This window comes from Nocardia sp. NPDC050713 (assembly GCF_040654315.1).
GTDB lineage: Bacteria > Actinomycetota > Actinomycetes > Mycobacteriales > Mycobacteriaceae > Nocardia.
Genome location: NZ_JBFAHS010000016.1, coordinates 1 through 56,537, shown reverse-complemented (window position 1 = coordinate 56,537; position 56,537 = coordinate 1). Strand labels below are relative to the sequence as shown.

The 56,537-nt window shown below is 67.0% G+C and carries 52 protein-coding genes, 1 tRNA gene and 3 pseudogenes (1 of these 56 running past the window's edge); 31 read left to right on the top strand and 25 right to left on the bottom strand.

Annotated features, from left to right (window positions below; all coding sequences use genetic code 11):
• The 5 genes in view from AB0H49_RS26535 to AB0H49_RS26515 are tightly spaced (at most 34 nt apart) and all read left to right on the top strand, a layout consistent with a single transcriptional unit that may run on beyond the window.
• Positions 1-1,647, top strand: the 3' end of a protein-coding gene (locus AB0H49_RS26535) for an amino acid adenylation domain-containing protein (RefSeq protein WP_357255247.1). Its footprint begins 6,909 nt before the window's first position; only the last 1,647 of its 8,556 coding nucleotides appear in the window; the start codon falls outside the window, past its left edge; the stop codon is at positions 1,645-1,647.
• Positions 1,648-1,681: 34 nt separating this feature from the next.
• On the top strand, positions 1,682-2,680 hold the full coding sequence (locus tag AB0H49_RS26530) for an ABC transporter substrate-binding protein (RefSeq protein ID WP_357255244.1): 999 nt from the start codon (positions 1,682-1,684) through the stop codon (positions 2,678-2,680).
• Positions 2,677-3,906, top strand: a complete 1,230-nt coding sequence (gene entS / locus AB0H49_RS26525; protein WP_357255241.1) for an enterobactin transporter EntS — start codon at positions 2,677-2,679, stop codon at positions 3,904-3,906. The genes AB0H49_RS26530 and entS overlap by 4 nt, the downstream gene beginning before the upstream one ends.
• On the top strand, positions 3,906-4,742 hold the full coding sequence (locus AB0H49_RS26520; protein ID WP_357255238.1) for a siderophore-interacting protein: 837 nt from the start codon (positions 3,906-3,908) through the stop codon (positions 4,740-4,742). The genes entS and AB0H49_RS26520 overlap by 1 nt, the downstream gene beginning before the upstream one ends.
• A 6-nt stretch (positions 4,743-4,748) precedes the next feature.
• Entirely contained in the window at positions 4,749-4,988 is a 240-nt protein-coding gene (locus AB0H49_RS26515; RefSeq protein WP_355003232.1) for a phosphopantetheine-binding protein, read from the top strand.
• Positions 4,989-5,026: 38 nt separating this feature from the next.
• On the opposite strand, the gene AB0H49_RS26510 is transcribed toward AB0H49_RS26515, so the two are convergent.
• Positions 5,027-6,676, bottom strand: a complete 1,650-nt coding sequence (locus AB0H49_RS26510; RefSeq protein ID WP_357255235.1) for an AMP-binding protein — start codon at positions 6,674-6,676, stop codon at positions 5,027-5,029.
• Between the two features lie 98 nt (positions 6,677-6,774).
• Between AB0H49_RS26510 and AB0H49_RS26505 the strand changes: the two genes are divergently transcribed.
• The 3 genes from AB0H49_RS26505 (at position 6,775) to AB0H49_RS26495 (ending at position 9,452) form a co-directional block, all read left to right on the top strand.
• Positions 6,775-7,563, top strand: coding sequence for an SDR family oxidoreductase (locus AB0H49_RS26505; RefSeq protein WP_357255232.1), 789 nt, complete (start codon positions 6,775-6,777; stop codon positions 7,561-7,563).
• A 57-nt stretch (positions 7,564-7,620) separates the two neighbouring features.
• Positions 7,621-8,715 carry an isochorismate synthase gene (locus tag AB0H49_RS26500; RefSeq protein ID WP_357255229.1) on the top strand — a complete coding sequence of 365 codons (1,095 nt, stop codon included), beginning with the start codon at positions 7,621-7,623 and terminating at the stop codon, positions 8,713-8,715.
• A 71-nt stretch (positions 8,716-8,786) separates the two neighbouring features.
• Entirely contained in the window at positions 8,787-9,452 is a 666-nt protein-coding gene (locus AB0H49_RS26495) for an isochorismatase family protein (protein ID WP_355003236.1), read from the top strand.
• A 42-nt stretch (positions 9,453-9,494) separates the two neighbouring features.
• On the opposite strand, the gene AB0H49_RS26490 is transcribed toward AB0H49_RS26495, so the two are convergent.
• Positions 9,495-10,610: a LuxR C-terminal-related transcriptional regulator gene (locus AB0H49_RS26490; protein WP_357255227.1), complete on the bottom strand. Its 1,116-nt coding sequence runs from the start codon at positions 10,608-10,610 to the stop codon at positions 9,495-9,497.
• A 20-nt stretch (positions 10,611-10,630) separates the two neighbouring features.
• Here AB0H49_RS26490 and thrS point away from each other — a divergent pair.
• A pseudogene (gene thrS, locus AB0H49_RS26485) lies at positions 10,631-11,854 on the top strand (threonine--tRNA ligase); the annotation flags it as partial.
• A 12-nt stretch (positions 11,855-11,866) separates the two neighbouring features.
• Here thrS and AB0H49_RS26480 read toward each other — a convergent pair.
• A pseudogene (locus AB0H49_RS26480) lies at positions 11,867-12,054 on the bottom strand (cold shock domain-containing protein).
• Between AB0H49_RS26480 and AB0H49_RS26475 the strand changes: the two are divergent.
• The 4 genes from AB0H49_RS26475 (at position 11,980) to AB0H49_RS26460 (ending at position 17,814) form a co-directional block, all read left to right on the top strand.
• A complete protein-coding gene (locus AB0H49_RS26475; protein WP_357255224.1) occupies positions 11,980-13,308 on the top strand; it encodes a hypothetical protein in 1,329 nt (442 codons plus the stop codon). The pseudogene AB0H49_RS26480 and the gene AB0H49_RS26475 sit on opposite strands and share 75 nt — an antisense overlap.
• A 1,105-nt stretch (positions 13,309-14,413) precedes the next feature.
• On the top strand, positions 14,414-16,048 hold the full coding sequence (locus AB0H49_RS26470) for a CocE/NonD family hydrolase (RefSeq protein ID WP_357255221.1): 1,635 nt from the start codon (positions 14,414-14,416) through the stop codon (positions 16,046-16,048).
• Positions 16,049-16,291: 243 nt separating this feature from the next.
• Positions 16,292-17,179, top strand: coding sequence for a cyclopropane mycolic acid synthase family methyltransferase (locus AB0H49_RS26465; RefSeq protein WP_355003241.1), 888 nt, complete (start codon positions 16,292-16,294; stop codon positions 17,177-17,179).
• A gap of 242 nt (positions 17,180-17,421) precedes the next feature.
• A complete protein-coding gene (locus AB0H49_RS26460) occupies positions 17,422-17,814 on the top strand; it encodes a VOC family protein (RefSeq protein ID WP_357255218.1) in 393 nt (130 codons plus the stop codon).
• 148 nt (positions 17,815-17,962) lie between these two features.
• Here AB0H49_RS26460 and AB0H49_RS26455 read toward each other — a convergent pair whose 3' ends face one another.
• Together AB0H49_RS26455 and AB0H49_RS26450 are read right to left on the bottom strand one after the other, a co-directional pair.
• Positions 17,963-18,913 carry a sterol desaturase family protein gene (locus AB0H49_RS26455; RefSeq protein WP_357255215.1) on the bottom strand — a complete coding sequence of 317 codons (951 nt, stop codon included), beginning with the start codon at positions 18,911-18,913 and terminating at the stop codon, positions 17,963-17,965.
• Positions 18,914-18,956: 43 nt separating this feature from the next.
• Positions 18,957-19,685 carry an AraC family transcriptional regulator gene (locus AB0H49_RS26450; protein WP_357255213.1) on the bottom strand — a complete coding sequence of 243 codons (729 nt, stop codon included), beginning with the start codon at positions 19,683-19,685 and terminating at the stop codon, positions 18,957-18,959.
• Positions 19,686-19,830: 145 nt separating this feature from the next.
• On the opposite strand from AB0H49_RS26450, the gene AB0H49_RS26445 reads away from it, so the two are divergent.
• Positions 19,831-20,085, top strand: a complete 255-nt coding sequence (locus tag AB0H49_RS26445; RefSeq protein ID WP_357255210.1) for a hypothetical protein — start codon at positions 19,831-19,833, stop codon at positions 20,083-20,085.
• Between the two features lie 199 nt (positions 20,086-20,284).
• Here AB0H49_RS26445 and AB0H49_RS26440 read toward each other — a convergent pair whose 3' ends face one another.
• On the bottom strand, positions 20,285-21,178 hold the full coding sequence (locus AB0H49_RS26440; RefSeq protein WP_357255207.1) for an alpha/beta hydrolase: 894 nt from the start codon (positions 21,176-21,178) through the stop codon (positions 20,285-20,287).
• 124 nt (positions 21,179-21,302) lie between these two features.
• A complete protein-coding gene (locus AB0H49_RS26435) occupies positions 21,303-21,713 on the bottom strand; it encodes a MerR family transcriptional regulator (protein WP_357255205.1) in 411 nt (136 codons plus the stop codon).
• A 50-nt stretch (positions 21,714-21,763) separates the two neighbouring features.
• On the opposite strand from AB0H49_RS26435, the gene AB0H49_RS26430 reads away from it, so the two are divergent.
• Positions 21,764-22,717, top strand: a complete 954-nt coding sequence (locus AB0H49_RS26430; RefSeq protein WP_357255202.1) for an alpha/beta hydrolase — start codon at positions 21,764-21,766, stop codon at positions 22,715-22,717.
• A 203-nt stretch (positions 22,718-22,920) separates the two neighbouring features.
• Here AB0H49_RS26430 and AB0H49_RS26425 read toward each other — a convergent pair whose 3' ends face one another.
• From AB0H49_RS26425 to AB0H49_RS26415, 3 genes are all read right to left on the bottom strand, one after another.
• Positions 22,921-23,316 (bottom strand): hypothetical protein, encoded by a 396-nt coding sequence (locus AB0H49_RS26425; protein WP_357255199.1) that lies wholly within the window; start codon positions 23,314-23,316, stop codon positions 22,921-22,923.
• A gap of 162 nt (positions 23,317-23,478) precedes the next feature.
• Positions 23,479-24,588 (bottom strand): alanine dehydrogenase, encoded by a 1,110-nt coding sequence (gene ald / locus AB0H49_RS26420; RefSeq protein ID WP_355003251.1) that lies wholly within the window; start codon positions 24,586-24,588, stop codon positions 23,479-23,481.
• 243 nt (positions 24,589-24,831) lie between these two features.
• Positions 24,832-25,542, bottom strand: a complete 711-nt coding sequence (locus AB0H49_RS26415; RefSeq protein WP_355003252.1) for a GAP family protein — start codon at positions 25,540-25,542, stop codon at positions 24,832-24,834.
• A gap of 198 nt (positions 25,543-25,740) precedes the next feature.
• On the opposite strand from AB0H49_RS26415, the gene AB0H49_RS26410 reads away from it, so the two are divergent.
• Positions 25,741-26,265, top strand: coding sequence for a MepB family protein (locus AB0H49_RS26410; RefSeq protein ID WP_357255196.1), 525 nt, complete (start codon positions 25,741-25,743; stop codon positions 26,263-26,265).
• 6 nt (positions 26,266-26,271) lie between these two features.
• Here the strand turns inward: AB0H49_RS26410 and hutG are convergent, their stop codons facing one another.
• The 4 genes from hutG to hutU are packed head-to-tail and all read right to left on the bottom strand — an operon-like array spanning position 26,272 to position 31,562.
• A complete protein-coding gene (gene hutG, locus AB0H49_RS26405; RefSeq protein WP_357255193.1) occupies positions 26,272-27,207 on the bottom strand; it encodes a formimidoylglutamase in 936 nt (311 codons plus the stop codon).
• A gap of 13 nt (positions 27,208-27,220) precedes the next feature.
• Entirely contained in the window at positions 27,221-28,396 is a 1,176-nt protein-coding gene (gene hutI, locus AB0H49_RS26400; protein ID WP_357255191.1) for an imidazolonepropionase, read from the bottom strand.
• A gap of 9 nt (positions 28,397-28,405) precedes the next feature.
• Complete coding sequence (locus AB0H49_RS26395; RefSeq protein WP_357255189.1) at positions 28,406-29,842, bottom strand: cytosine permease; 1,437 nt, start codon at positions 29,840-29,842, stop codon at positions 28,406-28,408.
• A 46-nt stretch (positions 29,843-29,888) separates the two neighbouring features.
• Entirely contained in the window at positions 29,889-31,562 is a 1,674-nt protein-coding gene (hutU, locus tag AB0H49_RS26390) for a urocanate hydratase (protein WP_357255187.1), read from the bottom strand.
• 427 nt (positions 31,563-31,989) lie between these two features.
• Here hutU and hutC point away from each other — a divergent pair, with 427 nt between their 5' ends.
• A complete protein-coding gene (gene hutC / locus AB0H49_RS26385) occupies positions 31,990-32,760 on the top strand; it encodes a histidine utilization repressor (protein ID WP_357255185.1) in 771 nt (256 codons plus the stop codon).
• Positions 32,761-32,818: 58 nt separating this feature from the next.
• Here hutC and AB0H49_RS26380 read toward each other — a convergent pair whose 3' ends face one another.
• The gene (locus AB0H49_RS26380) at positions 32,819-33,214 is read right to left on the bottom strand and encodes a hypothetical protein (protein WP_357255182.1); all 396 of its coding nucleotides are present in this window, start codon (positions 33,212-33,214) and stop codon (positions 32,819-32,821) included.
• 164 nt (positions 33,215-33,378) lie between these two features.
• Positions 33,379-33,730: pseudogene (proY, locus tag AB0H49_RS26375) on the bottom strand (proline-specific permease ProY); the annotation flags it as partial.
• Positions 33,731-34,163: 433 nt separating this feature from the next.
• On the opposite strand from proY, the gene AB0H49_RS26370 reads away from it, so the two are divergent.
• A tRNA-Pro gene (locus tag AB0H49_RS26370) sits at positions 34,164-34,237 on the top strand.
• A gap of 86 nt (positions 34,238-34,323) precedes the next feature.
• Here AB0H49_RS26370 and AB0H49_RS26365 read toward each other — a convergent pair.
• Positions 34,324-34,692 (bottom strand): hypothetical protein, encoded by a 369-nt coding sequence (locus AB0H49_RS26365; protein ID WP_357255180.1) that lies wholly within the window; start codon positions 34,690-34,692, stop codon positions 34,324-34,326.
• Between the two features lie 67 nt (positions 34,693-34,759).
• On the opposite strand from AB0H49_RS26365, the gene AB0H49_RS26360 reads away from it, so the two are divergent.
• Complete coding sequence (locus tag AB0H49_RS26360; protein ID WP_357255178.1) at positions 34,760-35,584, top strand: tyrosine-type recombinase/integrase; 825 nt, start codon at positions 34,760-34,762, stop codon at positions 35,582-35,584.
• A 459-nt stretch (positions 35,585-36,043) separates the two neighbouring features.
• On the opposite strand, the gene AB0H49_RS26355 is transcribed toward AB0H49_RS26360, so the two are convergent.
• A complete protein-coding gene (locus tag AB0H49_RS26355) occupies positions 36,044-36,382 on the bottom strand; it encodes a hypothetical protein (RefSeq protein ID WP_357255177.1) in 339 nt (112 codons plus the stop codon).
• A 91-nt stretch (positions 36,383-36,473) separates the two neighbouring features.
• Positions 36,474-37,022 carry a hypothetical protein gene (locus AB0H49_RS26350; protein ID WP_357255174.1) on the bottom strand — a complete coding sequence of 183 codons (549 nt, stop codon included), beginning with the start codon at positions 37,020-37,022 and terminating at the stop codon, positions 36,474-36,476.
• Positions 37,023-37,570: 548 nt separating this feature from the next.
• On the opposite strand from AB0H49_RS26350, the gene AB0H49_RS26345 reads away from it, so the two are divergent.
• Positions 37,571-37,984, top strand: coding sequence for a hypothetical protein (locus AB0H49_RS26345; RefSeq protein ID WP_357255171.1), 414 nt, complete (start codon positions 37,571-37,573; stop codon positions 37,982-37,984).
• A gap of 52 nt (positions 37,985-38,036) precedes the next feature.
• Here AB0H49_RS26345 and AB0H49_RS26340 read toward each other — a convergent pair whose 3' ends face one another.
• The 3 genes from AB0H49_RS26340 to AB0H49_RS26330 are packed head-to-tail and all read right to left on the bottom strand — an operon-like array spanning position 38,037 to position 40,408.
• Positions 38,037-38,444, bottom strand: a complete 408-nt coding sequence (locus AB0H49_RS26340) for a VOC family protein (RefSeq protein ID WP_357255168.1) — start codon at positions 38,442-38,444, stop codon at positions 38,037-38,039.
• A gap of 30 nt (positions 38,445-38,474) precedes the next feature.
• Positions 38,475-39,422: a 3-carboxyethylcatechol 2,3-dioxygenase gene (locus AB0H49_RS26335; protein ID WP_357255165.1), complete on the bottom strand. Its 948-nt coding sequence runs from the start codon at positions 39,420-39,422 to the stop codon at positions 38,475-38,477.
• Positions 39,419-40,408, bottom strand: coding sequence for a zinc-binding dehydrogenase (locus tag AB0H49_RS26330; protein WP_357255163.1), 990 nt, complete (start codon positions 40,406-40,408; stop codon positions 39,419-39,421). Before AB0H49_RS26330 ends, AB0H49_RS26335 begins: the two co-directional genes overlap by 4 nt.
• 311 nt (positions 40,409-40,719) lie before the next feature.
• Between AB0H49_RS26330 and AB0H49_RS26325 the strand changes: the two genes are divergently transcribed.
• From AB0H49_RS26325 to AB0H49_RS26295, 7 genes are read left to right on the top strand one after another with little or no spacing between them, the layout of a single operon-like run.
• Complete coding sequence (locus AB0H49_RS26325) at positions 40,720-41,901, top strand: SRPBCC family protein (protein WP_357255531.1); 1,182 nt, start codon at positions 40,720-40,722, stop codon at positions 41,899-41,901.
• A complete protein-coding gene (locus AB0H49_RS26320) occupies positions 41,898-42,239 on the top strand; it encodes a Rieske 2Fe-2S domain-containing protein (RefSeq protein ID WP_357255160.1) in 342 nt (113 codons plus the stop codon). Before AB0H49_RS26325 ends, AB0H49_RS26320 begins: the two co-directional genes overlap by 4 nt.
• Complete coding sequence (locus tag AB0H49_RS26315; protein ID WP_357255157.1) at positions 42,236-43,447, top strand: FAD-dependent oxidoreductase; 1,212 nt, start codon at positions 42,236-42,238, stop codon at positions 43,445-43,447. The genes AB0H49_RS26320 and AB0H49_RS26315 overlap by 4 nt, the downstream gene beginning before the upstream one ends.
• Before the next feature lie 57 nt (positions 43,448-43,504).
• Entirely contained in the window at positions 43,505-44,074 is a 570-nt protein-coding gene (locus tag AB0H49_RS26310; RefSeq protein ID WP_357255529.1) for a 3-phenylpropionate/cinnamic acid dioxygenase subunit beta, read from the top strand.
• A gap of 28 nt (positions 44,075-44,102) precedes the next feature.
• On the top strand, positions 44,103-44,975 hold the full coding sequence (locus tag AB0H49_RS26305; RefSeq protein WP_357255154.1) for an alpha/beta fold hydrolase: 873 nt from the start codon (positions 44,103-44,105) through the stop codon (positions 44,973-44,975).
• Positions 44,972-45,805 (top strand): SDR family NAD(P)-dependent oxidoreductase, encoded by an 834-nt coding sequence (locus AB0H49_RS26300; protein ID WP_357255152.1) that lies wholly within the window; start codon positions 44,972-44,974, stop codon positions 45,803-45,805. The genes AB0H49_RS26305 and AB0H49_RS26300 overlap by 4 nt, the downstream gene beginning before the upstream one ends.
• 42 nt (positions 45,806-45,847) lie before the next feature.
• On the top strand, positions 45,848-46,219 hold the full coding sequence (locus tag AB0H49_RS26295) for a hypothetical protein (RefSeq protein ID WP_357255149.1): 372 nt from the start codon (positions 45,848-45,850) through the stop codon (positions 46,217-46,219).
• Between the two features lie 35 nt (positions 46,220-46,254).
• Here the strand turns inward: AB0H49_RS26295 and AB0H49_RS26290 are convergent, their stop codons facing one another.
• From AB0H49_RS26290 to AB0H49_RS26280, 3 genes are read right to left on the bottom strand one after another with little or no spacing between them, the layout of a single operon-like run.
• A complete protein-coding gene (locus AB0H49_RS26290; protein WP_357255146.1) occupies positions 46,255-47,046 on the bottom strand; it encodes an IclR family transcriptional regulator in 792 nt (263 codons plus the stop codon).
• Positions 47,043-48,908 (bottom strand): acyl-CoA synthetase, encoded by a 1,866-nt coding sequence (locus AB0H49_RS26285; protein ID WP_357255143.1) that lies wholly within the window; start codon positions 48,906-48,908, stop codon positions 47,043-47,045. The genes AB0H49_RS26290 and AB0H49_RS26285 overlap by 4 nt, the downstream gene beginning before the upstream one ends.
• Positions 48,905-49,771 carry a fumarylacetoacetate hydrolase family protein gene (locus AB0H49_RS26280; protein ID WP_357255140.1) on the bottom strand — a complete coding sequence of 289 codons (867 nt, stop codon included), beginning with the start codon at positions 49,769-49,771 and terminating at the stop codon, positions 48,905-48,907. The genes AB0H49_RS26285 and AB0H49_RS26280 overlap by 4 nt, the downstream gene beginning before the upstream one ends.
• A 171-nt stretch (positions 49,772-49,942) precedes the next feature.
• Here AB0H49_RS26280 and AB0H49_RS26275 point away from each other — a divergent pair, with 171 nt between their 5' ends.
• From AB0H49_RS26275 to AB0H49_RS26260, 4 genes are all read left to right on the top strand, one after another.
• Positions 49,943-50,455, top strand: coding sequence for a helix-turn-helix domain-containing protein (locus tag AB0H49_RS26275; protein ID WP_357255527.1), 513 nt, complete (start codon positions 49,943-49,945; stop codon positions 50,453-50,455).
• A gap of 253 nt (positions 50,456-50,708) precedes the next feature.
• Positions 50,709-51,224, top strand: a complete 516-nt coding sequence (locus AB0H49_RS26270) for a VOC family protein (RefSeq protein ID WP_357255138.1) — start codon at positions 50,709-50,711, stop codon at positions 51,222-51,224.
• Positions 51,221-52,882: an FAD-dependent monooxygenase gene (locus AB0H49_RS26265; RefSeq protein ID WP_357255135.1), complete on the top strand. Its 1,662-nt coding sequence runs from the start codon at positions 51,221-51,223 to the stop codon at positions 52,880-52,882. The genes AB0H49_RS26270 and AB0H49_RS26265 overlap by 4 nt, the downstream gene beginning before the upstream one ends.
• A gap of 29 nt (positions 52,883-52,911) precedes the next feature.
• Entirely contained in the window at positions 52,912-56,427 is a 3,516-nt protein-coding gene (locus tag AB0H49_RS26260) for an indolepyruvate ferredoxin oxidoreductase family protein (RefSeq protein ID WP_357255525.1), read from the top strand.
• The last annotated feature ends 110 nt before the right edge of the window (positions 56,428-56,537 follow it).

Here is a 56,537-nt window from a genome sequence, read left to right as displayed (position 1 = left end):
AACCTGTACGGCCCCACCGAGGCCGCGGTGTCGATCACCTACCACGAGACCGTCGATGCCGACGTCGTGATCGTTCCGATCGGCAGACCCGCCGACGGTTCCGGTGTGCGCGTCCTCGACGACAGCCTGCGGCCGGTCGCCGCCGGGGTCATCGGTGATCTGTACTTGACCGGGACGCAGCTGGCCCGCGGCTATCTGGCCCGTCCCGATCTGACCGCCGCCGCCTTCGTGGCCGATCCGCACGGGCACGGCGAACGGATGTATCGGACCGGCGATCTGGTGAAGTGGAATCCGGACGGCGAACTCGAATACGTCGGCCGCGGTGACAGCCAGGTGAAGTTGCGCGGACAGCGCATCGAACTCGGTGACATCGAATCCGCGCTGCTCACCTGCGCGGGTGTCGCCCAAGCGGTCGTCCTGCTGCGCGAGGACGAGCCGGGCGACCAGCGTCTGGCCGCCTACCTGATCGCACGGTCGGGCACCGAGCTGGACACCGCCGTGGTGCGCGCGCACCTGCGAAAGGCGCTGCCCGCGCACATGATTCCCGCGGCCTTCGTGGTGCTGGACCGAATTCCACGAACGGCCAGCGAGAAGATCGACCGCCGAGCGCTGCCGGTGCCGGAGTACGAGTCGGGACCGGCCGCGCCCCAGCGGACATCGACCGAGAGCCGCGGCAACGGACCGGTCGACACCATTCGGGAAGCCATGGCGGCGGTGCTCTCGGCACCCGAAATCGGTTCGGACGACGACTTCTTCGCGGCGGGCGGCCATTCGCTCACCGCGGTCCGGCTGATCGGCCGACTCGGGCGCGCGGGCATCATGGCCGTCCTCGACGACGTGTTCGCGGCCCCCACACCGCTGGGGCTCGCGGCGCGCCTCGGTACGGCGGAAGCGGCGCCGATCGCCGTCGACGGTCTCGCCCTGCTGGGTCGACGCCTCGATCACGTCTTGGAGCTGCGCACCGGCGGGTCCGCCGCGCCGCTGTTCTGCGTCCACCCGGTGGGCGGCACGGCATGGCAGTTCGGGCCACTGGCCCGCCTGCTGCGCGCGGACCGGCCGATCATCGGCTTGCAGCTGCCCGCGTTGAGCGACAACGCTTTCCACGCGCGAACCCTCGACGACTTGGCGCGCCACTACTTGGCCACCATCCGCCGCATCCAGCCGCAGGGTCCGTACCACCTACTCGGCTATTCGCTGGGCGGCAATATCGTGCACGCCGTGGCGGCCGCGTTGGAAGCGGCCGGGGAGCCGGTCGCCTACGTGGGTCTCGTCGATTCCCACCCCCTGGTGAATCTCACCGAACGGGCCGCTCGGAGTCTCGCGGAGCCCGCCGAACTCGACCGGCTGCTGCCCGAAATCCCCGAGGACGCACCGGAACTCGCGGCGGCCATCCGCGACGCCGCGACCGCGCTGCTGCGCATGGTCACCGACTCCGACTCACCGCGCTACCACGGCGTCATGTCCCTGTTCGCCGGTGACACCGGAACCGAACCCGAACGCGCCGAGGCCCAGCTGACCGGCTGGCGGTCCGTGGGCGCGCGGCTGGTGGTCCGCCGACTTCCCTACTCGCACTTCGACATCGTGTCCCCGAGGGGCTGGACCGAGGTCGCGGCGCTGCTCGACGCGGATCCCGTCATCCGCGCGTGAATCTTTGCCCAACAAGAAGAAAGAACGCCTGTCCATGTCGCTGTACCGAATGCCGGCGCGCCTGCGCGCCGCCGTCGCCCTACTGATCCTCGCGCTGGTCGCGGTGGTGGCCGGTTGTAGTAGCTCGTCCTCGGACGAGACGAGCAAGTCCGGCACCCGCGAGGTGCAGACCGCCCGCGGCGCCGTCACCGTGCCCGCCGATCCGCAGCGCATCGTGGTCGTGAACGGCTCGCTCGCCGGGTACCTCTACGACCTCGGCGCGAAAGTCGAGGCGGCCGATCCGCGGGTGCTCGGCGTCGCGCTGAAGCCCGGTGAGTTCCCCGCCGCCTGGGCCGAGGACGCCAAGAAACAGGGCACCGAGGTGCTGCCCTCCGGCGACAACATCAATTTCGAGTTCATCGCCGCCCAGCAGCCGGATCTGATCATCGGCGGCGGACAGGGCTTCCCCGGCCAGCAGTCCCTCGACAACTACGACAAGCTCGCCGCCATCGCCCCCACCGCCCTGGTGCCCTCCAACAGCCCGAACTGGCAGGACCAGCTGAAGGCGGTGGCGGAGTTCGTGAACCAGTCCGCGAAGGTGGACGGCCTGATCGCCGCGTACGACCAGAAGGTCGCGAAGGTCCGGAGCGGCATCGAGCTGCCGCAGGGCGCTGTGTCGGTCTTCCAGTCGCGCAAGGATCTGAAGCCCTCGGTGATCGCGCCGGGCACCCCGCTGGCCACGCTGCTTACCGCGGTCGGGTTCACCATCGACGACAAGGTCGAGGCCAAGGCGGGTAACCCGACGCGCGCGGCGGCCGCCGACTGGGTCGCCTTCAGTCCCGAACTGCTGAACACCGTCGTCGACGCCCCGGCGCTGTTCGTCGTGCAGCTCGAGGGTGGGCGCACCATCGCGCAGCTGAAGGACGATCCGGTGATCGGTCAGCTCCCGGCCTTCAGGGCGGGCCAGGTCTACGAGCTGCCCGCCACCAGCCAGCGGCCTGACTACCGCAATGTCATGGCCACCCTCGACCTGCTGGGGGAGCGCTTCAAGTGACAGCCGTCGGCGGCCTGCTCATCGATACCTCGCCGCTGCGCGCCAGCCGGGAGTTCCGCAATGCCTTCGCGGCCCGGCTGGTATCGGTGCTGGGGATCGGCCTGCTCATGGTGGCCCTGCCCGTGCAGGTCTACCAGCTCACCGGATCCTCGCTGCATGTCGCCGGCGTGACCACCGTCACCGCGGTCGCCCTGTTCGTCGGAAGCCTGGCGGGCGGGGTGATCGCGGACCGGTACGACCGGCGCGATGTCATCCAATGGTCGCGTAGCGCGGCGGGTTTCGGCTTCCTCGTGCTTGGATTGAACGCGCTGCTGTCCGACCCCTTCCTGGCGGTGATCTACGCCGCGGGTGTGCTGGACGGCCTGGCCGGAGGCGTCAGCAGTTCGGCGCTCATGGCGCTGATCCCCATGCTCGTCGGACGGGACAAGGTGGCGGCGGCCGGTGCGCTGACCTCGCTCACCACCGATCTGGGCACCATGATCACACCGGCGCTGGCCGGTCTGCTCATCGCCGAAACCGGTGTGGAGCTGGCCTTTTTCCTTTCGGCGGGCGCCACCGCGGCCACCGTGGGGCTGATCCGGTCGATCGGACCGCAGCCGCCGCCGAAACGCGATGTCGGGCATCCACTGCGTGAACTGGCGATCGGGATCGAGTTCGCCGCGCGGCACAGGATCATTCGCGCCGCACTGGTGACCGGCCTGATCGCCATGCTGGTCAGCGGGCCGCTGGTGCTGTTGCCCGCCCTCGCCGAACACGAACTCCGCGCCGGGGCAACGACTCTCGGCGTGCTCTACGCGGCTCCCGGCGCCGGTGCGGTGCTCGGGTCGCTGACCAGCGGCTGGATCGGCCGCAGCCGCCGCAACGGCCGCGCGTTGCTGATCTCGCTGGCCGCCATGCCGCTCGGTGTGATCGTGGCGGGACTCTTCCCGCACACCGCTCCGGTGTTCCTCGGCTTGGCCGGATTCGGCCTGGCTCGCGCGGTGAACATGGTGCTGCGCTACACGATTCTGCAACAGCAGGCCCCCGAGGAGCTGCGCGGCCGGATCTCCGGCCTGCTCATGGTGCAGTCCGTCACGGGGACGGCGGTCGGTTCCATGGTGGCCGGTGTGGTCGGTCAATTCTTCGCGCCCGGAAACGCTCTCGTGGTTTACGGGCTGTCCGTACTGGTACTCGGCGCGCTGACGGCACTGGCCGCCGCGCCGCTCTTGGGAAAGGAGAAGCTCTGATGGATCGTGCCGCCTACGCCGAACGCATCGTCGAGGTGCTGTCGGGTGAGCACGGAGCCAAGGTCGGCTATCCGATCGGACTGTGCGAGGTGGAGGTGATCCGCACCGAGCAGGTGGGCTCCGGGCTGCTGCGCATCACCTTCGGCGGAGCGGATCTCGCCGGATTCCACAGCTACGTGCCGGACGAGCATGTGCGCCTGATCTTTCCGGACGAGGAAGGGGTGCTGCGGCTGCCGGAGAAGGACGGACTGTCCCTGTCGTGGGGCAAGCCGCGACCGGTCTCGCGGGAGTACACGGTGCGCCACTTCAGCGCCGAGGACCGCGAACTGAGCATCGACTTCGCCATCCACCCCGGCGGCCTGGCCTCGGAGTGGGCACTGAAGGTGGTGCCGGGCACCAAGATTCACATCGCGGGCCCGCCCGGCGGTGTCGTGGTGCCCAAGACCTACGACAAGTACCTGCTCGCCGGTGACATCACCGCCCTGCCCGCCATCGCCCGCTGGCTGGAATGGCTGCCGCGCGAGGCATCCGGTTGGGCGTTCATCGAGGTGAGCGGACCCGACGAGGAGATTCCGCTCGATCCGCCCGCCGGTGTCGAGGTGCGCTGGGTGCATCGCGGTGCGGCCGAACCCGGGACGAGCGACCGCTTCGAAAAGGCGGTGCGCACCGTCGAAGTGTCCGCCGGAGAGCGCGTGTACGTCTGGCTGGCCGGTGAGGCGGGCGTGCTGAAGCCGCTGCGCCGCTGGGTGCGCACGGACCTCGGGGTGGAACCGAAGGACTACCTGATCGCCGGGTACTGGAAGCGCGGCGTCGCCGACTACGACCGAGACGAGTGAGGAACCATGACCAACGAGAACACCGCGGTGGCCGACCGCGAGCGCGTAATCGGCGACGTGGCAGCGGCTCTGGGCGTGCGCCCGGACGAGCTGACCCACGAGACCAACCTCCTCGACGCCGGACTGGATTCGGTGCGCATCATGTCGCTGGTGGAGAAGTGGCGAGCGGCTGGGCATGCGCACATCGACTTTCCCACTCTCGCAGCGGATCCCGTGCTCGGGTCCTGGCTCGAAGCCCTGTCGTGAGGACCGGTGGCGCGGCTCGCACCGCGCCACCGTCGGCGTCACTTCGCGTGCGTGCCCTCGGCGAGCAACTGTCGCAGCTCCTTGCGGCTGGTCTTACCCACCCCCGTCTCCGGGAACCGGTCGACCACCACCACGGAGTCCGGCATCTTCCACGCCGCCACCCCGCGCTCGCGCACGAAGGCGCGGACGGTGGCGAGGGTCGGCTGGTGCGCCGGATCGGCGGCCCGCACGAACGCGGAAATGCGCTGTCCGAGTACGCGGTCCGGGGTGCCGACCACGACGGCGTCACGGATGCCGGGATGGGCGAGCAGATGCTCCTCCAACTCCTCGGCCGACACCTTCTCGCCGCCGCGGTTGACCCAGTCACCGGCGCGGCCGAGCACCACCAGGTTGCCGTCGGGTCGCACCCGCACCATGTCGCCGGTGCGATACCAGCCCTCGGCGGTGAAGCTGCGGGCGTTGGCCTCGGGATTGTCGTAGTAGCCGCGAATCGTGTACGGCCCCTGCGTGATCAGGTTGCCGTCACCGCCCGGCGGCACCTCGGCGCCGTCGTCGTCCACGACCTCGAGTCGGTCGTGCTCCGACATCGGCCGACCCTGGGTGGCGATCACCGCGTCGATCGGATCGTCGAGGCGGGTGTAGCAGACCAACCCCTCGGCCATGCCGAACACCTGTTGCAGGGTGACCCCCAGCGCCGGTCCGATGCGCCGCGCCAATTCCTCCTGACAGCGCGCGCCACCCACCTGCACCACCCGGAGAGTGGACAGGTCCGGCGTCGAACCGGCCTCGGCTCGCTCCGCCCAGAGCCGGGCCAGCGGCGGCACCAGACCGGTGATGGTCACACCGAACTTCTCGATCGCCGAAAACGCCGTCGCCGGAGTGGGATCCGGAGTCATGGCCACAGTGCCGCCCGCCCACAGCGCGCCGAGGATGCCCGGCGAACTCATCGGGAAGTTGTGCGCGATGGGCAGCGTCGCCAGGTACACGGTGTCGCTGTCGAGTTCGCAGATCTCCGCGCTGCGCCGCACGCTGTACAGGTAGTCGTCGTGGGTGCGTGGGATGAGTTTCGGGATGCCCGTACTGCCGCCGGAGAGTTGCAGGAAGGCAACGTCACTCGCGTCCACGGGCGGCAGTTCGCGCGGCTCGTCGCGGAATTCGTCGATACGGCGCGCACCCTGGGGCAGCCGCTGTTCCGGATCGTCGGCCACGACGAGGACGTGCCGCAGCGTCGGCGACTGTGCACGAATCGAATCGGCGAGCGCCGCATAGTCGAAACGCTGATGTACACCGGTGGTGATCATGGCCGTCGCGGCGCTCGCCGTGGCGATCGGGACGAGTTCCGCCTGCCGGTGGGCGGGCAGACAGAAGACCGGCAGCGCGCCGAGGCGGACCAGGGCGAAGATCACTTCGACGAATTCCGCGCGATTGGGCAGTTGCACCAGCACGCGGTCGTGGCGGCCGATACCCAGTCGCGCCAGGCCGGTCGCCAGCGACCGGGAGCGATGGTCGAGTTCGGCGTAGGTCCAGCGGTGCGCGTCGTCCACGACGGCGACCGCCTCCGGGGTGGCCGCGGCGCGCGCGTCCAGCAGGTCGCCGAACGTTTCTCCGGTCCAGCAACCGAGCTCGCGATACCGTCTCGCCTCCTCCGACGGCCACGGCGTGAAGCTCGGTGGAACGGTCAATGCCATTGTGGGACTCCTCATTTCGCAGGACATTCGGGTCGCTCCGCGATCGTGTGGAAAGCGGAGCCACCACATTCTTATCAGGTTAGGCTAACCTCATGTTCATGATCGATTCTGGTGCGCGGGTGGTCGTCGTCACCGGGGCGGCCGCGGGTATCGGCGCGGCGGTCGCGGCCGAACTCGCCGACGGCGCGCGGGCGGTGGCGCTGTGGGACCGAGACCCGCGAGTGCACGACGTGGCACGGGAAATCGACGCCCACACAGCCGGAGCGGTGCACGCCGCCGAGGTGGACGTCGCCGACCGCGAGTTGGTGTCCGAGGCATTCGACCGTTTCGGCGCCGCGCACGGCACCCCCGACGTGGTGGTGCACGCCGCGGGGGTGATGGACCCCGGCGCGGCACTGGACATCACACCGGAGGCGTGGGAGCGCAGCTTCGCCGTCAACGCCACCGGCACCATGCACGTCACCCAGCGCGCCGCCCGCGACATGGTCGCCGCCGGACGCGGGGCCATCGTGGTAATTACCTCGAACGCGGCGAGCACGCCGCGGCTTGGCATGGCCGCCTACTGCGCCTCCAAGGCGGCGGCCACCGCCTTCGCGCGCGCCCTTGCCCTACAGGTCGCCCCGCACGGCGTGCGCGTCAACCTGGTGTCGCCGGGCTCCACGAACACGTCCATGCTGAGCGGCCTGTACGCCGACGGTCTCGACGAGGCCACCCGCGCCGGTCTGCTCGATGGCGACCCCGAGGCCTACCGCCTCGGTATTCCCCTGCGGCGCATAGCCGAACCCGCGGATATCGCCGCGGCCATCCGCTTCCTGGTATCCGACGACGCTCGCCACATCACCATGCACGATCTCCGGGTGGACGGCGGCGCGACCCTCGATATGTGAACCGAGAGGATGATCCCCATTTCCGACACTTCAGCCGATACTTCGGACCCCGCTTTTGTGCTGTCGCGCCCTTATCGCACCGTGGTCGCGCACGGCAGCGGTCGCACCTTCCGTTCCGCGCGGGACGCGGTGACCGCGCTGCGCCGCGGTGAGGTCAGCCATATCGTCGGGGCGCTGCCGTTCCTGCCCGACGCTCCCGCGGCGCTGTGGGCCCCGGAATCGTTGTCCACCAGCGACAGCGGATACCGGCCCGCCGCGGCGCGGACGCCGCGCTTCGACTTCCAGGCCGCCGTTCCCGAGCCCGAAACCCATATGCGCCGGGTGGCCACCGCCGTCCGGATGCTGGCCGATTCCGCTCATCCGATCCAAAAGGTAGTGCTGGCCAGGGCGATTCGCGCGCGCAGCGCTGAATCCGTTCGGCCGCACGCCGTTCTGGATCGCCTTGTCTCCACCGACCCGATGGGCAACGGCTTCCTGGTCGATCTGTCCGCCGCGGGCGCAGCGTACGCCGGAAAGCATCTGATCGGTTCCAGTCCAGAGGTACTGGTCCGACGGGACGGGCCGGAGGTGCTCAGCCATCCACTCGCCGGATCGGCGCGCCGCGTGCTCGACGACGAGGCGGCCGATCGCGAGGTCGCTCGGAGGCTGCTCGGATCCGCCAAGGATCAGCACGAACACCGGTATGTGGTCGATCAGGTGAGCGGCGTGCTGCGCGACCGGTGTGTCGAAGTCAACGCTCCCGCACCGGAACTCACCAGCACACCGGAGATGTGGCACCTCGGTACGCCCATCACCGCCGCGGTGCGCGCGGACGGACCCTCGGCGCTGGAGTTGGCCGCGGCGCTGCATCCGACGCCCGCCGTCTGCGGGACGCCCACCGCGGCGGCCGCGCGGCTGATCGCCGCACTCGAGGGTGATCGCGGCTTCTACGCGGGTGCCGTCGGCTGGTGCGATGCCGAGGGCAACGGCGAGTGGATGGTGAGCATCCGCTGTGCCGAGCTGTCCGCCGATGGTCGCAGCCTGCTCGCGCACGCGGGCGGCGGCATCGTGGCGGAATCCGATCCGGCGGCCGAATTGGCCGAGACCACCGGCAAATTCCAGCGCATCCTCGCTCCGCTCGGTATCGCGGATCTTCCCCTCACGGTGGCCTGACCCGCACACCGCGACCGCTCTTCCGGCCCTCGGCCGTTCTCGCACAACGCACACGAAAACCGGAGATTCACATGCCCATTCCCCCGATCGCGCCCTACGACATGCCGACCGCGGCGGAAGTCACCGACAACCAGGTGCCATGGACAGTCGAGCCGTCCCGTACCGCGCTGCTGATCCACGACATGCAGCGGTACTTCCTCGCGGCCTACGACCTCGAGCAGGAACCGGCGCACACTCTCGTCGCCAATATCTCCCGGCTCCGAAACCGCTGCCACGAGTTGGGAATTCCGGTCGTCTACACCATGCAGCCCGGAAACCAGCACCCCTCGCGGCGCGGCATTCTCGCCGACTTCTGGGGCAGCGGGATGTCCACCGGCGCCGATACCGAGGTCATCGCCGAACTGCGCCCCGACGAGCGCGACATCCAGGTCACCAAGTGGCGCTACTCCGCGTTCCAGCGCACCGACCTACGCGAGCTGCTGGGCTACTACAACCGCGACCACCTCATGGTCACCGGCGTCTACACGCACATGGGCTGCATGCTCAGCGCCGCGGAGGCATTCATGAGCGACGTGCGCCCGTTCCTGGCACTGGACGCCACGGCCGACTTCAGCCGTGACGAACACCTCATGGCGCTGAACTACACGGCACGCCGCTGCGGTGCGGTGGTGACCACCGACGAGCTGCTCCGACAGCTCGACGAGGCCTCGGTACCCGCCGCGAAACGCGCCTCTTGACGCTGTGAGCCGCCCGGGAACGCGGCGACTTCGCGCCGTCGCTCATATCCGGTGGGGAAGCTGGCGTCGGGAGGTGACGCCGAGTTTGCGGAAGGTCTTGCGCAGGTGGTACTCCACGGTGGCGGTGCTGAGAAACAGTTCGGCGGCGATCTGCTGGTTGGTGGTGCCCGCGGCGGCGAGGTGGGCGACCTGGAGTTCCCTGGGCGTCAGGTCGTAGGCGGTGCTCGGGGTGCGTTCGCGTGCGCGTTCTCCCGCGCCTTCCAGTTCGGTCCGTGCTCGTTCGGCGAAGGCGGCGGCGCCCATGTCGAGGAAAAGTTCATGGGCGGTGTGCAATTGGTTGCGTGCGTCGCGTCGACGGCGTCGACGGCGCAGCCATTCACCGTAGAGCAGGCGGGTGCGTGCGACCTCGGTGGTCAGCGGTGTTCGCTCGAGCAGTGACAGGGCCTCGAGATAGAACTCTTCGGCCGCGTCGTCGTGGGCCAACAGCGCGCGGCTGCGAGCCAGTACGCCCAGGGCCCAGGGTGTTTCGCTCGCGCCAGCCCGGTCGGCCAGTCGCTTCAGAGCTTGTTCGGCGGCGCTGGCGTCGCCGTCGCGGACGGCGGCTTCGATCAGGTCCGGCAGCACGATATTGCCGAAATGCGGTGGGTCCTCGTCGAAGACGATCGCGGCTGTCTCTCGGGCTTCGGCATATCGGCATTGACCGAGACGCAGCACGACGAGCGCGGCGCGCGCGAGCTGGACCTGTAATCCACCGGGTCGCTCGGCGTCGGGCTCGGCCTGGATCGCGACCGCGGCCAGCGTGCGGGCCTCGTCGCCGCGCCAGCCGTGGAGCAGGGCGTCGCTGCTGTCGGCGTAGCGCAGGTCCGCGCCGATGGCCGCTGCGACATCCTTGAACTCGGCGAAATGCGCTGTGGATGCGGTGAAGCGACCACACAGCAGCTCGTAGGTCCAAGGCCGGTGAAGTCGCGGACTTCGTGCGAGCCGCGGCGGGATGAGCGGGACGGTGGTAACGCGGTTGTTCGGTCGTGAGCCTCGGGTGTAGCGTGCTCGGCATGCAGCGCGCTCAGTCCACGACGACGCCGGACGACGTCCCGGCGCGCTGAACCCTGTTCTGATCGAAGCCCCGGGCGAATGCCCGGGGCTTTCTCGCGTGGTCATTCGCCCTCGACTGGGAGGAGACCCACATGCACGACCACCGAAAACTCGGCCGCGAACTCGACCTGTTCGACACCGACCCGCTGATCGGAGCGGGCTTGCCGTACTGGCTGCCCGACGGGGCGATCGTGCGCCACACCCTCGAGGAGTACATCCGCGCCGCGGAACGACGGGCGGGCTACCGGCACGTGTACTCGCCGGTGCTCGGCAAGCGTGAGCTGTACGAGATCTCGGGGCACTGGGCGCATTACAACGACGACATGTACCCGCCGATGGATATCGGCGGTGAGCAGGTGGTGCTGCGTCCCAGCCTGTGTCCTGGCCACGCGGTGATCTACCGATCCCGCTCACACAGCTACCGCGAACTGCCGCTGCGGATCGCCGAGCTCGGTGCGATGTACCGCTCCGAATTATCCGGGGTGCTGGGCGGTCTGACCCGTGTGCGCGCCATTCAGCTCAACGACGCGCACATCTTCTGCACCCTGGATCAGGTCGCCGACGAGGTCGCCGCCGCATTGGCCCTGATCTGCTCCGCGTACCGTGCCATGGGGATCACCGCCGCCCGCTACCGGCTGTCGCTGCCCGGAGCGAGCGGGAAATATGTTGCGGCACCGGATATGTGGCCGCGTGCGAGCAAGCTGTTGAGCGAGGCGCTCGACGGGGCCGGATTGTCGTACGAGGCAGTCGAGGGAGAAGCCGCGTTCTACGGTCCCAAGATCGACGTTCAGGTAGCCGATCACGCGGGACGCGAATCCACCCTGTCCACCGTGCAGGTCGACTTCTACCAGCCCGAGCGATTCGATCTGCACTACATCGGCCCCGACGGCGGCAAGCATCGACCGGTCATGGTGCACCGCAGCATTATCGGCAGCGTCGAACGCGCGGTCGCCCACCTGATCGAACAACACGGCGGCGCATTCCCGGCGTGGCTGGCACCTGTTCAGGTCGCGGTGCTGCCGATATCCGACGCCGAGGAAGCCGCGGCTGCCGAGCTTCGTGACCGGTGCGTCGATGCCGGGCTGCGCGCCCGCGTCGCCGGTCACGAAGCGGGCAGTCTCGCGGCGCGTGTACGCGAGAACCATTTGGCGCCATACCAGTTCATTCTCGGACCCGCCGAGATCGCACAGGCCGAGGTATCCGTGCGGCTGCGAGACGGACGCCGCCTCCCCGCCCAGTCGATGGATGCCGCCGTCGCGCGTATCCGCGCTTCGATCGAGCGCCACGACACCCGCTTGTGGACCGGCTGACGGCTGCGTCGCTCAGATCGTGCGGACGTCCTGTGCATGTCTGCCTTTTGGCCCTGACCGCTTACGAACTCCACGCGCTGTCCCTATTCCAGGGATTCGAATCCCGAGCCGGAGGCGGCGGAGTAGTGAACGTAGGCGTCAGGGCCGCCATCAATCGACAACGGCGGCCAGATCTCCGCTGGCTTCGGCCTGTGGTCGATCTTGTAGGCTGTGGAACCGAGGGCCGCTCGACCTGGGGAGTTGTCATAGCGCGCAAGGGTTTACGGCGGTTCGTGTTTGCCGTCGCAACAGCATTGATGGTCGCCGCAAGCACCGTGGGCGCGGCGGGAGCGTCACCCGAGACGTCACCGAGCCACTCTGTGACTCTCTCGTTTCCTGCTCCGACAGGCCCATATTCCGTCGGCGTCACCGAACTACATCTGATCGACCCAGACCGCGCCGACCCATGGGACGCCGGTCGACGCCGCGAACTGATGATCCAAATCTGGTATCCGGCCGAGGACAGCACCTCACCGCCCGCACCGTGGATGCCGCTCGGCGGACAAGAGGCGCAGCACGTCTACCTCACCGAACTCGGTGTACCACAAGGCAGTTGGACACTCGGGCTCAGCCACAGTCACGAGGATCTGCCCGCCCGCACCGATATCGGCCGGTTCCCGATCCTGCTGAATTCTCCCGGGATGGGCGACACCACTGGCTGGAGCACCGCCCAAGCCGAGGATTTGGCCAGCCATGGCTACGTCGTGGTCGCGATGAACCACACGCATGAAGCGTTCGCCGTCCATTTCCCAGATGGCCGGATCGAACGCACGGTGGTTCCGCTGGATTCGCCCCAGGAAGTGCTGCGGGATCTCCTGCTGCCGACACGGGTCGCCGATACCAGATTCGTGCTGGATCGGCTCGCCGCCTACGTTGCGGGCCAGCCTTCGGATCTCGGCAATACGCTGCCTGCGCATCTTGCTGAAAACATGGACTTGTCACACGTCGGAATGTTCGGACATTCGCTCGGCGGTTCGACCACGACCCAGGCTCTGCACGACGACCCAAGGATTCGCGCGGGTGTCAATCTGGACGGACCCATCCTGGGGTCGGTCGCCGACGACGGAATAGATCGTCCGCTGCTGATGCTCGCGAGTGAATCGTCGCCATGGTTCGGTAAGCCCGGCTGGGAACCCTACTGGCGGAACAACACCGGATCGAAACTGCCGCTGCGGGTGTCGGGCACCGAGCACATGTCCTTCTGCGACCAGCAGGCGATCCTGCCGCAACTCGCTACGGCCGGACTCCTCCTCGCGGACACGAGAACCAAGGCGGTCGGCTCCATCGACGCGGATCGGTCGATAGAACTCCAGCGCGGGTATCTGCGCGTCTATTTCGACGTGGTCTTCGGTCGTGTCGATGCCGATATCGTCGAGGCGATCGAGCACTTGCCCGAGGTCATTCCGCATCCGTAGCAATGCCGCCGGCGGGGGAGCGGGTGGTGGCGGGTAGCACTGTGCCCAGCCAGATCTTCTTGCCGTGGCGGTACGCGGTGGCGACGAGTTCCTCGTACCTGGCGATCGTCGGCGTCGGTGTCGGGGGTGGGCGGTAGTCCGAGGTCGTTGATGCTATCCAGGACCAGCACCCCACTGACGCCTGCCTGCCGCATCGCGTCGCGTTCGAATCGTGTTCGATGCGCCAGAGAGTAGCGTTGTTACTGGCATCGGTATATCTCTTGGTCAGTGCGGGCGGTGCGAGCCCTGCTCGGTCTCTGCGGGCCTGCCGTCGATGAAGTTCGGTCAGTGGCGCGATGACGCCTTCCGCTACCTCGTTGACCGGCCCGAAGGCCAATCCCATCGGTGGCTGCACTGTCTACGGAACACTGCACCGCCGCGAGGGGAGCCGAGATCCAGCTACGGTGTCGCGACCGTACACGACTTCCTTCGGTACGAAGCCGCACACGCGGATATCGTCCTCGTTCGGTAGTCGATACCGGAGTGCGCGCGAGGCGCTTGTCGAGTAGCCGTATTCGATCTCGCTTTCATACGGTAAAATCGGGAGCGGCAGAGATCGGTACAGCGTTCGAGACGTAAAGGCGCACAACGGTACTTGATCCGTACCTCGGGTTCGATTCTGTGTGGGCACTACGAGCAGGGGGCGCGGCATGGTCATCGACAGGTCTCTCGTGATAGTGGACGCAGTTCGTACGGTTCGATTCCTCGAATAGTCACCGCCATCTCGCCGTAGTCGTGGAACCCCGGTCGCCAATTTGGCAGGCTGGGTGATGTCGGTCGTCTATTGGCCACGGCGACAGCCGGACGGGGTATTCGGACCGTCGATCAAGCGGGTTGTTCGTCCTGGGTGACCCAGGTCGGCGACCACGAGATGTTCTTCGCTGAACAGTTTCGCGATCAACTCGGCGTTCGCCGGGCGCGATCGAAGACAATTCTGACCGGTGCGGCGAATCCGCCTCCCCGTCTGCAGGATCGACACTATTCGCGATTCCGATACCTACTCGCGCCTCGAAACCAGCGGCGCGGCTTCAGGAAACCCTCTCGCACGGAACAGGAAAGGAATGCAATGACCCAGCCTCGCCAGGACCGACTGCGACTACTTTCCCCCGATCAGGACCACGACGTCGACGCGGTCGTGCACGATCTGCTCACCGGAGACGCGACCGGTGTCCCCGCGGACCTCGTCGACGATATCGCCGCGGTCCGAGCCCAGTGTCGCCTCGGCGCCGAGCAGATTCCCGGTGCGGAAGGCGTGCTGCTCGACGCCTTCGCCGCATGGCCGAACACCGGCGGCCCGCACCCGCTCGTCATTCTTCCCGCCGGACTGGACCCCAAGGGCTGGAAGATGTACGGCGGCGCCATCATCCGATTGCTGATGCGCCGATACGCAGTCGTCGCGTACACCGAACGGGGGCTGCCGGGTTCCGACGGGAAGCTGACGGTGGCAGGTCCCGAGGACATCACGGACGGACGCAAGGTCATCGACTGGGCGCTCGCCAACAGCGGACTCGACGCCGACCCGGACCGCATCGGCATGCTCGGCATCTCCTACGGTTCCGGCATCAGCCAGCTGGTCGCCAACGAGGACCAGCGGGTCAAGGCGGTGGTCGCGCTGAGCACCTGGGCGGACCTCGGCCAAGCGCTCTACGACAACCGGACCCGGCACATCGCGGCCGCGGAAGCCCTCGCCGCGATCAGCGACCGGCCGAGCGACGAACTGGTGCAGGTCCTCGAAGACTTCCGCGAGAACACCAACATCGACGAGGTGCTGGAGTGGGCGAAGCCGCGCTCGCCCGCACACGCGAGTAAAAAGCGTTCCGTGCCAACATTCTTCACCAGCTACTGGCACGAAACGATCTTCCCGCAGAATCAGCTGCTCGACTACTTCGATCGCTACCCCGGCCCGAAGCGCCTCGACCTCGCCGTCGGTGACCACGGTGCGGTGGAGATTCCCGGCATCCTCCTGGGCGTCTACACCCGGACCACCGAAGCCGCCTACGACTGGCTGGACCACCACCTGCTCGGTGTGGACAACGGCATCGACCGAGACGGCGTCGTGCACACCGAGACCATGTACAACTTCGCCACAGAAGCCGCCGCGGACCTGAAATCCTGGTCGAACTCGATGCTGCGCTACTACCTGAACGCGCCGAGCGGCGGGTCCACCGACGGTGCGCTGACGACATCTCCGGCGCAGACCTACAGCCAGAGCATTCAGGCGGGCACCGAACAGGTCAGGGCGGCCAGCACGCTGGTGTTCGACGGTTTCCTCGAACGACTGCTGATGCCCAAGCGGCAGCTGCTCGACGACGTCGACCGTGGCGCCGCCGCGGTCTGGACCACCGAGCCGTTCCCCGAGCCCCGGCGCATCGCGGGCGCCCCTGAAATGCAGGTCACCGTCACTCCCTCCGACAAGACGGTCACCGTTTTCGCCTACCTGTTCGACCACAATCCCTTCACCGGCAAAATGCAGATCATCACCCATGCTGCCGTCACCGTGCAGAATGCGGAGGCCGGTCGCCCGACCGTGGTGAACGCTCGATTGCAGGCGGCCGACTACCGGATCCCCGCCGGTCACCATCTGACGATGATCGTCGACACCAAGGATCACCTGTACGGCGACGAAACCATCGCGGGTACGACCGTCACGCTCTCCAACCAGAACGGTCCGGCCTACGTGGACCTGCCCATGTCGTCCTGACCGCCCCGCGACCGAGTACACGGATTCCGCGAGCCGCCGAGCCTCTTCGGCTCGGCGGCTCTCGGAACGGGGGCGCCGCCGAGTTCTGGCGCTCTTGTCAGCTGGCCGGACCCAGCGCGCGGATGTCTCCGGTCTCGACGGCGCACTCCTGCCGATCGCGCCCGCGCGATCTCACCGCAGAGTATTTTGTGGTACGCGCTCCTCCTGTTCGACGCATCTTTCATCCAGCTGGCGAGGAGGACTATGTCTCCGGAGAACGGAACGAGCACGGAGGGATTGGTCCCGTTCTATTCGGACGTCCAGTCGCATTACGACCTGTCCGACGATTTCTTCGCGCTGTTCCTGGATCCGACTCGCACCTACAGTTGCGCGTATTTCGAACGCGAGGGGATGAGCCTCGAGGAAGCGCAACTGGCCAAAATCGACCTGGCGCTGGGCAAATGCGATCTGCGGCCCGGCATGACATTGCTCGACGTGGGGTGCGGCTGGGGCTCGACGATGATGCGCGCGATGGAGCGCTACGACGTCGACGTGATCGGGCTGACGCTGAGCCGCAACCAATACGAGCACGTCAACAGCCTGTTCGAGGCGCATCGCGGACCCAGGCGCGGCCGTGTGCTGCTGCAGGGTTGGGAAGAATTCGACGAGCCGGTGGATCGTATCGTCAGCATCGGCGCGTTCGAACATTTCCGGCGTGAGCGGTACGAATGGTTCTTCGGCAAGTGTCACCGCATGCTGCCCGCCGACGGACGGATGCTGCTGCATACGATCGTGCAGTTCGACCGGCACGAGTGGCGCGCGAAAGGACTGCCGATCAATCGCGAGATACTCGAATTCGGCAAGTTCATCGCCAGCGAGATCTTCCCGGGCGGCCAGCTGCCGGAGCCGCAATGGGTGATCGATTACGCCCGCGCGGCGCACTTCGACGTCCAGCGCGTGCATCCGCTCGGCCCGAATTACACCGTCACGCTCGAGCATTGGGCCCGTGCGCTGAGAGAACATCGCGACGAGGCGATCGCGCTGACCTCAGAGGAAACCTACGACACCTATTCGAAGTACCTGAGCGGCTGCGGCAGGTTCTTCCGCGATGGCTACATCGACGTCGTGCAGTTCAGCCTGGTCAAGAAGTAGTACCCGTGGGCGAGCGCGGTCAGCGCGGCGCGGTGAACTCGTCCGCGAGACCCGGTGGCGAAAGCGGATGCCGCACACCGATCGCCGGATCCTCGCCTACCGCCGAACCGGCTGTCGCGTGTCGGATTCCGTCGACACAGCCGTGTGTGTGTCGGATTCCGGCGATCGCACGGCGGGACGGGGCGTTGTGCGCGGATGCCGCCTGACACTCGGTTCGTCCGTTCCGAGAAGGAGGTAAAGAGATGTTGACTGTGCTGCCGATCAGGTATGTGTCGGATGTGCAGGCGTGCCGGAGGTTCTACGCCGGTCTGGGGCTCGCGTTCGACGCGGACGCGAGTGTCAATGTGTGGGCGCAACTTTCGGCCGGCGCCGGGGCCGTCGGGTTGCACGACTTCAGGGTCTCGAAAGGGCGCCCGGCAGGCTCGGTCGAACTCGGGTTCGCGACCGACGAGAAGCTCGAGGTGGTCGCGAACCGGCTGCGCGAGCAGGGCTACGAGTACGAGATCTTCGACGAGGACTTCGGTCGCAGCCTGCGGGTCGTCGATCCGGACGGTGTGACGATCCAGATCCAGGAGATCGACATGGAGGTCGCCAAGGCGTCCGAATCCGCCTTGGCGGCGCCGGAAGGTCACTGACCAGTTGCCGAACCCGAGGGCGGAACGCACGACGACTCGCTCTCGGGTGGCAGTCCGTCACCCCGATGTGGGCTGCGGTCGAATCGTTCGACCAATTTCCCCTCGGTTGACACATCGCGCATGCTTCGCGCTTACATCGGCTGGCATATCACGAACTGGCTCGCGCTCGACTTGGCGGCACCTGACTGATCGATGGTGCGTCCGAACGCTTTTCGGTGTGGTCGCCCGAGGCCGTGGTGCAGGCGCCGTGGCGGGTGAAGGGTTCGGCGAGCTGAGCCAGGTAGCCCACCGGGTAGTCGGGTTTGGCGGCCATGCCGAGGTCGGCGCTGGTGAAGCGGCGGGCGGGGTCGTAGCTGAAGGTGCGCAGCAGGTGATCCCAGACGAGGGTGAACAACCCGAAGTTGACGTCGCCGATGCCCGCCCATTTGAGGTGGTGGAAGCGGTGGCCTTCGTTGAGCGCCAGGACGTATTCGAGTGGGCCGACGCGGTAGTCGGCGTTGGAGTGCTGCAGCAGCAGCTGCACCGCGACCGCCAGCGACAACGCCGCCGCGACCGGCACCGGAATCCCGGCCACCAGCAGCGGGGTGACGCCCGCGGTCATCTCGAGTGTCTGGTGCAGGGGGTGCTTCATCAGGCCGTTGAGGCCGTAGAACCGCGTAACGCTGTGGTGCACAGCGTGAAACCGCCAGAGCAGCCCGATCTTGTGGCTGGCGTAGTGCGTCAGGGTGATGCCGAAGTCGGCGACCAGAATCGCGATCAGTACTTGAACGACGAAAGGCCACTCGGTGGGCCAGATCCCGTCGCCGGGGACGAGCGCGGCCAAGGCCGGGATGGCGGCGACACTGCTGAGAATGAGCGTTTCGTTGACGAAGGTGTGCGCGGTGTCGCGCCCGACGTCGCCGTGGGAGCTGTTCCAGACACCTTGATACGGCAGCAGGCGTTCGGCGCCGAACGACAATGCGATAGCGGCAACCAGCAGGGCCAGCAGCCAGGCTTTGTTCGCTCCGCTTGCGGCCAAGGCGATTCCGGCGCCGTTGATGCCCAGCAGCAAGAGCGGTGCGTAGCCGTAGCGGACCAGGGGGCGAATGATTGTGGACATGGGTTCAGCGTCGCTGTCGCGGCCCGGTCGAGGCTTGTAGAAATCAGCTGAGCCGCGCGGGTGGTGGTCGCCAGCCGGTGGCGATGAGAGCTTCGGTGGGGGTGATGCCGAACAGGTCGCGGCAGGTCTTGGTGAGGTGAGCGCTGTCGGTGAAACCCGCGGCGTGCGCGGCTTCGGTCAGCGAGCCGCCCGCGCGCACGGTGCCGACGGCCAGCTGAAGCCGAGTCCAACGCCGCCACGCCGCGTACGGCAGACCGACGTGCTCGGTGAACAGATGCGACAGGCGGCTCGGCGACATCGCGACGGCGGCCGCGAGATCGCCCAGCGACGGTGGGCCGCCCGCGGAGACCGCTGCCACGCGCAGCGCCTCGGTCACCACCGGGTGCGCGGACCGGCGCGGCATCGAATGCGGTTGCGGTGCTTCCACTCTGGTGCGCGGCGTTGCCGAAGTGATCCAGCTGATGGCCGCATCGGCTGGCAGGCCACGCAGTCGAGTGAGGGCGGCACGGCCGACGAGATCGGCGGAGTCGAGGTAGGCGATGAAGCCTTTGGCTCCGGGGGTGGCGCGCACTTCGTGGCGTACACCGGGCGGGATGATCGCCACCTCGGCGGTCGTGGAGCGTCCGGCGGCGTCGATCAGCGTCACGTCGCCCGCGGTGACGAGCAAGATCTGCACGGCGGCATGGGAATGAGCCGCGGTGTCGCCGATGTCGCCCGTGAAGGCCATCAGGCCCGGCGTGAACAGGACCCCGCCGAGCCAGCGCGGCGTCACCGCGGTGCGCTTCCGGCTGAGCGAAGCGGAACGAATACAGCCGGGGTCGCGCTGATCGCTGCACTGACCGAAAACGCCGACGACATCGCGTGAGCGTACCCGGGGAGCCGACAGCCTCAACTTCCACGAGCACCATTTCTTCCGTATGGAATACGCGCCGGACGATGTCGACCAGCGCCGGTTGGCGCTGCGTCTGCAGTCCTCGACGCTCGATTGGGCGATCGTGTGCCCGAACTGGTTCCACCAGAACGTCACCGAGGGGCCGCTCCGCGATATCGCCCTCGCGGGCGCGGGAACGCTGCGGCTCCCGGTCGCCGAGGCGGCGGTGAGTTTCGTGGACACCCGGGATATCGCCGCGGTGGTGACCGAGGCGCTCGTTGGGGAACGCCACGCGATGTAGCCGACGTGCTCGGGGCATCGCCGCGCTCGTTCGCCGGTTCGCTCGAGAATCTCGGCCTGACCCGTAGCTTGGCGACGGGGTACGAGATCGCACCGCGTGGCGCGGCCTACCTGCGGGCCATCGAGGCCGAACAGCCGCACCGGTTCCGGGCGGCGACGTGGGTAGGGTCGGTGTCGGCTGTCTGTCGTGACGGAGTTAGCTAGGTCGTGGCCGCCGCGAGCTCGATCAGGCGGGCGCGGACCAGGTCGGGGCGTTCGTCGGCGATGAAATGTCCACAGCCGGTGACGGTTTCGAGGGTGTAGTCGTCGGCGCGGGCGGTTTCGGGGGCGGCCAGGGAAGGATGAAGAGCGACGTCGTCCAAGCCGAACAGTGCGCGAATGGGGATGGTGACGCGCCGACGCTCGGGATGCCGTGCGGCACTCGGGATTTCGCGCAGCCAGAACGTGCGGTAGGTGTCGGTGGCGGCGCGGGCGCAGACCGGATCGCGGAAGCGGTCGGCGAAGATTCGCACCACCTCGGGGTCGACCGCGCTGCGGTCGGTGATCGCGGCGGTGATGAGCCGTTCGAGGAGGCGAGTGCGCTGTTGCAGCGGCACGCCCGCGATGGCGAGCAGCGGTTGGTAGGCGAGGAAGCGCCAGAGATGTCGCGTCACCGTTGCCGCGGGTACCCAGGGATGCGCCATGTTCAGTGCGAGGTAGCCGTCGAAACGTTCGGGCTCGCGCAGCACCATCAGGTATCCGACGTAACCGCCCCAGTCGTGTCCGACGAGCAGTACGCGCTTCAGGTTCAGCGCATCGAGGAGCGCGAGCACATCGGAGGCGACGTCGTCCTTCGCCCATCGATGCGGCGCCGGGCCCGACCAGCCGTAGCCCGGCAGATCGGGCGCGATGATCCGGAGTCCCTCGGGCGGGTCGGCGAGGAGATCCCGGTAGGCGTAGTGGTGCTGCGGCCAGCCGTGCAGCAGCACGACCGGTCGGCCGTCGACCGGCCCGGCTTCGGTGACGTGGAATCGAACGCCGCGGGCGGTGCTGAACGATCGGCGCACCCCGGGGATGACTGGCGGTTCGGTAGCGGTACCGGCGGTAACAGGCATGACGCCACGATAGTTCGCCGGGTGGCCACCGAACCACCGTCCGCAGGTGGAGACGGCGATCCGACCGTGGGTGGAGAGCGAACCGTTCGGCGTCGTCGAATGGGAGCGGGGTCGGCGGATTCGGCTACACGGGCGCCTCCGCTGCCTCGGCTTCCGGAGTGGCGAGAATGCGCTGGAATTCCGGGCAGTCGACCAGCGGTCGGTGGGTGCAGGTCGCGGTGTGGCGGAGGCCGTCGCGCATTCTGGTGAGGCGAGCGATGTCCTCGTCGAGCTGGTTCGCTCTCTTGGCCAAGTGGGCGCGGAGTTCGGCGTCGTCGGGGGTGGCTGTCAGGAACCTGGCGATCTGCGTGAGGGTGAAACCGGCCGAGCGCGCGCAGGTCACCAGGGCCAGTCGGGCGAGCACATCGGGGCGGTAGGTGCGGCGTAAACCGTTGCGGCCGTCCGGCTCGATGAGGCCGCGCTTCTCGTAGAACCGCAACGCGGAGGGAGCCAACCCGGCCCGCTCGGCGACTTCGGCGATATCCAGCGACGTCATGCCCGATCACTCCTTGACTTGAACTGTGCTTCAAGTTGCACCATAGGCGCATGACCGAAGAAACAGAAGGCCAGATCTCGTTGCACCCGCAGGTCGAGGCATATTTGGAGCGGCTCGCCCAGTTCAATTTCGGTGAGCTGCACACGTTTCCCCTCGAGCTGGCGCGCGAAGGGGTGCGCAGGGGTGTCGCTCTTTTGGGGGAGCCCGAAGCTGTCGCCGCCGTCGAAGACCGCGTGATCCCCGTGGCGGATGGGGAGCTCGGAGTCCGGATCTACACTCCGGCGGGCGATGGCCCCTTCCCGGTGTTGGTGTTCTTCCACGGTGGCGGGTTCGTGCTCGGCGATCTGGACACCCACGATGGCCTGTGCCGGAGTCTCGCGAACGGCGCCGAGTCCATCGTGGTCTCCGTCGACTACCCGCGGGCGCCGGAGCACAAATATCCGGCGGCGCCCGATGCCTGCTACGCCGCGACGCGATGGGTCGCCGCGCACGCGGCCGAAATAGGCGGGGATCCCACCCGGATCGCTGTCGGCGGCGACAGCGCCGGAGGCAACTTGGCGGCGGTTGTCGCGCTGATGGCGCGGGAGCACGGCGGGCCTGCTCTGGCCTTCCAGCTCCTGATCTATCCCGACCTCGATTTCCGGAGGTCGAATTACTCCATCCGCGAGTACGCGGGTAAGTACGGCAATATCAGCAGGGCCACCCAGTACTGGTTCATGGACCACTACCTGACCACCGAAGCGGAAAAGCTCGATCCCCGAGTCTCACCCCTGCTCGCCCCCGACTTGGCCGGGCTTCCACCGGCACTCGTCATCACCGCCGAATACGACGCACTGCGAGACGAGGGTGAACAGTACGGTCGGCGTCTCGAGGAGGCCGGCGTCCCGGTCACCGTCAGCCGCTATCCCGGAATGATCCACGAATTCGTCCGGCACCCCTTCGACGACAGCGCGAAAGCCCGATCCGAAGCAGCGACAGCACTGCGAAAGGCGTTCGTCCGCTGAGCTTTGTCCCCCGGATCCTGAGATAGCGGAGAGGCATCTTCCTCGTGGCGGCCGCCGTTCACCTGTCGGTGGCCTGCCGCGTTGTCTCTGGACGCACACTCCCATCGGCTTCAAGCCAGGCTGGGGCCGCGGGCGACTTCAAATTGCCGACTGCTCAGGAGCCGGTCACCTCGGGCGGAAGCGATCGGTTCTTTGTGTCGATGTCAGGGGCTGCGGGGCGGTTGTTCGGTGTCGGCGCCTCGCTGCTTCTCGCGTAACTTCGTGTCCGGATCGACCTTGTCGGCGCGTTCCCACTCCTTGTCCAATTCGGTTCGCGAATCCGCCGCCGCGCTGCGATCCATGTGCGCTTGCTGGGCAAGCTGGTCGGCTTGCGCCACCTTGGCCTCGCCTTCCGCCTTCGCCGCCCGGCTCCTGGCGGCGATCTCCTCGGCCCGCGCCTCCCGCTGAGCGACCTCGACGTCGCGTTCGGCCGCGCGGTCACGGAGAGCCCGAGCCTCGACCCGCTGGTGTTCGCGCCGTTTGCGCATCAGCACCCAGGCGGCGACCAGCAGGATGACCAAGGCGATGACAATGATCACGATCAGAACAGTGGTGCTCATCTTTCGACTCCTCGCACTCACCCCCCTTCACCCTAACGCCACTCGACCACCTCCGAACTGCGAAAACGCACGGCGGTCGGGCAGCGCAGGAGGACGGCGAGGCAAGGGGGCGGTGCGAAGATGCGCCTGCACAACGCCCACCGCCCAGGCCTCGGACGACGCTCAGGCCGCGACGAGCCGTCCGGCGGTGTATCCGTGTGCGGCGGCGACGGATTCGGACAGCAGCGTGCCCTGGTGAGTGCTCAGTCCGGCGGCCAGGCCGGGATCCGCGGCGACGGCGTCGCGCCAGCCGCGCTCCGCCAAGGCGATGACGTAGGGGAGGGTGGCGTTGGTGAGAGCCACCGTGGAGGTGTTGGGGACCGCGCCGGGCATGTTCGCGACGCAGTAGAACACCGAGTCGTGGACCCGGTAGGTGGGTTCGGCGTGCGTGGTCGGCCGGGAATCGGCGAAGCAGCCGCCCTGGTCGATGGCGATGTCGACCAGCACCGAGCCGGGCTTGAGCTGTTCGACGAGATCGTGGGAGATGAGTTCGGGGGCTTTGGCGCCGGGCACCAGGACCGCGCCGATCACCAGATCCGCCTCGCGCACGGAGTTCTCGACCTCGAACGCGTTGGAGACGACGGTGCGGACCTGCCCCCGGTACAGGTCGTCCACCTCGCGCAACCGGGCGACGTTCAGATCCAGCACGGTGACGTCGGCGCGCATTCCGACCGCGACGGCGATGGCGTTACGTCCGGAAACGCCCGCGCCGAGTACGACCACTTTGGCGGGTCGCACGCCGGGAATCCCGCCCATGAGCACGCCGCGGCCGCCTTCGCTGCGCATCAGGTGGTAGGCGCCCGCCTGGGGTGCGAGCCTGCCCGCGACCTCGCTCATCGGCGCCAGCAGCGGCAGGCTGCCGTCGCGTCCGGTCACCGTCTCGTAGGCCACGGAGGTGATGCCGGAGCTCAGCAGCGCGTCGGTGCACTCCTTGGAGGCGGCCAGGTGCAGGTAGGTGAACAGCAGCTGCCCGGCGCGCATCCGCGAATACTCCTCGGCCACCGGCTCTTTCACCTTGAGCACCATATCCGCGACGCCCCAGACCTCGTCCGCCGTCGGCAGGACGTGGGCGCCGACACAGCTGTAGGCGGCGTCGTCGAACGCCGATCCGGCGCCGGCATCCGCCTCGAGGAACACTTCGTGTCCGCGAGAGACAAGCTCACGGACACCGGCGGGCGTGCACGCCACTCGGTATTCGTGATTCTTGACCTCGCGGGGGATCCCGATTTTCATCAGCACTCCTGATCGTCTCGTCGCTGTTCGAGCTGGAGCGAGTCCCTATCGGTCGGGTCGCTTCAGGATCTAGTGTGAAGATTCTGCGATATCAGATCCAGATGTCTGAAGATGATTCTCGAAAGAGGTGAATCACACGCGGATCTACCGGATCGATTGGTTACCGCGGCCGCCTGGTCGAATCATCTTCGCCGTTTCCGGGAGACCTCCGCGGTGTGGTGCCGGCGCGATCCCCTGATGGGTTCAGGTCGGGTTGACGGCGAGGACGGTCGCGGCGTTGAGAGTTATGCCGATGCCGATCCCGCCCACGGTCCACCCGAGGGCCTTCGCGCTGTTCCGGGTGAACCAGTCGTTGATTCGTTGCAGGAACGGATCGACCCGCTGGTGCGCGGCGAGGCGGGCCAGTGCCAAGGCGATGGCGGGCAGGGTCATGACGACGCAGTAGGCGGCCAGGGTGAAGCCGGTCAGCTGCCAGGGGAGATCGGCATTGGCGATCAGTCCGACGGCGGCGAGGTAGGGGAGCATGGTGGCGACTTCCAGGGCGGCGGCCACGAGTGCGAGCTTCATCAGGCTCCCCGCGCTGCCGTCGCCCGCCATCGTTCTGGACCGCCAGCGCTGGATCCTGCCTGGCGTCCCGGCCCGCCGTTCGGCCCTGGCCTCCAGCCGGTAGCTCAGCGCGATGATGAGGATGCCGAGGATCAGTTGCCCGATTCGCAGCGGAACCGGTGGGACTTCGATCGCGCCCACCGCTGAAAGCGCGGCGTCCGCGCCGAGGACCAACAGTATTCCGACCCCGAAGTAGAACACCGCGACGGTCCCGAGGTAGACCGCGATCCGCCCGGCCCGCAACCGCCCCGGAGTCAGCAACAACCAGATGGGGATCAGCAGCGTGCCGAAGCTGGTGCTGTCGATGAGCGCGAGCCCGATCAACGCCGCGACGAGAGTGAAAGTCATGCAATTCCTTTCGGACCGGCAGGACTCTCATCGTCGAGCAGCTGAACTCCCACCGACATCCGACAAAAGAAGGACACCGGGTCGTACATCGACGTGCGCCTCGTAGGCTGCATTGCCGGCGGCTCCGGCCTGTTGTTCCGTGGTGTTCAGCATGGGACAGGCCGTTGCGGGTCTTTGTTCGGTGAGGAGTTGGTTGGTGTGCATCCCGATGTGGCCGAGGCGAGGCTTCTTCTCGACTCGCTGGGTTTGGAGTTCGCGGCGGCGCTTCCCGAGACGGAGAACGCCGAGTACGGGGCGTTCGTTTCCCGCGTGGGTCACGGGTCGATCAGGTTTCGAGTCGGCAAGCTGACGCCGACCAAGGTGGGCATGTTCGTCACGGTGTGGAGGCGTGCGGCGGATGGGTCGACGGAGCCGTTGGCGGCCGAGGACGGCGTCGATCTGCTGGTGATCACCGCCCGAGAAGGGCAGCGTTTCGGTCAGTTCGTGTTCCCGAAGGCGGCACTGGTCGAGCACGGCGTCGTTTCCGTGGCCGGCCGCGGCGGGAAGCGCGGGTTTCGGGTGTATCCGCCGTGGTCCGCGACCCAGAACCGGCAAGCGATGCGGACCCAGAAGTGGCAGTGCGACTACTTTCTCGAACTCGACGACGGCGAAAAGGTAGATCTGCGGCGGGCCCAGCGGCTCTACGACCCGGTGTGTCCCGGTCTCGATGATCGGTCCCGCTGATAGCGGTCAGCCGACGGTCCGGTGCGGGACGTGCCGGGTGGCGATGCGGTGGAGCAGCCGTGCCGCGGTGCGCGCGGTCCGGTTGTCGATATCCAGGCTGGGATTCAGCTCGGCCACGTCGACGACGGCCAGTTTGCCGCTCATGGTCACCCGGTCACAGACGGATTGGATCGTCGAAAGGGGGATCCCGAACGCCGCGGGCGCGCTGACGCCCGGCGCGACGGCGGCGGGCAGGACGTCGAGATCGATGGTCAGATGCACCAAGTCGACTTCGGCGAGGAAGTTCTCGACGAAGGTGAGCGACGTGGTGGGGTCACAGTCGTCGTCGAGGAGGTAGCGGACGTCGAACTTCGCGGCGGTGTCGAACAGCGCGGCGGTGTTGCTCGGCTGGCTGATGCCGAGCACGGCGTAGCGCACGGCGTCGCCCTCGGCTTCGAGGATCTGCCGGAACGGGGTGCCGGAGCTGGGGACCGGATCGGCGCGGAGGTCGAAATGCGCGTCGAGATTGAGGATTCCGACACGGGTGGTCGAGGTACGCCGCGCGGATCCGGCGACGCCGAGGTAGGTGCCGTAGGCGATTTCGTGCCCGCCGCCGAGAACGATAGGGAAGTGACCGGCGTCGAGCAGGGCGCTGACGGTGGCGCCGAGGTCACGCTGGCCTTCCTCCAGCTTCTCGTCGGTCACCGCGACGGTGCCCGCGTCGAACGCGCGATGCGGTTCGGCCAGCGCCATGGGTGCGAGTGCCTGCCGCAGGGCATCGGGTCCGGCCGCCGCACCTACGCGGCCCTTGTTGCGCCGCACCCCTTCCTCGCTGGCGAAGCCGACGAACACGCAGGCGCCCGGCTCGGCGCCAGGTGCGTACGGTTCGACGACCTGATGCCAGCGCAGATGCTCGGGCGTGGTGCCGTCGGTGCGGCCGGTCCAGCGGGGCGCGGGGTGCATCGTGGTGGCCTCCTCACTTCGAGTAGGCGAGCGTGCCTTCGCGCCACACTCGGCTGATCAGGGGAACACCGGGACGGTAGGCCAGGTGCAGGTGGGTAGGTGCGTCGAGCGCCAGGGCGTCGGCGCGGGCGCCTGGAGTGAGGGCGCCGATATCGGTGCGGCGCAGCGCCCTCGCGCCACCGGCGGTGGCGGCCCAGACGGCTTCGTCGGGAGTCATGCGCATATCGCGCACCGCGATCGCGATGCAGAACGGCAGGCTGGTCGTGTAGCTGGTGCCGGGATTGCAGTCCGCGCCGAGTGCCACCGTGATCCCGGCGTCGAGCAGTGCGCGAGCGTCGGGATAGCTGCCGCGGGTGCAGAAGTCGGCGCCGGGCAACATAGTGGCGACGGTGTCGCTGTGGGCAAGCGCGTCGATATCGGCCGAGTTCACGTGCGTGACATGGTCGACCGACGCCGCGCCCAGCTCCACCGCCAGCTGCACACCGGGCCCCTGCCGCAGCTGGTTTCCGTGCACCCGTGGAATCAGCCCGTGCGCCACACCGGCGCTGAGGACGGCATGTGCTTGATCTCGGTCGAAAGCGCCCTGCTCACAGAACACATCGATCCATTTCGCGTGCGGCGCGCATTTCGGGATCATCTCCGCGCACGCCATGGCTACGTAGTCGTCGGCGCGCCCGGCGTACTCCGGCGGCGGGACGTGCGCGGCCAACAGCGTCACCTCGTCGGTGTAGCGTCCCGCCACCTGAACGCTGCGCAATTCGTGCTCGACCGACTGCCCGTACCCGGACTTGCACTCGACGGTCGTGCTGCCCGTCCGCAGTGATTCGTCCATCAACCGCCGGACATTTGCCTCGAGCTGCCGATCGGTGGCGGCCCGGGTGGCCTCGATGGTGGTTCGGATACCGCCCGCGGCGTACTGCTGCCCGGACATCCGGGCCGCGAACTCCTCGGCCCGATCCCCCGCGAACACCAGATGCGAATGCGATTCCACGAATCCGGGTAGCACGGCGCGCCCGCCCAGCTCGTGGCCGGTATCCGCCGCGGGCGCGTCGGCGGAATCGCCGACCCACGCGACGATGCCGTCCTCGAAGACGACCGCCGCGTTCCGGCGCAGGCCGAGGACGCCGTCGCCCAAGGCGGGATCGTTGGTGACTAGCAGTCCGATGTCGGTGAGTGCGGTGGTCGGCATGGATGACTCCTAGATCCGGGTATCGACCATCTCGGTCTGCGAGGGATAGATCATCTGCGCGGGCGGGTTGTTGGTGCGCTTGGCGACGGGGTAATAGATCGCGCCGGTGAACACGATGCCGACGATCCACGAGATATCGGCGCCGCCGAGCATGTCGGTGATGGGTCCGGTGTACATCTTCTGCGCCAGGAACGGGATCTGTGCGACGACACCCAGGGCGTAGCAGACCAGCGCGGGAACGTTCCAGGATCCGTAGCGGCCCTTCGGGTCGTAGAGCGCGGGCAGGTCGATGCGTTCCTTGGAGATCAGGTAGTAGTCGATGAGGTTGATCGCGCTCCACGGGGTGAACACCATCAGCAGCACGAGCACGAAGTTCTTGAAGTTGTTCAGGAAGTCCGCGCTCGCGGCGATGGCGATCAGCATCGATACCGCGACGAAGCCGAGAATGTAGACAGCGCGCGCGGCGGTGGAGATGTGGGACCGGCCGTTGAACGCGGTGACGGTGGTCAGGATCGACATGAACCCGCCGTAGGCGTTGAGCACGTTGACCGTCAGCTTGCCGACCACGATCACCAGGTAGATCAGGAACGCGAGGACGGCAGGACCGGCGAGCTCACCCAGGAAACCGACCTGATTGCCGAGGAAGGCGTCACCCGCGACGGCGGCGACCAGCGCACCGAAGGTCATCGACCACTGCGAGCCGATCACGCTACCGAGGAAGGTGGACCAGAAGGTGGTGCGTTCACTGGTGCCGCGCGGCAGATAGCGGGAGTAGTCGGCGACGTAGGGGCCGAAGGTCAGTTGCCAACCGGCGCCGAGGGAGATCGCGAGCAGGAAGGTGACCGTGTCGAAACCGACGATGCCGACGAAATCGCCCACGTTGTATTCGGCGAACAGCCGGATCGCCAGATAGGTGAAGCCGATGATGCCGATGATAGTGGCGATGCGCCCGACGATGTGGATCAGGCGATAGCCGGTGATCGCGACGAAGGCGGTGAGACCACCGAAGATCAGAATGCCGACCGTCGGACTGTCGATGTCGAGCATCTTGTTCACGGCCTGGCCTGCCAGCACGGTTCCGGTCGCGGCGAATCCGAGATACATGAGGATCACCATGATCAGTGGCACCACCGCGCCTTTGACGCCGAACTGGGCGCGACTGGAGATCATCTGCGGCAGCCCCATACGCGGACCCTGGGCCGAATGCAGCGCCATCACCGCGCCGCCGACGACGTTGCCGATGAGCAGACCGAGGATCGCCCAGAGCGCGTCGGCACCGAACACCACCGCGAGTGCGCCGTCGACGATGGCGGTGATCTGCATGTTCGCCCCGAACCACAGGGTGAACTGACTGCGCGGGGTGCCGTGGCGTTCGTCGTCGGGCACGACGTCGATGGTGCGACGTTCGAGGGTGAGGAGATCCTCTTGGTTGCCGTCGTTCTTCATTGGCGGGCCTGGCTTTCTGCAGTGAATCCGGCGTATATACAAGCTGTCAAGAGTTCATCGGAATGCGCACGCCGCGCTCGCGGGCCACCTCGGCGGCATGGTCGTAGCCGGCGTCGACATGCCGGATGACGCCCATGCCCGGGTCGTTGGTGAGTACGCGCTCCAGCTTCTGGGCGGCCAGTTCGGTGCCGTCGGCGATGCACACCTGCCCGGCGTGGATGGAGCGGCCCATGCCGACGCCGCCACCGTGGTGGATCGACACCCACGAGGCGCCGGAGGCGGTGTTGACCAGGGCATTGAGCAGCGGCCAGTCGGCAATGGCGTCGGAGCCGTCGGCCATCGCCTCGGTTTCCCGATACGGCGAGGCCACTGAGCCGGAATCGAGGTGATCGCGGCCGATGGCGATGGGCGCGGAGAGCTCGCCCGAGGCGACCATCTCGTTGAACTTCAGCCCGGCACGGTGTCGTTCGCCGTAACCGAGCCAGCAGATCCGCGCGGGCAGACCCTCGAACTTCACCTTCTCGCCTGCCAGCTCGATCCACCGCCGGAGGTGCTCGTTCTCCGGGAACAGCTCCAGGATCGCCCGGTCGGTGGCGGCGATGTCTTTCGGGTCGCCGGACAGCGCGGCCCAGCGGAACGGGCCGAGCCCCTCCTCGAACAGCGGCCGGATGTAGGCCGGGACGAAGCCGGGGAACTCGAAAGCGCGGTCGTAGCCGCCCTTTCGGGCCTCGTCGCGGATGGAGTTGCCGTAGTCGAAGACCTCCGCGCCCTTGTCCATGAAGCCGACCATGGCTTCGACGTGCTTGGCCATCGATGCCTGCGACTCCGTGGTGAACCAGGCCGGATCCTTGTCGGCGAGGGTGTGCCAATCCTCGAGCGCGACGCCGATCGGCAGGTAGGACAGCGGGTCGTGTGCCGAGGTCTGATCGGTGACGATGTCGATCGGCGCTGCCATGGCCAGCAGCTGCGGGAAGACCTCGGCGGCATTGCCGAGCACGCCGATGGACAGCGGCCTGCGCTCGTCGCGGGCGCGGATCGCCAGGTCGAGCGCCTCCTGCACCGTCTCGGCCTTGGTGTCGAGATAACCGTGATCGATGCGGCGGTCGATGCGCGCCGGGTCGCATTCCACGCAGATCGCCACGCCCTCGTTCATCGTCACCGCCAGCGGCTGGGCGCCGCCCATGCCGCCGAGGCCCGCGGTGAGCGTGATGGTGCCCGCCAGGGATCCGCCGAATCGCTTGCGCGCCACCGCGCCGAAGGTTTCGTAGGTTCCCTGCAGGATGCCCTGGCTACCGATGTAGATCCAGGAACCGGCGGTCATCTGGCCGTACATGATCAGGCCGAGCTGCTCCAGCTTGCGGAACTCTTCCCAGTTGGCCCAATCGCCGACGAGGTTGGAGTTCGCCAGCAGAACGCGGGGCGCCCACTCGTGGGTGCGGAAGACGCCGACCGGCTTGCCCGACTGGACCAGCAGCGTCTCATCGGATTTCAGGGTCTGCAAAGTGCGCACGATCGCGTCGAACGCGGCCCAGCTGCGCGCGGCCCGGCCGGTGCCGCCGTAGACGAGGAGATCGTCGGGGCGTTCGGCGACTTCGGGGTCGAGGTTGTTCATCAGCATCCGCAGCGCGCCTTCTTGCTGCCAGCCGAGGGTGCTCAGTTCGGTGCCGCGGTCCGCGGAGACGGGACGTGGGCCGGGTTCGGGCGTGGATGCGTCGGTCATGTTCTCTCCTCTGGCGGGTGTGCGCGGGGTCACTCGATGGGTGTATAGTCCTGTATATACAACCGGCTGTCAAGCGTGCTCCGAGGTTCTCCATCTGCTCGCGCCACTACGCATCGGCCATTACGGAAAGCTATGAGCGACATGTCGATCCGAACAGCGCGCGGCGCGAGCGTCCCGCGTCGGACGCGGTCGAGCTGCGCCGAGTGGTCGAAGCGAACGCAGTGTCGCTGGCGTGGGGGCGGGTGTTCGGCGACGTCGAGTGCGGTGCCGACCGCGGCGTGGCCCGACCGGTCCGTCCGCGACGTATCCTCGGGGCGATATCGGAATCGGGCGACCGAGACTCGGCGGCGCTGTCGGTCGTCGCCCGGCGGCTACGGGTGTCGGCGCGGAGCGTGTCGGTGCGAAGCCCCGTGAGGCAAGGGAACGGATGTCGGTGGTGGCGATCGAAATAGTCGACGCGGACCTGGCCGCGCTCTACGACGGACTCGGTACCGAGTTCGCCGCGTACGAGCGCGTCAAGCAGCTGATCGCTTCGCAGATCAAGGGCGGCCGGTGGCGGCCGGGCGATCAGATCCCCTCCGAGAACCAACTCGTCAACGCGTTGGGCCTGTCCCGGATGACGATCAACCGGGCTCTGCGCGACCTCACCGCCGACGGCATGCTGAACCGGGTGATGGGCGTCGGCACCTTCGTGGCGCAGGCCAAAACGGCCTCACCGCTGTTCGAGGTGAAGAACATCGCCGACGAGATCCAGCAGCGCGGGCATCGGCACCGCACCGAGGTGGTGTTCGTCCGGGCCGAAGACGTCGAGATGGGTCACCCGGTGCTGGGTAACGCACTGGGCGGCAAGGTGTTCCATTCGCTGATCGTGCATTTCGAGGACGACGTGCCGATTCAGGTGGAGGACCGCTACGTCAACCCGGCCGAGGCGCCGGAGTATCTCCAGCAGGATTTCACCACGCTGACCCCGAACACCTATCTCAGCAAGGTGGCCCCGCTGGAGCGTGGTGAGCACGTCGTCGAGGCGGTCCTGGCCAGCGCCGAGGAATGCAGATTGCTCGGTATACCACGCTCGGAACCGTGCCTGTTGATCCGGCGGCGTACCTGGTCGTCGACCGGCCTGGTCAGCGCGGCCCGACTGATCCACCCGGGTTCGCGGAACCGGCTCGAGGGTAGTTTCGGCAGCTCTCCGATCTGACGCACCCGCGCGACGGCAGGAGTGTCGCCGTACCTCGGCCTGATTCCGGAACTGGCGGCTACGTCCGAGCTCGAATTCCCATCCATCCCAATGGCAATTGAAGACGCCGTGCTCGAATCTCCTCCACCATTTCCGCGTAGCCCTCTCGGGCTTCGCTCAGGTGACACCATGCCTCGTGGCGCGTTTCGCCATCCGCCGAATGCAGCACTGTCCACCACGTCTCCGCATACAACTTGGCAATGTGGCTCAACACCTCGCCCAGCGAATGCGTGTGCTTGCGTGCGCCTTTCGTACGTGGAAGGTTGCGCGCCGCCCACGAATCGATCTCGCGCACGACTCGGTCGATCCTTAAGCGAAGCCGCTCACGAGCAACCGCTTTGTACTGCGGCATCGGGGCGATTTGTGCGGGTATCAGTTCGGCATGCATATCGCCGAGCTCTCGTACCCATTCCACGAGAGGCAGGCTGCCGGTACGGCATCCGGAGATGGCCTGAAGTAGATGCGCGGGTTCCAACAACGGGACTGTCCTGATTCGGTCCATTGTGGGTGTCGATCCGTTCGAATACATCACTTTCTGCCTGTAACTGAGAGACGAGTTGTTCGATCCGCCTTCGGATTTCATTCGGACTTGGCGTGGCGCACACGGCAAGCGAGGTACCCCGCCCCGACGGCCACCGCCCAGACGCGTGACCGCGACGGCGGTGCGCCCGCTGCCGGTGAACAACAGCAGAACGACGACGAGAACGAGGAGTCCGAGTGCGAACCAGGTGGTCACCGGCGCGGCGGGCAGCCGGTAGTCGCTGGCGGGCAGTGCACCGGCCCTGACGCGGGCGCGGTAGATCATGTGGCAGACGAGAATGATTCCCCAGACGAAGATGATGCCGACGGTGGAGACCGAGGTGATGTAGGCGAACGCCCTGTCGGGGGAGATGGCGTTGACGATTACGCCCAGAACCATGACACCGGCGGAGAGGCCGATTCCAGCGAAGGGCACCGAGTAGGAGTTGAGCGGTAGTGCCGCTCGGTGTTCGGAGGTGTTGGATCCAGCCCAGTGCTGGGTCTGAGCGCCTGCGGATCGACGAGGACGCTGCATCAGGTGCCGAGCTGCCCTGGCTCATCGCCCCTGTCCGCCATGCTTGGAGGGTCTCGGCCACCACTACGACCTGTCGCGTGGTCTCCCGCACTCGGAGAGCCCTGGCTCGGTTGTCTCGGCATGCTCGCGCAATACGATTGGCGGGAAGGCGTCGATGAGATACGGAAGGTTTCACAGCGGCTCGGATCGCGGCCACGCTCCACGGTGCGACCGACCGCGCGCGGCCTGGAGCCACCCCGTTTGACCAGCGGATTAGCTCTCCAGACATACACTGTTGTAATCTCTTCAAGCGCCCCAAGCGGGCGCACCACGGGCTGTGGCGCAGTTTGGTAGCGCACTTGACTGGGGGTCAAGTGGTCGCAGGTTCAAATCCTGTCAGCCCGACATAGAAAACCCCTTCCGACCTGGTCGGAAGGGGTTTTCTCATCTCGGCGACACGCCGCCGCATTCGAACCGAGCCAGTCAAAATCTCATACTTTCGGGCTCTGGCGGCCCTGTGCCCAGGCCTCGAGCACGTCCCGGTTGTCGGGGATGTCGATGTAGTGCTTCTTGGCGACCGCCTCGGTGTTGCCCAGCTGGCGCGCCGCCCGTTCCGGGTCGTCGTAGGCGTGGTCGATGGCGGTCGCGGCACCCTTGCGGAAAGTTCGCGGAGTCACCCAGGCGAAGTTCTCCCCGCGTGCCGCCCGCCAGGTGCGCCCGAAGTTGTTCGGGTTGCGTACCGAGCCGTTGCGTGCCGGGAACAACAGCCCCATCGGGTTGGGACGCGCGGTGACCTCGAGGTCCTTGATCGCCTCCCGCACCGCCTCGACCGTGTGCTCGGGCAGATCCCGCTGCTGCACGTCGCGCCGTCCAAGACCGACAACGGCTGCTGGTCATCAATCTCGAACTCGCCGATTCCTATCGTCCGTGATCGCCAGGATCCGCCAACCCGACGGAATGGTGCCGCTGGTCCCCTTCTACGACGGCGCCGAAAAGCTATGGTGTCCACCGGCACCGCTACTGTTCCAGTGGGTCCACGGCGGAATCGAGACCTCACCGATTTCATCCACGGCGATCCGCGCCGCGATCCGAGAAATCCTGACCGACACCGATCTGCTCGACACCGACGGGCAGCCACTGTACTTCGTGCCCCACGACCTGCGCCGCATCTTCGCCACCGAAGCCATCCTCAACGGCATGCCCCCACACATCGCACAGATCCTGCTGGGACACAAGGACATCAACACCACCATGGGCTACAAGGCCGTCTACCCCGACGAAGCGATCAACGGGCACCGCGCCTTCATCGCCCGCCGCCGCGCGCTGCGCCCCCATGAGGAGTATCGGACTCCGACCGACGTCGAATGGGACGAATTTCTTGGGCACTTCGAACGCCGCAAGATCGCTTTGGGCGAGTGCGGGCGCGCCTACGACACCAGTTGCCAGCACGAACACTCCTGCGTCCGCTGCCCAGTCCTGCGCGTCGACCCCGCTCAACGCGGCCGGCTCGAACAGATCCGTGACAATCTCACCGAGCGAATCGCCGAAGCAGAACGTGAAGGATGGCTCGGCGAGGCCGAAGGTCTACGCGTCAGCCTCGCCGCCGCGAGCGACAAATTGACCCAGCTCGACGAACGCGCCCGCCGAGCCTCTACAGTGTTGCTGAGCATCCCCCCATTCCGCGAAATCGCCAGCACGACCGTGACCGCGCCCGCACATCCACTCGCCGAGGGCCGCACCGGCCAAGGCTGACGGTGGCGGGCGACGCCGATTCGGGCGTCGCTTGTCGCCCGAGTACCTACAACCCCGACGAAGATGCCCGTATGGGAAATGTTGTCCACCAATACTTTCGACACGATCATCTACACATGGCCGATTCGGGCGACCTGGGCTTCCGGACCACACCGCGCCGAGATCCCGAGTGTCGGAGAAACGTTTCTCAACACCCCAGCGTCGTGACGGCCCTGGGGGTCCGGGAACATTGACGAGAAGGAGTTACCATATATTGCCGCAGCTATGTGCGGTAACTCGAACAGCGATCTGGGCATATGCACCCGGCAGGTGGTACCGACTCGCGAAACTATCTGCGGTGGCGTCTTACCGCCGGATCCAGCGGAGGTGGACCCCACGCGCCGTGGATACGCCCGCAGGTGCCCGCTGGCGACCGGCCGCACCAGGGGGCCCGGTCAGTCCGGGACCCCTGGCTCACGGCTAGGTGAACCAGCTCAGGTTGTTCACCTGGTTGCCTCGCAGATTCCCGCTGAAGTGGTAGCCGACATCGCCGTTGGAGCAGTTGTATATCTGGCCCGTCCTGTTGCCCAGCCAGCAATAGATGGTGCTTCCGTCGTCGTACTCCTCGCTGGTGACGCCGGGGGATACGCAGACCACCCCCAGTCGGGTCCCGCCCGGGCCGGCGGTTCGCACAACCCCGACGGGGACGTCCAAATCGTTGTGCAGCTTGTACCAGCCGACCGAGGTACGTTCGTCCGACTTCGAGGCTTCGGACAGAGCATCCTGCTTCACCTCGAGATCTTGCTTCGCTTTGGTCATTGCCTTCTCCTTCGATTGGGCGTTCGTCCCACAAGGAAGCGGTGGCGCGAACCCGCACAGGCACACTCGAGCCCACGCCGAGCTGTCGGTATCACCCAACGATCTGACTCCACCCGTCCTCGACTTGACGGATCAAGTCGCTGAAAAATCCGTTCACCTGATTTTCCTGCTGGGGCGTGTTCGTCTTCAGCAATGTGAGGAAGCCGAATTCCTTGTTCAGCACATCGATTAGAAGGTCACTGACCTCCTGGAATACGTAGAAGATCATCTGCTGCCAGTCGGGGTGCTGCTGGCCGAGGCTTTTGAGTGCTGCGTTGGTCACGCCCTGCAGCTTGTTGAACTGGGTTGTGGCGCTGTCCACCAGTTGATTGATCAGGTCCTCGAACTGTTCGCGTGAGATGTCACCGGCGAGGACGCGCCAAGCGTACGTGTGCGCGGCGGTGCCGGTCCCGTCGAGCTGCTCCCGCATGTCGATCTCGGAGGGTTGAAGGATGTCTTTGACCTCCTGCGGGATATCCGCCGCTCTGACCTCGGGGATGTGAGTGGAGGCCTCCGCCGAAACTGTGCCGTCGCTGGCGCTGCGGCGCTGGGCGATGGTGTCGAGCAGAGTGGTGAAGTTCTGTGAATCGATCCTGGTCATTGCCCCTCCAACAAGGTCGTGTACTGGGCCTTGCCTTCGACGACACCAACCCGGCCAGATCACCCGAGACTCCCGAGCCGTGTCGCGCTGAGCCGGTCGAACGGGTCAGCGCACACCGCAGACCCGCACAGTGGCTCCCACCTCTACGCGGCGCTCGACCACAGGTTATGAGCACCTCCCAGCGCAGGGATCACCCATTACGGGTGAAACCCGCAGGATGTCGAGAACCGATCGATTCTTGGACACCGCGGCGCCGTGGGTGTTCACCGGCGGCCGGTAAACAGGCGTTCTCGGTCCCGTGTGGACGGCATGGTCGACGAGGTCTTTACAGCATGTCGCGCTTCAGGTAGCGGGATGTCGGCGCAAGCCTGCGCCATGGGAATGGGGAGGTTGAGGTGGCCTCCACTCGCGAGTGCGGCCAGTATCGTGGCGGCGGGCCCGCTGTGCGGCAGAGGATGGTCTTCTCAACCCCCTGGTGCGCTGCCACAACCTAGTTCAGAGAACGGACGCCCCTCTGCCGACGCAGGCCAGTGGGCGATCGAGATGAAATGGGACGGCATGCGCACTATTTGCCGAACCAGGGCGGGCGCGTCGGCTTCTACAGCCGCAACCGCAACAACGTCACCGCGTGCTTCCCCGAACTCGTCCCCGCCCTGACCGAGCTGACCGACACTCGGGACCTGATCCTGGACGGGGAGATCATCGCCGCCGACCCGGCGACCGGAGCGCCCTCGTTCGCCCGACTCCAGCAGCGCATGCACCTGCAACGCCCCAGCGTCGAGTTGCGCCGCGCTCTGCCGGTGCAGTTGTTCGTCTTCGACAGCAGCCCACGGACTGGAAGGCATCGTCAGCAAGCGTTTCGACTCCACGTACCGGCCTGGTACCCGGTCCCGGCTGTGGCTGAAGACTCCACTGCGGCGAAGTGCCGACGAGTAACAACCTCGGTCCGAGCTAGGAGTTGAACGTCGGAGCGCTATGCGTTGTTGTCTCCACCGGCGTTGTCGGACCCCGCGATCAAGATGATGCCGGTGCTGGAGGGCCGAGTAGATCCCATCGGTTGCCCGAGACGTCGTTGAAGACGGCGACTCGGCCGTACGTCTCGGTGCGCGGCTCGGTGACGAATTGCACTCCCGCAGAACTCATTCTGTGATAACTGGCGTCGAAGTCGTCGACTCGGAGGAAGAACCCGACGCGACCCGCGACCTGGTTCCCGATCGCGGGTAGCTGCCGGTCGCCATCGGCGCGTGCGAGCAGGATTCCAGTAGCCGAGGCTGGTGGACGGACGACAACCCACCGCTTCGGCCGACCGTCGTTGGTCAGCGAAGGCGAGTCCTCTATCAGGTCGAAGTCGAGGATGTTCACGAAGAAATCGATGGCTGGGTCGTACTCGGCTACAACGATCGTGACCAGTTCCAAGTGCACGGCTCGAGCTTAGGCGCGCGGGTGGCCCTCTCATCGTGATCCTCGGGTGATCGCGGTGGTGATGGCGAAGCCGGCGATCCATTCGGGAATGGGCACGTAGAACCGTGATGTCATCCGATAGGGCCCGCTCGCGGCCAGCGAGGCGTATGCCGCGACCCACGTGCGCACCTCGTGCGCGGAGCCGCCACCCTCGGCGCCCATCCACTCGGGCGTCCAGTCGTCGATATCGGTGAGTTCGCCGTGTTCGAAGGTATCGAGGACGAGGTTGTCCCACCGGGGATTGATCGGGATCATCGTGGTCGACCCCGCCGCGTAGGAATGCCCCGCCTGCAACACTCGATGCTCGCTGCGGGCGCGCTGTTCGGGCGTCGGCGGATGGCCCTCGATGAGCGCGTCGGCGACACGTCGCGGCGCGCTCTCCAGAACGGGCACCGGCGGGTCGTGGGACAAACCGCCGGATGCCACGAACAGAACCCGCGTGCCGAGTTCCCGCGCGGCCGCGCCGAGAGCGGTTCCGAGAGCGCGGATTCGGTGCAGGGGACCGAACGGCGCGGCGACGCCGTTGACGAAGACGGGGACGACCGGAACGCGGTCCATCCCGCCGAACAGTATCTCCAGCGGCTGGACGAACCCGTGATCCACCGCCATACGCGCGGAGATGGGCAGGTCGACGCCGCGTGCCAGCACGCCCCGCGCCAGTTGCTTCGCCGCGGCCGAGTCGACCGACAGCGAGCCGACTCTGGAGCCGAAGTCGCCGACCGAATACGCCTCGGTTCCGAGACAGAACGGCGGCATCTGGCGATAGAAGAACCCGTTGTAATGATCCGGTGCGTACAGGACAACCAGATCGGGCGCGAACTCGGCGACGAAGGCGCGCGCGGCCGAGATTTCCGCGTAGACGCTCTGCAGGATCTCCGGGGCCGGATCGTTCTTCCCGACAAGGGGTGAGTGCGACAGTCCCACGAGCGCGGCGGTCATGAACCCGCTCCTTTCCGGTCCGGACGGACGACGAGTTTCCCAGTCAGCGCGCCGTCGATCATGAGCTGAAAACCCTTGTGGATCTCGGTGAGTGGCAGCGTCCGGTCGATGACCGGTCGAACACCGGTGGCGTCCATCATTCGCAGCATCGAGACCAGCTCACCACGCGTGCATCCGGTCGAACCGAGGATCCGCTGCTGCAAGTAGAAGACGCGGTTGAGTTCCGCCGGTGGATTCGCTCCACTGGTGGCTCCCGCGACGACGACGGCTCCGCCCGGCCGAAGCGCTTTCATCGAATGCGACCAGGTCGCCGCACCCACCGTCTCGATCACGACATCCACTCGTTCGGGCAGGCGCGCGCCGGGTTCGACCGCGGCGCGCGCGCCCCAGGACAGCGCCATACGGCGTTTGTCCTCGCTGCGACTGGTCGCGTAGACGACGGCGCCCGCCGCGGCGGCCAGCATGATCGCGGCCGAGGCGACGCCACCGCCCGCGCCTTGCACGAGGACACGATCGCCCGCCCGGATTCGCGCTTGGGTGAACAACATTCGGTAAGCGGTGGTCCACGCGACCGGAAGGCAGGCCGCCTCGTCGAAGGACAGCCAGCCGGGCTTCGGAATCAGGTTGCGAGTGGGGACCGTCAGGTACTCCGCGAACGCACCGTTGTGCCGTTCCGACAACAGGGCGCGATTCGGGTCGAGCGTCTCGTCACCCATTCCGGCGTCCGGGTCGGCGATCACCGGAAAGACCAGGACTTCGTTGCCGGACTCGTCGTAACCCGCGGCATCGCAGCCGAGCACGATCGGCAGATGTTCGGGCGGATGACCGATCCCGCGCAGGGTCCACACATCGTGCATGTTCAATGTGGAAGCGACGACGCGGACAACGGACCATCCGGGTGGGGCTTCGGGTTCGGGGATTTCGCCGAGAACGAGGCCGGACAGTGGGTCGTCGGCGCTCTGCGAGATTGCGGTAGCAGCGAGCATGGTCGTCACCATGCCCGGTGAGCCGAGCTGGACCACAGCACGCGTTACCTACAGCGGAACGCGCTATGGATCGGCGCGCTCGCAGGCGCTTGTCTGACACCATGACCTCCACCATCCGGCCCGCCGCCGCGTCCGGTGCCTGCGGCGGAGCGGGCGAACCCCCACGCACCGCCCTCGGGCGAGCGCCCCGCGGCGCGCTGAGTCGTCCGGCCCCGATGTTCCGCAACCTGGACGTATCCGGGCTCGTCGACGTCGAGACCGGCTTGCTCGACCGCGCGATCTTCACGCACGAGGATCTGTACCAGCAGGAGATGCGGCGGGTATTCGCGCCGAGCTGGTTGTTCCTCGCCCATACCGATCAGTTCCACAAGCCGGGTGACTTCTTCGCCACCTATATGGGTGCGGATCCGGTCGTCGTCACACGCGACAAGGGCGGAAAGATCCGCGCGTTTCTGAACTCCTGCCGGCACCGAGGGGCACGGGTGTGCCGCGCGGATTCCGGCACGACGCGCAGTTTCACCTGTAGCTACCACGGGTGGTCCTACGATCTCGAGGGCCGTCTGATCAGCGTTCCGAACCGGGACGGATATCCGGATTCGTTCCACCCGGACGACTGGGGGCTGGTCGAGGTGCCGCACGTGCAGACCTATCACGGCCTGATCTTCGGCACCTGGAATCCCGATGCGGTCGCGCTGGTCGACTACCTCGGCGATATGGCCTGGTATCTGGACGCGATGCTCGACCACGACGCCGAGGGCACCGTGGTGGTCGGTGGGGTTCACAAATGGGTGCTCGACGGGAACTGGAAGCTCGCGGCCGAGCAGTTCGCCACCGACTGGTATCACGTCAACATGAGCCACGCGTCGGCTCTGATGGTGCTCTCGCCAGAAGGCAAGGCGCCCAAGGACGAGATCATCCATCGCACCGGACGCCAATACGTCGATCCGAACGGTCACGGTGCCGGATTCCCGGTGCACCCGAAGAATCGGTTCGACGCGCGCACCGTGCACGAATGGACGGACTATTCCGCATTGCGCGACCGGCTCGGTGACGCGCGTGTCGAAGGGCCGCTCACGAACGGGCATGCCACCGTCTTTCCCAACTTCTCCTACCTGCCGGTGAACGGGTCGATTCGGGTCTGGCACCCGAAAGGGCCGGACAAGATGGAGGTCTGGTCGTGGACCATCGTGGACAAATCCATGCCCGTTCACGTGCGCGAGGCGCAGCGACTCTACAACTTGCGCACCTTCGGGCCGAGCGGCATCTTCGAGCAGGACGACGGCGAGAACTGGAGTGAAGTCCAAAGCATTTCACGCGGCTTCGTCACCAACGGCGTCGCGCTCAACTACCAGATGGGCATGGGCTCCGAGCGTCACGACGGTCGTTACCCGGGGCGGACGAGCGAACTCTACAGCGATGCCGCCGGTCGCGCCTTCTACGCGCGGTGGCAGGAATTGATGAATACACCGGCCTGGCACGAGGTGTCCGAATGAGCACGGGAATTCGAGTGGCGGCCCTCGCGGACATCGACGTCGGGACCGGCATCGCGGTCGGCAAGTCCGTGACCGGCACCGCCGACGACATCGCGTTGCTGCGTGACGAGCACGGCGCGGTCTGGGCGCTGGACGACACCTGCTCCCATGCCGACGCATCGCTGGCCGAGGGGTGGATCGAGGACGGGCACGTCGAGTGCCCGTTGCACGCGAGCAGGTTCTGTCTGGAAACCGGTGCGGTCGACGGACTTCCGGCCACCAAGGGGGTGTGCCCGCACCGGGTCGAGGTGCGCGATGGCGAGGTCTTCCTGTTTCCGAACGAGGCGCCTCGATCATGACCGGCTCGATCGATCGTGTGGTCGTCGTCGGTGGCGGCATCGCCGGTGTGAGTACCGTCGGCGCCTTGCGCTCCGGGGGGTTCGATGGCGAACTCACCCTCGTCGAGGCGGGCGAGTTCCCCTACGACCGACCGCCGCTGTCCAAGAAATACCTCTGTGGCGAAAGAACTTTCGAACAGATCGCGCTGCGCTCCCCGCAGTGGTATCAGGACGAGGAGGTGCGGCTGATCAACCGGTCCACGGTGACCGCGCTGCGGCCCGCCGAGGGCAAGGTCGAGTTGGGCGACGGCCGCTTGCTGGCCGCCGACCGGGTCGTGCTCGCGACCGGCGGGCAGGCGGCGCGTCCGCCGATCGCCGGAGTCGACAGCCGACGCGTCCACGTATTGCGGACCGCTGGCGACGCCGACCGCCTTCGCCGGGTGCTTGTCTCGGGCTCCAGGGTTCTCATCGTGGGCGCCGGCCTCATCGGCGCCGAAGTAGCCTCTACCGCTGTAGAACTCGGCTGCGAGGTGGTTCTGGTCGAGCCAACGTCACCGCCGCTCGCCGCGGCCCTCGGCGCGGAGGTCGCCGCGTGGCTGCACGCGATGCACGCGGACCGTGGCATCACCACGGTCGCGGGCCCGGTGGTGTCCTGCACCGAAGTCTCCTCGGGGATCGAGGTCCGGATCGGTGGGCATGCGCGGGCCCGTGTCGTCGATGCCGTGGTGCTCGGCGTGGGGATGGTTCCCGAGACGAGTCTCGCCCTCGGTGCCGGGATCGAGGTGGACCGCGGGATTTTGGTCGACTCCGGTCAGGTCACCTCGAATCCGGCGGTGTTCGCGGTCGGCGACCCGGCCCGCTGCCGCGACCAGCCGCGGGCCGAGCACTGGGAAGCGGCCCAACTGGACGGGCAGCGTGCCGCCGCGACAATTCTCGGCGCGGCGCCTCCGGCTTCGACGGCCGCGTGGTTCTGGACCGATCGTCATCACCGTCATGTCGAAGTAGTAGGACTGATGTCGGACGCAGAGCGAACAGTGTCCCGCGGCGAATTCGGCGGAAAAGCCTTTTCGGTCTTCGGTCTTCGTGGCGAATCGATCGTGGCCGCGGTCGCGATCGACGACTCGATCGCCGTCCGTGCCGCCCGGCGGATGATCGACCGCTCGATGATCGTCGATTCCGCATCGCTCGCCGACCCTGCCGTCGACCTGCGCAAGCTCTTGCGCGGCTGAAGCGCACACGGCGCCTGCCACCACTCGCCTCCAAAGGATCGAATCACCGTGAGCCCTATCGAATCCCCGCAGTCGACCGCATCGCCGTCGGAGCGGCCCGCGGACCGCGACACACATTTCGAAGTCGAGCAGTTCTACTACCGGGAAGCCGGATTGCTCGACGACGGCCGGTACGCGGACTGGCTGGAGCTGTTCGCCGACGACCTCGAGTACTGGATGCCCACCCGGACCAATCGGCTGCGACGCCAGCAGGCGCTGTCCATCGCCGCGCGGGGCGAGGCCGCGTACTACGACGAAACCAAGGAGAGCCTCGCCTGGCGTATCCGTCGTTTCGATTCCGGGATGGCGTGGGCGGAGGACCCGCCATCCCGAACCCGGCATGTGGTATCCAATGTCGTTGTCCACCACGTCGATACGGCTCGAACCCCCGGTTTCGCCGAGCGCGATCTGGTGGCGCGGTCGGCATTCCTGGTGTACCGCAACCGCCTCGAACGGGATGAGAACGTCTTCGTCGGCTCCCGCACGGATCTGTTGCGCCGTACCGAGCGACGACTCCTGGTCGCCCGGCGCACGATCCTCCTCGACCAGAGCGTCTTGCAGTCGAAGAACATCTCGACCTTCTTCTGACTCGGCTACCCCGCACCAAGGAAAGACGATGATCACGAAAACTTTCGACACCGACATCCGGCACCATCGTGTGCCCACCTCACTCGGTGAACTCGCCGTGGCCGAAGTGGGCAGCAGCGGACCGTGTTTGGTCATGTTGCACGGAGGCGGACCGGGTGCGTCCGGCCTGGCCAACTACCACCAGAACCTGCCCGCGCTGGCGCGGCACTTTCGCATCCTGCTGCCTGATCAGCCGGGATTCGGCGGCAGCTACCGGCCGACGCAGGACGACCTCGACTATCGATCCATCACCGAGATCACGATGGATGCGCTGTTCCAAGCGCTCGACGCGCTCGGTGTCGGCACCTTCCATCTGCTCGGCAACAGCCTGGGCGGCGCGGCGGCCATCGCCATGGCGCAGACACAGCGCGAGCGCGTCACGGGCCTGGTGCTGATGGCGCCGGGCGGGGGCTGGTTGCCTTTCGGTCCCACACCGACGGAAGGCCAGAAGGAGATGTTCCGGTACTTCAACGGCGGCGGCCCGAGCGAGAAGAAGATGGCCGCCTTCATCCGGGCAATGGTGTTCGACCACAAGCAGTTCGGCGCCGAAGTCGTCCGCGAGCGCTACGAAGCGTCCCTGGATCCCAGCCACATCGAGTTCTACCACCGGTACAACGCCGCTTTCGCCGCCCGCGACGGCATGGACCCGCTGTGGAAGAATCTGCACAAGATCAAGGCGCCGACCCTGCTGCTGTGGGGACGCGACGACCGCACGATCACACTCGACGGCGCCCAGATCATGCTCAAACAGATCCCGGATGTGCGACTGCACGTGTTCGGCCGATGCGGCCATTGGGTGCAACTCGAACGCCGACAGCAGTTCGAACGCCTGGTCGTCGACTTTCTGCGGGAACTGGCATGAGTGGCTGGCTCGAGGGATACGCGGCGCTTGTCACCGGCGGCGGTTCGGGGATCGGGCGGGCGGTCGCGGAGCGCTACCTCGCCGAGGGCGCCTCGGTGACGATCGTCGGACGTACCGCCGAGCAACTGGCCCGGGTGGTCGCCGAGTCGGCGGACCCGGGACGGATGCATGCGGTCGTCGCCGATACTCGCGACTCCGAGCAGTTGCGGAACGCGGTCGCCGAGACGGTGGAGCGGTTCGGGAAGCTCGATACTCTCGTCGCCAATGCCGGTGTGTGGGACTATCAGCGGCATCTCACCCGGCTGACGGCGCGGGAGCTCGGCGACACGTTCGACGAGATCTTCTCGATCAACGTCAAGGGCTACTTCCTCGCGGCCGAAGCGGCTTGGCGTGAACTCATGCGGACCAGAGGCAGCATCGTGATGACGCTGTCGAATGCCTCCTTCGATGTCAACGGCGGAGGCGTCGTCTACACCGCGAGCAAACACGCGTGTCTCGGTCTGATGCGTGAGCTCGCCTACGAACTCGCACCGAAGGTGCGCGTGAACGGGGTCGCCTGCGGCGGAATGAACACCGACCTACGCGGGCCCGAATCGCTCGCCATGCAGGACCGATCCCTGTCGGCGTCGTTCGCGAAGCGTAGTGCGAGTAGTCCACCGCCGCCGATTCCGCTGCACGACTCCAGCACCGACCCGCGTGACTTCACCGCGGCCTATGTCCTGCTGGCGTCGCGCGAGCAGAGCGGACCGATCACCGGCGAAGCGATCCGCGTCGACGGCGGCATCGGTGTGCGTGGCTTTCACACCTCCGCCGGTGGAGACCATCTCTGATCAGAGGCGACAGTGACACAGAGACGAGGGAGGACATACCAATTGTCGGCGGGTCCGGAGAACGTGCCGGTGATCATCGATGTCGAGCGTTGTGCCGACGGGAGGCTGCGGTCCGCCTATCCGGCCGGCGCCCATGATGTGGAGATTCGCATCACCGGGGCGCCGAGCGCGGAGGTTCTCACCGAGGCGCTCGCTGCGGCGGCATCCGCGGTCCTGGATGCCGATCCACAGTGTCGCCGTGTGGTTTTCGCGGTGACGGCGGGCGACGAATCCGGACTGGCCGCGGCGAAGCTCGCCGGTTTCCGGCATGTGGTCGACGTCGATGTTCCAGGGCGGACACTGGGGTTGCTGGTCGTGGAACCGGCGTGGGTCACGATGGTCGATATCGACATCGAGCGCGTACCGGGCACCTGATCGTACGGCCCAGACGATGTTGCCGACCGCGGCATTCAGAGCCGCGTGTTCTTGTTGATCGACTCCGTGAACATGTGTCCTGCGGCGGCAGCGACGCGGCGCAAGGTCGGAACATGCCGGCGGGTATCGATGCGTCCGGTCGCGCCCGCGATCGACAGCGCGGCGACCGGACGGCCCGCAGGCCCGAAGATCGGTACCGCCACACAACTGAGCCCGCGTTGAATTTCCTCGTCGTCGAACGCGATTCCGTCGCGACGCACGCGTGCGAGCTGCAACGACAGCGCGGCCGCGTCGGTCACGGTCCGCGAGGTGAAGGGCCGCAACGTGGCGGCCGCAGTCGCCGCGGCGTCGCTGTCGTAGGCCAGCAAGATCTTGCCGACGGCCGTGCAGTAGGCGGGCGCGCGGCCACCGATTCGGGAAGGCGACCGTATTCTGCGGTAGCCATACAGCTTCGCCAGATACAGCACGTCGGCGCCGACGAGTACCGCCAGATGCGTGGTCTCATGGGTGTGTTCGTAGACGTCTGCGACGAACGGAATCAACATGTCTCGCAGCGCTTCGTGATCCGGCGTGTAGGCGCCCCGGCTGAGTTCGTGCAGCCGCGGCCCCAGTCGATAGCTCGTCCCGACCCGCTCCACCACGCCGTTGCGCTCGAGGATGCCGAGCACGCGGAACGCGGTCGACTTGTTGAGGTCGGCGCGTCGAGCGAGTTCGCTGACGCCGACCCCGGTGTTCGCCTGGTCGCGAAACGAGACGAGCAGGCTGATCGCCTTGTCGATCGCGGCTCGATCGTCGCGGACGGCGTGGGTGAGCGGCTCTGTGGTCATACGATCTCGTGCGCGAAGGGGTAGGCGTTCAAGCGTGCGCGGAGTTCGCCGAGGCGGTCCGGGGCGGCATGGTTGTCCAGGTCGATCAGCGCGTGCGCGCGGCCGCCGCGATCGGTCACCCGCACCGCGCCGGACAGGCTCGCCTCCCGGAGTTCGCGCAGCACAATACGATCGACCGAATCATGCGCCAGGGCGAGCTTGTTCACCTTGCCGACCTCGGTGACCGGGATGGCCGGGATGATGTGGATGAACTTCGGGACAGCGGCCGGTTCGGGCGCGTGCTGCGCCGCCCAGGCGCCCAGCGCCCCAAGATCTGGATCGGCGCCAGGCCGCAACACGAGGTAAGCGGCTGGGACTTCGCCCGAATGCGCATCGGGACACGGAACCACCGCGGCCCCAACGATATCGGGATGAGCCAGCATCGCCTCCTCGACCATGCGCGGGTCGATGTTGTGGCCGCCGCGGATGATGATGTCCTTGGCGCGCCCGGTGAGATAGACGAAGCCGTCGGCGTCGACCCTGCCGAGATCGCCGGTGATCAACCAGCCGTCGACGATCACACCCGTGGGATCAGGGGCAGGACCGTCCGGCCCCGGCCGGAGATATCCCGGAAAGACGCTGGGGCCCTTGATCGCCAATACGCCGACCTCGCCGGGCCCGCAGTCGCCGAACGGAAGTCCGTCCGTTCCGATTCGGAGGGCTTTGATCTGCTGATAGGGCAGCGGAAGCCCGATCGACCCTGGCTTGCCGCCGGTCATGGGTCCGATGGTGTTCGCGCAGGTCGCCTCGGTGAGTCCGTATCCCTCGATCATCGAAACACCAGTGGCGGACTCGAATTCGGCTCGTACCAGGCTCGGTAGCGGTGCGGCGCCGACGATTCCGGCACGCAGGCTGGAAAGGTCGACATCGTCGGACACCGGCGGCAGGGAGGCGTACACCGTCGGAACCGCCGAAAAGGTCGTGACCCGGTAGCGTTCCACGATTCGCCAGAAGTCGGCCACCGCCTCGCGATCCCGGAACCCGAGGCTGCCCAGCGATACCACCGTTCCACCCTTCAGGAAGGGCGCGAGGGTCGAGATGAGGATGGCGTTGACGTGGAACAGCGGCAGCCCGGTCAGAACCACCGTGTCACCGCCGAATGCGCCGTGCTGCCCGAGCGCCCAGGCGACGTAGACCTCGCTCGCGTGGGTATGCGGGGCCACTTTGGGCATTCCGGTCGTGCCGCCGGTATGGAAGTATGCGGCGATGTCGGATGCCTCCGGCCGGTTCTCGAGGGTGAGTTCGTGCGCGGGCCGGGAGGCAGCCAACTGTTCGAAATCGCCGACCCAGATACCCGGCGCGGTGCGCACTGGCCCGCCGACGGAGACCAGCGCGCGCAGCGAGGGCACCGCCTCGGCGACCGCGCACGCCTTGTCCCAGCCGTCGGGATCGAGTGCGGGTGCGGGCGCGACGAGTATCCGTGCCTCGGTGAGACGGAGAATCTCGACGATGTGTTCGGTGGCGAGCATCGGATTCACCGGGTTCGCGATGCCGATGGCCTGGGCCCCGAGCAGCGCCGCGTAAGTGGTCCTGGTGTTCGGGAGCATGAGGCCGACGACACCACCGGGCCCCAGGCCCAGTGCCGCATAGAGATTCGCGGCCTGCGTCGTCCGCCGAAGCAGTTCGGCGTAGCTCCAGGTCTCCGGTTCGTCCCAGCGGTTCCCGCCGGGGAGCAGGTGGAGAGCGGGCTTCTCGCCGTGTTGTCGCGCGGATCGTTCGAGCAGGTCGTAGGTGGTGGCGGGCAGATCGCGATCGGACAGCGGCACATCGGTGAGCCGCTCGATGTCGTGGCGGGCGGTGTGCACGTTCGTTTCGGCGTTCACTCGGACACCACCGGATTGCTCAGGACGCCGATCCGCTCGACTTCGACCTCCACGATGTCGCCGTGGCGCAGGAAGCGGCCGGAGAACAGTCCGGCGCCGCGTGGGGTCCCGGTGCAGATCACGTCACCGGGCAGCAGCGTCTGGTACTTCGACAGGTGCGAGACGATCTCGGGAATCGAGTGGATGAAGCTGCTCGTCCGATCGTCTTGGCGCACTTCGCCGTTCACGCGGGTGCGGATACGGAGGTCGACTCGGTCGGTGAACTCGTCCGCGGTGACCAGGCACGGGCCGAGCGGTTTGAAGGTGTCGAAGCTCTTGGCCACACCGATCGAGGCGACGGGGTCGCCGATCATCGCGCGGCGCTGGATGTCGCGTGCCGAGACATCGTTCGCGATAGTCAGGCCCGCCACGTGATCCCAGGCGGTCTCGACCGGCACTCCGGTGGCCGCCCGTCCGATGACGACGGCGAGTTCGCCCTCGTAGTCCACTTCCCCGGCGGCGACCCCGGGCAGGACGACGGTGTTTCCCGATCCGGTCACGGCCGAGCCCGCGACTATTTGGAGGTTGGGTTCGGTGGGCATCTCGATGTCGGTGCGACCGATGGCGGCGAACGCCGCCAAGGCCTCCTCGGCGTGGCTGGGGTAGTTGAGTCCGACGATGACGACCTTCCCCGGTCTGCGCACGGGAGCATGCAGCATCGCCCCGTCCAAGGGGATCTCGCGGACCGTTCCCGCTGTCCGCGCGGCGTCCAGACCGGGGCCGTCGAGCAATTCCCCGAGATCCCGCTGCGGCAGGTCCAGCACGGAGAGTACGTCCGCCCGGTCCTCGCGGGCGATTCCCTCGTTGGTTGTGTACAGACGCATCTCGGTACCTCCGCGATCGATGGCGGCAACCTCGCCGCTCTTGTCCGACAGTTAAGAGCAGTCATGACGCGCAGTCAAGAGGTGATCGCGGGGCAGTAAGCTCACCTCATGCCCAGGAATCGACAGCAGATCCCGAAGGCCGAGCGTGAAGCGGCGGTCGTCGAACACGCTGTGGAACTGTTCGCCGCCAACGGCTATCGGGGGACGAGCGTGGCCGCGGTCGGTCGCGCCGCCGGTATCGCGCCCGCGGCGGTGCACTGGTACTTCCCGACCAAGGACGATCTGTTCGCCGCGGCATTGACCTCGATCTTCGCCACGGCGCGCCACAGCGTGGAGGCCGATCCCGAGCTCGGCGGGGATCCACGCAACGAGCTCGTCGGGCTGCTGGTCGCGGTGCAGCCGTACCGGGCGCTGCATCGCGAGGCGTATGAGCGGATGGCGGACTCGGAGTCGGTCCGCGTCGCTTATGAGCAGATCCAGCGATGGCTCGAGGGCCGCCTGTTCGCCGCGATCGCGAACAGGCTGCCCGAGGGCGCCGATGTGGCGCTGATCGCCGATGCGGGGCATGTGCTGTTCGAGGGGGTCCTGATCAGCTCGCGCCGCCTGGATCGACCGATCGGCGATCTGATCGATCTGGTGACCGATGCGCTGGTCGCCTCCGCGGCCGCTAAAGCTGCTCGCTGACGTCGTTGCCGCTGGTCGCGGCCATGTAGTTCGGTGATCCACCCGGGCGCGAGGCGTTCGGGGTCTGTGTGACGCCCTTGTTCGTGTCGATTCTGGCGACTGCTCTTGTTCGTCCGGTCGTGCGCTGAGGCGGGTCCGTCCTGTCTCGGCATCGGTTCGCGCTGTCTCTTGACTGTCATTCATGAGGGGGCTACCGTGTCTTGAGTCACATTCAAGAGAACTCTTCTCGCCATACCGTTCGGAGGTGCCAACGATGGCGTCACCCGTCAAACTCGCCCACATCGTGTTGCGAACCAATCGTCTGCAGGAGATGACCGACTGGTATCTGCACGTGCTGGAAGGTCGTGTGGCCTTCGCCAACGACATGTTGGCGTTCATGACCTACGACGACGAGCACCATCGGGTCGCGTTCATCGCGACCGGCGCGTCGGAGCAGCCCACCGACGCGCACACCGGCATGCATCACATGGCCTTCACCTACGCATCGCTCGGGGATCTGCTCGACAACTACAAGCGGTTGAAAGCTGATGGGGTGCAGCCTTTCTGGAGCATCAACCACGGTCCGACGATGTCGATGTACTACCGGGATCCGGACGGCAACCAGATCGAGTTGCAGATCGACAGTTTCGCCACCGAGGAGGAGACACAGGCGTTCTTCGAGTCCGACGCCTTCGTCGCCAATCCGATCGGCGTCGACTTCGTTCCGGAAGAGCTGATCGCCCGATTCGAGGCGGGCGAACCGCTGGCGGAGCTGGTGAAGCGGCCGTGAACGACGGACACATTCCGGTCTTGATCGTCGGCGCGGGCCCGGTCGGGCTCGCGACGGCGTATGTGCTCGGCAGGCACGGCGTGCGCAGTGTCGTCTGTGACCAGTTCGACGACATCAATCCGCATCCACGCGCGCACGTGGTGAATACGAGATCGATGGAGCTGCTGCGCCTTTGGGGCGTCTACGACGAGATCATCGCGGACGCGGTCGATCTGAACTGCGGGCTCAGCTTCGTCTGGAAGCACACGGTCGCGGGTGAGGAGTTCGGGCGGATCGACCTCGCGGACGCGCCCGTGGAGCACCTGGCGAGACGGCTCGGGGCGTCGCCGGTGACCGTCGGCTCGTGCGCGCAGGATCGGGTGCAGCGTCGGCTGCTGGAAGCGGTGTACCGGCAGGGAATGGCCGAGGTCCGCTACGGCACACGCGTCACCGCGGTGCAAGATCTCGGGGATTCGGTCGACGTGCGCGTCGAAACACGCGAGGGCGAAGAACGATTCGGCGCCGGTTACGTCGTGGCCGCGGACGGAGCGTCCGGACGGATCCGGCGCGGCCTCGGCATCGAGATCGAGGGCGTTCCGGAGTTCGGGCACTTGATCAACGTGTACTTCCACGCGGATCTGTCGCGCTGGTCGGACAAGGATCCCGCCTTGCTGTTCTGGGTACTGAACACCGCCTGTCCAGGCGTGTTCATCCGAATGGGCGGCGATCGCTGGACATTCCACCTCGAATACGACCCGACTCGGGAGTCGGTCGCCGACTACACCGCGCAGCGCTGTGCCGACCTGATCCGGAGCGGCATCGGAGCGCCCGACCTCGACGTCGACGTCCGGTCCGTCGGCACCTGGACGCTCGGGGCGAGCACGGCGCGGCAGTATCGCAAAGGGCGAATCTTCCTCGCCGGCGATGCGGCGCATCGGTTTCCGCCGACCGGAGGTCTCGGCATGAACACGGGACTGGTCGACGCGGACAACCTCGGGTGGAAGCTGGCGGCGGTGATCGACGGCTGGGCGTCCGAAACGTTGCTCGACACTTATGAATCCGAGCGCAGGCCGATCGCCGTCGCCAATGCCGAAAGCAGCATCACCAACGCGGTGAAAATGGCCGACGCCGGGATCGGGCCCAACACCCTCGACATGGCCGCCCGGCTCGAAAGCGGGGACGCGGCGGTGGCGGCGGCCGAGCGAAAGCGATTGGCCGAGTCCGTCCCCGCACAGCGCCCCCACTTCGACTATCTCGAACTCGAGATCGGCTACGTGTACGGCGTCGGTTGCCCCTCGGAGACGCAGGCGGACCCGCTCACCGTGGCGGTGCCCGGTGGCAGGCTCCCGCACGCGTGGATCGACAGGGGCGGCGTCACGATCTCGACGCACGATCTCCTGATACCAGGATTCACGCTCATCACGGGGCCCGACGGTGCGGTCTGGGCCGCCGCTTTGGCGGAGATCGATACGGATGTCCCGATCCACGCGTGCGTTCCGGGACGTGACTTCGAGGTCACCGCGCCTGGCTTGTGCGGGATCCCCCATGACGGCGCGATCCTGGTTCGTCCCGATGGGCACATCGCCTGGCGGGCAGAGGGGTTGTCCACCAAGCCCGTACGAGACCTGTGGGCCGCGCTCGACGCCGCGTGCCGCGGGGCCGACCACTCCGTCTCCTGACCATCTCCTTCGTTAGGAAATCCTCTGTCGTGACGAATCAATCAGCGCCGGTGGCGTCACCTCGTGACCGATATACCGTGCAACACGGGCGCGTCCATCTCACCGGAATCCAAGCCCTGGCCAGGATTCCCCTGGATCAGCGCCGGGCGGACGACCGAGCAGGACGCCGCACCGCCTGTTTCATCTCCGGATACGAGGGCTCACCGCTCGCCGGATACGACACCGAACTCGAACGCAATGCGGCGTTGCTCGACCAGCACGACATCGTGTTCCGACCGGGCGTGAACGAGGAGCTCGCGGCGACAGCCGTGCAGGGAACGCAGCTCGCCGCAAGGCAATCCGACAAGCGCGTCGACGGGGTCAGTGCGATCTGGTACGGGAAATCCCCCGGGCTGGACCGTGCGGCCGACGCGGTTCGGCACGGCAATCTGATGGGCGCCCATTCCGAGGGCGGGGTGCTCGCCCTGGTCGGCGACGATCCGGCGGCGAAGTCGTCGTCCGTGCCGGGAGCCTCCGAACTGCTCTTGGCCGACCTGGGGCTCCCGGTGCTCTATCCCGCCGATCCCCAGGAGGCGCTGGACTTCGGCCTGCACGGGATCGCCATGTCGCGTGCCTGCGGGTTGTGGGTGGCCATGAAGGTGGTGACCAACGTCGCGGACGGGTCGGGAACGGTGGATGTGGACCCGGAGCGGGTCCGTCCGGTCGTTCCCGATCTGACCGTGGACGGCGCCGAATACCGGCACGAGGTGACCGGCCAGGTCCTGCAACCGGCGTTGGGCGCGCTGGAACGGAGCCGGGACGGCGCGCGCCTGGAGATCGCCCGCCGATACGCCGCGGCGAACGGGCTCAATCGCATCGCGCGTTCCAGTTCGTCGGACCGGGTCGGCATCGTCGCCGCGGGAAAGACATTCCTGGATCTACGGCAAGCCCTGCGCGCTTTGGGATTCGACGACGACGAGCTGGCGCGGCGCGGCGTGCGGCTGCTTCAGCTCGGCATGATCCACCCGCTCGAGCCGGGCGTGGTCGACGAGTTCGCCGAGGGGCTGTCCGAGATCATCGTCGTCGAGGAGAAACGGGCACTCATCGAGTCGGCGGTCAAGAGTCTGCTCTACGGCAGGCCCGACGCGCCCGCTGTCTCGGGCAAACGGACGCCCGGCGGCGCCGCGTTGTTCCCGGCCGACGGCGAATTCGACCCCGATATCGTCGCGACCCATGTGGCCGCGCGGCTGTCCGAACTCGGCGGTTTTCCCTCGGTCGACGACTGGTCGGGGAAGTCACGCCGCCGGCGTGGTCCGATCGCGCTGCCCCTCGTCACCCGGACGCCGTATTTCTGCTCGGGCTGTCCGCACAATGTCTCGACCAAGGTCCCCGCGGGAGCCACCGTGGGCGCGGGAATCGGGTGCCACGCCATGGTGACGCTGATGGACGCCAAACAGGTGGGCGAGGTGGCCGGGATGACGCAGATGGGCGGCGAAGGCGCCCAATGGATCGGTATGGCGCCGTTTCTGGAGCGCGACCACCTCATCCAGAACCTCGGCGACGGTACCTTCCACCACTCCGGCAGCCTGGCGATCCGGGCCGCGATCGCGGCGGGAGTCGACATCACCTACAAACTGCTCTACAACTCGGCCGTGGCCATGACCGGCGGGCAGCAGGCCGTCGGGCTGATGACGGTGCCTGCCATCTGCGAGGCGATGGTCGCCGAAGGCGTCGCCCGCATCATCGTCACCACCGACGACCTCAGGAGCTACCGCAAGACGAAACTCCCTCGCGGAGTGGAAGTCTGGCGTCGGGACCGGCTGATCGAAGCCCAAGAGGTCCTCGCGCGCACGCGCGGTGTCACGCTGCTCGTTCACGACCAGGAATGCGCGACCGAACTACGGCGCAAACGCAAGCGCGGGCTCGCGCCGGAGCCCGCACAGCGGGTGGTGATCAACGAACGGGTCTGTGAGGGCTGCGGTGACTGCGGCGAGAAGTCCAACTGCCTGTCGGTCCAGCCGGTCGCCACCGAGTTCGGGCGCAAGACGCGCATCGACCAGTCCTCGTGCAACAAGGACCTCTCCTGCCTGTCGGGCGATTGCCCGTCGTTCATCACCGTGGCGCCCGCGGGGAAGCGCACCAGCGGTACCCGGGCGTCGCTGCTCTACGCCGACGCCCTCCCGGAGCCGGTATTCGCGCTCGACGGAACCCACACCACGCGCATCACCGGCGTGGGCGGGACCGGTGTGGTCACGCTGGCGCAGGTGCTCAGCACCGCCGCGGCGCTGGCCGGTCGCCATGTCCGCACCTTGGACCAGACCGGTCTCGCGCAGAAGGGGGGAGCGGTCGTCTCGGACCTCAAGATCTCCGTCGAGCCGACCGACCAGGCTGGGAAGGCGGCGGCCGGGGAGTGCGATCTGTATCTCGGATGCGACATCCTGGTGGCCGCCGACGAACGGTACCTGGCGGCGGCGAGCGCCGAACGGACCACGGCGGTGATCTCCACCAGTGAAGTTCCGACGGGTCAGATGGTCATCGATACCACCGTAGGGTTCCCCGACGTCGGACCCATCCGGGACGCCTTGCGCTCGACGACGCGCGAGGCGATCTTCCTCGACGCCCGTCACGCGGCGAACGCCTTGCTCGGCGAGGACCAGTACGCCAACTTCCTGCTGGTCGGCGCGGCAGTGCAATCCGGTTCGTTGCCGCTGTCGCCCGCGGAGGTCGAGCACGCCATCACGCTCAACGGCGTGCAGGTCGAGGCCAACGTTCAAGCGTTCCGTTACGGCCGCCTGTCCGTCGCGGACGCCGCGGCTTTCGAGGTCGCGGTGGCGGAGAAGTCACCGGCCGAGCGCGCGAATCGTGCACTGTCACAGGCGGTTCGGAAGTTGATTGCTCGGGTGGCATCCGGTCGGGAGACCGAGTTGACGCGGCTGGTCACCGTCCGTATCCCCGATCTCGTCGGCTACCAGAGCCTCTCGTACGCACGGGAATACAGCCGGTTCGTCGAGCACGTACGGCAGCGTGAGGACGAGCGGATTCCCGGTGCGACCGCGCTCACCGAGTCGGTCGCCAGATACCTCTACAAGCTCATGGCCTACAAGGACGAGTACGAGGTCGCCCGGCTGTCGGTCGACCCCGCCTTGCGCACCGCCATCGAGGCGGAGTTCGGGCCCGGCGCCCGCATGTCCTACCGCCTGCACCCGCCGATCCTGCGGGCGCTCGGCATGCGGAACAAGATCGAACTCGGTCCGTGGTTCCAGCCCGTGTACCGGCTGCTGACGGCCATGCGCCGGGTCCGGGGCACTCGCTTCGATCCGTTCGGAATGGCCGAGGTGCGCAGGCAGGAACGCGCGCTGATCGTCGAGTACCGTGCGCTGGTCGAGGAACTGCTGGCGGATCTACGACCCGACAACCACGCTCTGGCTGTCGAAATCGCTGATCTGCCGGACATGATTCGCGGGTACGAATCCATCAAGCTGGCGAATGTCGACCGCTACCGCACCCGAGTAGCCGCGCTGTTGGACACCTATCGCGCCGCGCAACCGGTGGTTGGTGTGGCGTAATGCCTCGTCCGGAGTCGACCTGGCCGCGGTGGGGGGGGGGGGCCCCCGGGGGGGGGGGGTGTTTGGGGGGCAACGCGGGGTGGTAGGGGGGGTGGGGGGGGCGGGGGGCG

Excerpts from the sequence above, each read along its gene's own strand:
- AB0H49_RS26530 (WP_357255244.1), top strand. The coding sequence starts at position 1,682 with ATGTCGCTGTACCGAATGCCGGCGCGCCTGCGCGCCGCCGTCGCCCTA.
- AB0H49_RS26520 (WP_357255238.1), top strand. The coding sequence starts at position 3,906 with ATGGATCGTGCCGCCTACGCCGAACGCATCGTCGAGGTGCTGTCGGGT.
- AB0H49_RS26515 (WP_355003232.1), top strand. The coding sequence starts at position 4,749 with ATGACCAACGAGAACACCGCGGTGGCCGACCGCGAGCGCGTAATCGGC.
- AB0H49_RS26510 (WP_357255235.1), bottom strand. The coding sequence starts at position 6,676 with ATGGCATTGACCGTTCCACCGAGCTTCACGCCGTGGCCGTCGGAGGAG.
- AB0H49_RS26505 (WP_357255232.1), top strand. The coding sequence starts at position 6,775 with ATGATCGATTCTGGTGCGCGGGTGGTCGTCGTCACCGGGGCGGCCGCG.
- AB0H49_RS26495 (WP_355003236.1), top strand. The coding sequence starts at position 8,787 with ATGCCCATTCCCCCGATCGCGCCCTACGACATGCCGACCGCGGCGGAA.
- AB0H49_RS26490 (WP_357255227.1), bottom strand. The coding sequence starts at position 10,610 with ATGACCACGCGAGAAAGCCCCGGGCATTCGCCCGGGGCTTCGATCAGA.
- AB0H49_RS26470 (WP_357255221.1), top strand. The coding sequence starts at position 14,414 with ATGACCCAGCCTCGCCAGGACCGACTGCGACTACTTTCCCCCGATCAG.
- AB0H49_RS26465 (WP_355003241.1), top strand. The coding sequence starts at position 16,292 with ATGTCTCCGGAGAACGGAACGAGCACGGAGGGATTGGTCCCGTTCTAT.
- AB0H49_RS26460 (WP_357255218.1), top strand. The coding sequence starts at position 17,422 with ATGTTGACTGTGCTGCCGATCAGGTATGTGTCGGATGTGCAGGCGTGC.
- AB0H49_RS26455 (WP_357255215.1), bottom strand. The coding sequence starts at position 18,913 with ATGTCCACAATCATTCGCCCCCTGGTCCGCTACGGCTACGCACCGCTC.
- AB0H49_RS26445 (WP_357255210.1), top strand. The coding sequence starts at position 19,831 with ATGGAATACGCGCCGGACGATGTCGACCAGCGCCGGTTGGCGCTGCGT.
- AB0H49_RS26440 (WP_357255207.1), bottom strand. The coding sequence starts at position 21,178 with ATGCCTGTTACCGCCGGTACCGCTACCGAACCGCCAGTCATCCCCGGG.
- AB0H49_RS26435 (WP_357255205.1), bottom strand. The coding sequence starts at position 21,713 with ATGACGTCGCTGGATATCGCCGAAGTCGCCGAGCGGGCCGGGTTGGCT.
- AB0H49_RS26430 (WP_357255202.1), top strand. The coding sequence starts at position 21,764 with ATGACCGAAGAAACAGAAGGCCAGATCTCGTTGCACCCGCAGGTCGAG.
- AB0H49_RS26425 (WP_357255199.1), bottom strand. The coding sequence starts at position 23,316 with ATGAGCACCACTGTTCTGATCGTGATCATTGTCATCGCCTTGGTCATC.
- ald (WP_355003251.1), bottom strand. The coding sequence starts at position 24,588 with ATGAAAATCGGGATCCCCCGCGAGGTCAAGAATCACGAATACCGAGTG.
- AB0H49_RS26415 (WP_355003252.1), bottom strand. The coding sequence starts at position 25,542 with ATGACTTTCACTCTCGTCGCGGCGTTGATCGGGCTCGCGCTCATCGAC.
- hutG (WP_357255193.1), bottom strand. The coding sequence starts at position 27,207 with ATGCACCCCGCGCCCCGCTGGACCGGCCGCACCGACGGCACCACGCCC.
- hutI (WP_357255191.1), bottom strand. The coding sequence starts at position 28,396 with ATGCCGACCACCGCACTCACCGACATCGGACTGCTAGTCACCAACGAT.
- AB0H49_RS26395 (WP_357255189.1), bottom strand. The coding sequence starts at position 29,842 with ATGAAGAACGACGGCAACCAAGAGGATCTCCTCACCCTCGAACGTCGC.
- hutU (WP_357255187.1), bottom strand. The coding sequence starts at position 31,562 with ATGACCGACGCATCCACGCCCGAACCCGGCCCACGTCCCGTCTCCGCG.
- hutC (WP_357255185.1), top strand. The coding sequence starts at position 31,990 with ATGTCGGTGGTGGCGATCGAAATAGTCGACGCGGACCTGGCCGCGCTC.
- AB0H49_RS26355 (WP_357255177.1), bottom strand. The coding sequence starts at position 36,382 with ATGACCAAAGCGAAGCAAGATCTCGAGGTGAAGCAGGATGCTCTGTCC.
- AB0H49_RS26350 (WP_357255174.1), bottom strand. The coding sequence starts at position 37,022 with ATGACCAGGATCGATTCACAGAACTTCACCACTCTGCTCGACACCATC.
- AB0H49_RS26345 (WP_357255171.1), top strand. The coding sequence starts at position 37,571 with ATGGGACGGCATGCGCACTATTTGCCGAACCAGGGCGGGCGCGTCGGC.
- AB0H49_RS26335 (WP_357255165.1), bottom strand. The coding sequence starts at position 39,422 with ATGACCGCCGCGCTCGTGGGACTGTCGCACTCACCCCTTGTCGGGAAG.
- AB0H49_RS26330 (WP_357255163.1), bottom strand. The coding sequence starts at position 40,408 with ATGCTCGCTGCTACCGCAATCTCGCAGAGCGCCGACGACCCACTGTCC.
- AB0H49_RS26325 (WP_357255531.1), top strand. The coding sequence starts at position 40,720 with ATGCGGCGGGTATTCGCGCCGAGCTGGTTGTTCCTCGCCCATACCGAT.
- AB0H49_RS26320 (WP_357255160.1), top strand. The coding sequence starts at position 41,898 with ATGAGCACGGGAATTCGAGTGGCGGCCCTCGCGGACATCGACGTCGGG.
- AB0H49_RS26315 (WP_357255157.1), top strand. The coding sequence starts at position 42,236 with ATGACCGGCTCGATCGATCGTGTGGTCGTCGTCGGTGGCGGCATCGCC.
- AB0H49_RS26305 (WP_357255154.1), top strand. The coding sequence starts at position 44,103 with ATGATCACGAAAACTTTCGACACCGACATCCGGCACCATCGTGTGCCC.
- AB0H49_RS26300 (WP_357255152.1), top strand. The coding sequence starts at position 44,972 with ATGAGTGGCTGGCTCGAGGGATACGCGGCGCTTGTCACCGGCGGCGGT.
- AB0H49_RS26290 (WP_357255146.1), bottom strand. The coding sequence starts at position 47,046 with ATGACCACAGAGCCGCTCACCCACGCCGTCCGCGACGATCGAGCCGCG.
- AB0H49_RS26280 (WP_357255140.1), bottom strand. The coding sequence starts at position 49,771 with ATGCGTCTGTACACAACCAACGAGGGAATCGCCCGCGAGGACCGGGCG.
- AB0H49_RS26270 (WP_357255138.1), top strand. The coding sequence starts at position 50,709 with ATGGCGTCACCCGTCAAACTCGCCCACATCGTGTTGCGAACCAATCGT.